This window comes from Proteus hauseri (genome assembly GCF_004116975.1).
In the GTDB taxonomy this organism is placed as follows: Bacteria; Pseudomonadota; Gammaproteobacteria; order Enterobacterales; family Enterobacteriaceae; genus Proteus; species Proteus hauseri.
This window is the reverse complement of sequence record NZ_CP026364.1, coordinates 2,249,184-2,306,854: the sequence shown is the minus strand read 5'-3', so window position 1 is coordinate 2,306,854 and position 57,671 is coordinate 2,249,184. Positions and strand designations below refer to the sequence as shown.

At 37.6% G+C, this 57,671-nt stretch carries 52 protein-coding genes (2 of these 52 cut by a window edge); 29 read left to right on the top strand and 23 right to left on the bottom strand.

The annotated features are described in order from the left end of the window. Window positions 1–116 carry the 5' portion of a YajQ family cyclic di-GMP-binding protein gene (locus tag PH4a_RS10500; RefSeq protein ID WP_064719037.1) on the bottom strand. It extends 376 nt beyond the left edge of the window, so the window shows 116 of its 492 coding nt (coding positions 1–116); it begins with the start codon at window positions 114–116; the stop codon falls past the left edge of the window. A 214-nt stretch (window positions 117–330) separates the two neighbouring features. On the opposite strand from PH4a_RS10500, the gene panE reads away from it, so the two are divergent. Further along, the gene (gene panE, locus PH4a_RS10495; RefSeq protein WP_129039625.1) at window positions 331–1,251 is read left to right on the top strand and encodes a 2-dehydropantoate 2-reductase; all 921 of its coding nucleotides are present in this window, start codon (window positions 331–333) and stop codon (window positions 1,249–1,251) included. Further along, on the top strand, window positions 1,220–1,837 hold the full coding sequence (yajL, locus tag PH4a_RS10490; protein ID WP_129039623.1) for a protein deglycase YajL: 618 nt from the start codon (window positions 1,220–1,222) through the stop codon (window positions 1,835–1,837). Before panE ends, yajL begins: the two co-directional genes overlap by 32 nt. A gap of 49 nt (window positions 1,838–1,886) precedes the next feature. Here yajL and PH4a_RS10485 read toward each other — a convergent pair whose 3' ends face one another. The 3 genes from PH4a_RS10485 to thiI form a co-directional block, all read right to left on the bottom strand. Then, the gene (locus PH4a_RS10485; protein WP_129039621.1) at window positions 1,887–2,246 is read right to left on the bottom strand and encodes a hypothetical protein; all 360 of its coding nucleotides are present in this window, start codon (window positions 2,244–2,246) and stop codon (window positions 1,887–1,889) included. A 7-nt stretch (window positions 2,247–2,253) separates the two neighbouring features. Continuing rightward, window positions 2,254–3,651, bottom strand: a complete 1,398-nt coding sequence (locus PH4a_RS10480; RefSeq protein WP_129039619.1) for a hypothetical protein — start codon at window positions 3,649–3,651, stop codon at window positions 2,254–2,256. A 161-nt stretch (window positions 3,652–3,812) separates the two neighbouring features. Continuing rightward, window positions 3,813–5,264 (bottom strand): tRNA uracil 4-sulfurtransferase ThiI, encoded by a 1,452-nt coding sequence (gene thiI, locus PH4a_RS10475; protein WP_129039617.1) that lies wholly within the window; start codon window positions 5,262–5,264, stop codon window positions 3,813–3,815. A gap of 200 nt (window positions 5,265–5,464) precedes the next feature. On the opposite strand from thiI, the gene xseB reads away from it, so the two are divergent. The 10 genes from xseB (at window position 5,465) to PH4a_RS10425 (ending at window position 15,507) form a co-directional block, all read left to right on the top strand. Beyond that, a complete protein-coding gene (xseB, locus tag PH4a_RS10470; protein ID WP_129039615.1) occupies window positions 5,465–5,728 on the top strand; it encodes an exodeoxyribonuclease VII small subunit in 264 nt (87 codons plus the stop codon). Continuing rightward, entirely contained in the window at window positions 5,729–6,652 is a 924-nt protein-coding gene (gene ispA, locus PH4a_RS10465) for a (2E,6E)-farnesyl diphosphate synthase (RefSeq protein WP_129039613.1), read from the top strand. It abuts the gene before it with no gap. A 65-nt stretch (window positions 6,653–6,717) separates the two neighbouring features. Then, on the top strand, window positions 6,718–8,586 hold the full coding sequence (gene dxs / locus PH4a_RS10460; protein WP_129039611.1) for a 1-deoxy-D-xylulose-5-phosphate synthase: 1,869 nt from the start codon (window positions 6,718–6,720) through the stop codon (window positions 8,584–8,586). Window positions 8,587–8,933: 347 nt separating this feature from the next. Continuing rightward, window positions 8,934–9,353, top strand: a complete 420-nt coding sequence (gene rbsD / locus PH4a_RS10455; RefSeq protein ID WP_129039609.1) for a D-ribose pyranase — start codon at window positions 8,934–8,936, stop codon at window positions 9,351–9,353. Between the two features lie 7 nt (window positions 9,354–9,360). Next, on the top strand, window positions 9,361–10,869 hold the full coding sequence (gene rbsA, locus PH4a_RS10450; RefSeq protein ID WP_129039606.1) for a ribose ABC transporter ATP-binding protein RbsA: 1,509 nt from the start codon (window positions 9,361–9,363) through the stop codon (window positions 10,867–10,869). A gap of 1 nt (window position 10,870) precedes the next feature. After that, the gene (rbsC, locus tag PH4a_RS10445; protein WP_064719027.1) at window positions 10,871–11,836 is read left to right on the top strand and encodes a ribose ABC transporter permease; all 966 of its coding nucleotides are present in this window, start codon (window positions 10,871–10,873) and stop codon (window positions 11,834–11,836) included. A 41-nt stretch (window positions 11,837–11,877) separates the two neighbouring features. Continuing rightward, window positions 11,878–12,768 (top strand): ribose ABC transporter substrate-binding protein RbsB, encoded by an 891-nt coding sequence (gene rbsB, locus PH4a_RS10440; RefSeq protein WP_064719026.1) that lies wholly within the window; start codon window positions 11,878–11,880, stop codon window positions 12,766–12,768. A gap of 77 nt (window positions 12,769–12,845) precedes the next feature. Continuing rightward, on the top strand, window positions 12,846–13,772 hold the full coding sequence (rbsK, locus tag PH4a_RS10435) for a ribokinase (protein WP_064719025.1): 927 nt from the start codon (window positions 12,846–12,848) through the stop codon (window positions 13,770–13,772). A 4-nt stretch (window positions 13,773–13,776) separates the two neighbouring features. After that, window positions 13,777–14,784, top strand: a complete 1,008-nt coding sequence (gene rbsR, locus PH4a_RS10430) for a ribose operon transcriptional repressor RbsR (RefSeq protein WP_164971541.1) — start codon at window positions 13,777–13,779, stop codon at window positions 14,782–14,784. Window positions 14,785–15,171: 387 nt separating this feature from the next. After that, window positions 15,172–15,507, top strand: a complete 336-nt coding sequence (locus PH4a_RS10425) for a zinc ribbon domain-containing protein YjdM (protein ID WP_064719023.1) — start codon at window positions 15,172–15,174, stop codon at window positions 15,505–15,507. Window positions 15,508–15,632: 125 nt separating this feature from the next. Here PH4a_RS10425 and thiL read toward each other — a convergent pair whose 3' ends face one another. The 10 genes from thiL to queA form a co-directional block, all read right to left on the bottom strand. After that, complete coding sequence (gene thiL / locus PH4a_RS10420; protein ID WP_129039603.1) at window positions 15,633–16,619, bottom strand: thiamine-phosphate kinase; 987 nt, start codon at window positions 16,617–16,619, stop codon at window positions 15,633–15,635. Between the two features lie 93 nt (window positions 16,620–16,712). Continuing rightward, entirely contained in the window at window positions 16,713–17,126 is a 414-nt protein-coding gene (nusB, locus tag PH4a_RS10415; protein ID WP_064719021.1) for a transcription antitermination factor NusB, read from the bottom strand. 28 nt (window positions 17,127–17,154) lie between these two features. Then, window positions 17,155–17,625: a 6,7-dimethyl-8-ribityllumazine synthase gene (ribH, locus tag PH4a_RS10410; RefSeq protein ID WP_064719020.1), complete on the bottom strand. Its 471-nt coding sequence runs from the start codon at window positions 17,623–17,625 to the stop codon at window positions 17,155–17,157. Between the two features lie 212 nt (window positions 17,626–17,837). After that, window positions 17,838–18,989, bottom strand: coding sequence for a bifunctional diaminohydroxyphosphoribosylaminopyrimidine deaminase/5-amino-6-(5-phosphoribosylamino)uracil reductase RibD (ribD, locus tag PH4a_RS10405; RefSeq protein ID WP_129039601.1), 1,152 nt, complete (start codon window positions 18,987–18,989; stop codon window positions 17,838–17,840). A 64-nt stretch (window positions 18,990–19,053) separates the two neighbouring features. Further along, window positions 19,054–19,503 carry a transcriptional regulator NrdR gene (gene nrdR, locus PH4a_RS10400; RefSeq protein ID WP_064719018.1) on the bottom strand — a complete coding sequence of 150 codons (450 nt, stop codon included), beginning with the start codon at window positions 19,501–19,503 and terminating at the stop codon, window positions 19,054–19,056. 118 nt (window positions 19,504–19,621) lie between these two features. Beyond that, a complete protein-coding gene (gene secF / locus PH4a_RS10395) occupies window positions 19,622–20,590 on the bottom strand; it encodes a protein translocase subunit SecF (RefSeq protein WP_129039599.1) in 969 nt (322 codons plus the stop codon). A 10-nt stretch (window positions 20,591–20,600) separates the two neighbouring features. Beyond that, a complete protein-coding gene (gene secD, locus PH4a_RS10390; protein WP_074379334.1) occupies window positions 20,601–22,448 on the bottom strand; it encodes a protein translocase subunit SecD in 1,848 nt (615 codons plus the stop codon). Between the two features lie 32 nt (window positions 22,449–22,480). Further along, a complete protein-coding gene (gene yajC / locus PH4a_RS10385) occupies window positions 22,481–22,816 on the bottom strand; it encodes a preprotein translocase subunit YajC (RefSeq protein WP_064719015.1) in 336 nt (111 codons plus the stop codon). 85 nt (window positions 22,817–22,901) lie between these two features. Continuing rightward, window positions 22,902–24,044, bottom strand: a complete 1,143-nt coding sequence (gene tgt / locus PH4a_RS10380) for a tRNA guanosine(34) transglycosylase Tgt (RefSeq protein WP_064719014.1) — start codon at window positions 24,042–24,044, stop codon at window positions 22,902–22,904. 198 nt (window positions 24,045–24,242) lie between these two features. Next, the gene (queA, locus tag PH4a_RS10375; protein ID WP_064719013.1) at window positions 24,243–25,313 is read right to left on the bottom strand and encodes a tRNA preQ1(34) S-adenosylmethionine ribosyltransferase-isomerase QueA; all 1,071 of its coding nucleotides are present in this window, start codon (window positions 25,311–25,313) and stop codon (window positions 24,243–24,245) included. Window positions 25,314–25,420: 107 nt separating this feature from the next. On the opposite strand from queA, the gene PH4a_RS10370 reads away from it, so the two are divergent. The 14 genes from PH4a_RS10370 (at window position 25,421) to ydhT (ending at window position 41,118) form a co-directional block, all read left to right on the top strand. Beyond that, complete coding sequence (locus PH4a_RS10370) at window positions 25,421–26,008, top strand: acyl carrier protein phosphodiesterase (RefSeq protein WP_129039597.1); 588 nt, start codon at window positions 25,421–25,423, stop codon at window positions 26,006–26,008. Between the two features lie 449 nt (window positions 26,009–26,457). Then, the gene (locus PH4a_RS10365; RefSeq protein WP_064719012.1) at window positions 26,458–27,060 is read left to right on the top strand and encodes a peroxiredoxin C; all 603 of its coding nucleotides are present in this window, start codon (window positions 26,458–26,460) and stop codon (window positions 27,058–27,060) included. A 758-nt stretch (window positions 27,061–27,818) separates the two neighbouring features. Next, window positions 27,819–28,064 carry a helix-turn-helix domain-containing protein gene (locus tag PH4a_RS10360; protein ID WP_129041885.1) on the top strand — a complete coding sequence of 82 codons (246 nt, stop codon included), beginning with the start codon at window positions 27,819–27,821 and terminating at the stop codon, window positions 28,062–28,064. Window positions 28,065–28,085: 21 nt separating this feature from the next. Beyond that, on the top strand, window positions 28,086–28,850 hold the full coding sequence (locus tag PH4a_RS10355; RefSeq protein ID WP_064719011.1) for a fimbrial biogenesis chaperone: 765 nt from the start codon (window positions 28,086–28,088) through the stop codon (window positions 28,848–28,850). Window positions 28,851–28,881: 31 nt separating this feature from the next. Further along, window positions 28,882–31,320 carry a fimbria/pilus outer membrane usher protein gene (locus PH4a_RS10350; RefSeq protein ID WP_129039595.1) on the top strand — a complete coding sequence of 813 codons (2,439 nt, stop codon included), beginning with the start codon at window positions 28,882–28,884 and terminating at the stop codon, window positions 31,318–31,320. Window positions 31,321–31,334: 14 nt separating this feature from the next. Continuing rightward, the gene (gene afaD / locus PH4a_RS10345; RefSeq protein ID WP_064719009.1) at window positions 31,335–31,790 is read left to right on the top strand and encodes an AfaD family invasin; all 456 of its coding nucleotides are present in this window, start codon (window positions 31,335–31,337) and stop codon (window positions 31,788–31,790) included. Window positions 31,791–31,955: 165 nt separating this feature from the next. Further along, window positions 31,956–32,471, top strand: a complete 516-nt coding sequence (locus tag PH4a_RS10340; RefSeq protein ID WP_164971540.1) for a hypothetical protein — start codon at window positions 31,956–31,958, stop codon at window positions 32,469–32,471. 237 nt (window positions 32,472–32,708) lie between these two features. After that, the gene (gene ggt / locus PH4a_RS10335; protein WP_129039588.1) at window positions 32,709–34,469 is read left to right on the top strand and encodes a gamma-glutamyltransferase; all 1,761 of its coding nucleotides are present in this window, start codon (window positions 32,709–32,711) and stop codon (window positions 34,467–34,469) included. Window positions 34,470–35,080: 611 nt separating this feature from the next. Then, window positions 35,081–35,710 (top strand): ferredoxin-like protein, encoded by a 630-nt coding sequence (locus PH4a_RS10330; RefSeq protein WP_064719006.1) that lies wholly within the window; start codon window positions 35,081–35,083, stop codon window positions 35,708–35,710. Window positions 35,711–35,765: 55 nt separating this feature from the next. After that, window positions 35,766–37,868, top strand: coding sequence for an aldehyde ferredoxin oxidoreductase (locus PH4a_RS10325; RefSeq protein ID WP_129039586.1), 2,103 nt, complete (start codon window positions 35,766–35,768; stop codon window positions 37,866–37,868). Between the two features lie 19 nt (window positions 37,869–37,887). Further along, window positions 37,888–38,601, top strand: coding sequence for a YdhW family putative oxidoreductase system protein (locus tag PH4a_RS10320; RefSeq protein WP_129039584.1), 714 nt, complete (start codon window positions 37,888–37,890; stop codon window positions 38,599–38,601). Window positions 38,602–38,670: 69 nt separating this feature from the next. Beyond that, on the top strand, window positions 38,671–39,342 hold the full coding sequence (locus tag PH4a_RS10315; RefSeq protein ID WP_129039582.1) for a 4Fe-4S dicluster domain-containing protein: 672 nt from the start codon (window positions 38,671–38,673) through the stop codon (window positions 39,340–39,342). Continuing rightward, entirely contained in the window at window positions 39,339–40,136 is a 798-nt protein-coding gene (gene phsC / locus PH4a_RS10310) for a thiosulfate reductase cytochrome B subunit (RefSeq protein WP_129039580.1), read from the top strand. Before PH4a_RS10315 ends, phsC begins: the two co-directional genes overlap by 4 nt. A 13-nt stretch (window positions 40,137–40,149) precedes the next feature. After that, window positions 40,150–41,118 (top strand): protein YdhT, encoded by a 969-nt coding sequence (gene ydhT / locus PH4a_RS10305; RefSeq protein WP_129039578.1) that lies wholly within the window; start codon window positions 40,150–40,152, stop codon window positions 41,116–41,118. An 87-nt stretch (window positions 41,119–41,205) separates the two neighbouring features. On the opposite strand, the gene brnQ is transcribed toward ydhT, so the two are convergent. The 3 genes from brnQ to phoB all read right to left on the bottom strand — a co-directional run bounded on the left by brnQ (window position 41,206) and on the right by phoB (window position 45,066). After that, a complete protein-coding gene (brnQ, locus tag PH4a_RS10300; RefSeq protein ID WP_129039576.1) occupies window positions 41,206–42,543 on the bottom strand; it encodes a branched-chain amino acid transport system II carrier protein in 1,338 nt (445 codons plus the stop codon). 502 nt (window positions 42,544–43,045) lie between these two features. Further along, window positions 43,046–44,353: a phosphate regulon sensor histidine kinase PhoR gene (phoR, locus tag PH4a_RS10295; RefSeq protein ID WP_129039573.1), complete on the bottom strand. Its 1,308-nt coding sequence runs from the start codon at window positions 44,351–44,353 to the stop codon at window positions 43,046–43,048. Window positions 44,354–44,376: 23 nt separating this feature from the next. Next, on the bottom strand, window positions 44,377–45,066 hold the full coding sequence (phoB, locus tag PH4a_RS10290; protein WP_064718994.1) for a phosphate regulon transcriptional regulator PhoB: 690 nt from the start codon (window positions 45,064–45,066) through the stop codon (window positions 44,377–44,379). 221 nt (window positions 45,067–45,287) lie between these two features. On the opposite strand from phoB, the gene sbcD reads away from it, so the two are divergent. The 3 genes from sbcD (at window position 45,288) to PH4a_RS10275 (ending at window position 50,979) form a co-directional block, all read left to right on the top strand. Beyond that, window positions 45,288–46,520 (top strand): exonuclease subunit SbcD, encoded by a 1,233-nt coding sequence (gene sbcD / locus PH4a_RS10285; RefSeq protein ID WP_129039571.1) that lies wholly within the window; start codon window positions 45,288–45,290, stop codon window positions 46,518–46,520. Beyond that, complete coding sequence (locus PH4a_RS10280) at window positions 46,520–50,221, top strand: AAA family ATPase (RefSeq protein WP_129039569.1); 3,702 nt, start codon at window positions 46,520–46,522, stop codon at window positions 50,219–50,221. The genes sbcD and PH4a_RS10280 overlap by 1 nt, the downstream gene beginning before the upstream one ends. Window positions 50,222–50,379: 158 nt before the next feature. Continuing rightward, on the top strand, window positions 50,380–50,979 hold the full coding sequence (locus tag PH4a_RS10275; RefSeq protein ID WP_129039567.1) for a nitroreductase family protein: 600 nt from the start codon (window positions 50,380–50,382) through the stop codon (window positions 50,977–50,979). 126 nt (window positions 50,980–51,105) lie between these two features. Here the strand turns inward: PH4a_RS10275 and PH4a_RS10270 are convergent, their stop codons facing one another. From PH4a_RS10270 to PH4a_RS10245, 6 genes are all read right to left on the bottom strand, one after another. After that, on the bottom strand, window positions 51,106–51,513 hold the full coding sequence (locus PH4a_RS10270) for a type II toxin-antitoxin system RelE/ParE family toxin (RefSeq protein ID WP_129039565.1): 408 nt from the start codon (window positions 51,511–51,513) through the stop codon (window positions 51,106–51,108). Continuing rightward, a complete protein-coding gene (locus PH4a_RS10265) occupies window positions 51,488–51,718 on the bottom strand; it encodes a TA system antitoxin ParD family protein (protein WP_129039563.1) in 231 nt (76 codons plus the stop codon). The genes PH4a_RS10270 and PH4a_RS10265 overlap by 26 nt, the downstream gene beginning before the upstream one ends. Before the next feature lie 379 nt (window positions 51,719–52,097). Next, window positions 52,098–53,720, bottom strand: a complete 1,623-nt coding sequence (locus tag PH4a_RS10260; protein ID WP_064718989.1) for a bifunctional metallophosphatase/5'-nucleotidase — start codon at window positions 53,718–53,720, stop codon at window positions 52,098–52,100. Between the two features lie 18 nt (window positions 53,721–53,738). Continuing rightward, on the bottom strand, window positions 53,739–54,515 hold the full coding sequence (locus PH4a_RS10255; protein ID WP_129039561.1) for a ribonuclease T2 family protein: 777 nt from the start codon (window positions 54,513–54,515) through the stop codon (window positions 53,739–53,741). 84 nt (window positions 54,516–54,599) lie between these two features. Beyond that, window positions 54,600–56,555 (bottom strand): bifunctional 2',3'-cyclic-nucleotide 2'-phosphodiesterase/3'-nucleotidase, encoded by a 1,956-nt coding sequence (locus tag PH4a_RS10250; RefSeq protein WP_129039559.1) that lies wholly within the window; start codon window positions 56,553–56,555, stop codon window positions 54,600–54,602. Window positions 56,556–56,639: 84 nt separating this feature from the next. Next, a protein-coding gene (locus PH4a_RS10245) for a porin (RefSeq protein ID WP_239994678.1) crosses the window boundary here: on the bottom strand, window positions 56,640–57,671 show its 3' portion. The gene runs 162 nt beyond the window's last position; 1,032 of the gene's 1,194 nt are visible here — the last part of the coding sequence; its start codon lies off the right edge, out of view; its stop codon occupies window positions 56,640–56,642.

The window sequence follows — 57,671 nt, the reverse complement described above, 5'->3', positions numbered from 1 at the left end:
AAGCTAGCCTCAACATTACGAAAATCCCAACGAGTCGTCAGTTCACGTTGTGCGTTTTCAACCGCATTACGCACTTCATGTAAGTCAACTTCAGATACAATATCAAAAGATGGCATTCTTTCTTCCTCAATAAATAAATACAACCCGAATAATAGCTGTTTTTAAGGCAGCAAAAAAGTATTGAGCACCGAATAGCACTCTTTATTGATCATTTGAAAGCAAACATACTTTAAACAGCCAAGCTTAATCAATGATATAATTTTCATGACAACGCGGTTGGATAAATAATGCATAGCCACCTGTTTGCCATTTAACAGGAGAAAAGACTCAATGAAAATTACCGTATTAGGATGTGGTTCAATAGGTAAACTTTGGATTGCCGCACTCACACTTCAATCGCATGAAGTACAAGGATGGCTTAGAGTTCCTCAACCTTTTTTAGAGGTAAATGTAGACTCCATTAAAGGTCATGCATTTAATCAACGTATTTTTGCTAATCAAAAAGAAGTATTAAAAGAGTGTGAATTACTTATTGTTTGCCTAAAATCTTGGCAAGTTTCAGATGCCGTTAATAACCTTTTACCTCATCTTTCTGCACAATGTCCTATTCTATTAATTCACAATGGAATGGGAACTATCGATGAACTTCCTGTCTCTGAAACCCCGACAGCTAGAGCTATTTTACAAGGTGTCATTACACATGGTGCTTACCAGCAAGGACAAGATGTTATTCATTCAGCAGAAGGTATCACCCATATAGGACCTCTTAATTTTGCTGCTCGCCAATATAGTTTTTTAGCAGAAATCTTACACCACGCACTTCCTGATGTAGCTTGGCACAATGATATCCATACTATTAGCTGGCTCAAGCTAGCCGTAAATTGTGTTATTAATCCTTTAACTGTTTTTTATCAATGTCGAAATGGTGATTTACTCCGTTACCCCGAACATATTCAAACAGTATGTGATGAGGTTTACCAAGTAATGGAAAGAGAAGGCGTTATTCCAACTTCAAAGATGCATTTACATGGCTATATTATTGATACAATAGAACAAACTGCTAATAATTATTCATCCATGTATCAAGATATAAAATATCAGCGTCACACAGAAATCGATTACATTACAGGTTATCTATTACGTCGCGCATCAGAGCAAGGGCTCGTATTGCCAGAAAATAACCGTCTTTTTCAATTTATAAAACAAAAGGAAGGCAATTATGACCATATCAGCACTCATCTGCCTAGCTAATGGCAGTGAAGAAACTGAAGTTGTTACGACAGCAGATTTATTGATTAGAGCGGGAATCAAAGTTGTATTAGCCAGCGCTGAAGATGACGTTGATGAATTAATTATTACTTGTTCACGAGGTATCAAGCTTGTCGCGGATGCGCCACTTGTTCGAGTAGTTGATCATCACTATGATGCGATAATCTTACCCGGTGGATTACAAGGCTCTGAAACATTAAAAGACAGCCCATTAGTGGTTGAAAAAGTGCGCCGTATGCACAGCGAAAATAAACTTGTTGCGGCTATCTGCGCAGCTCCCGCGATTATTCTTGAACATCATAATATTTTTCCTATTGGAAATATGACGGGATTTCCTGCATTAAAGAATAAAATATCGCCAAAGAAATGGGTTGATTACCGTGTTTATTTTGATGAAAGAGTCAACTTAATTACTAGCCAAGCACCGGCAACGTCTATTGATTTTGCGCTAAAAATTATTGAGCGTTTAAAAGGCAAAGAAACTGCAGCCGAAGTCGCCAAACAACTTGTATTACCACCAGGTATTTATAATTATCAAGATGAATTCACCGGTTTTGGAGATAAGTAATTTATTATAACCGCTAATATCTATTCTTACTTTAGTGGTTATAAATTTATTAATTGATTAATCTTAAATATTGTTCTTTTTTTATGATAATCTGTAAGTGCCCTTTATATTCTTCTATCTTACCAAATCCACATACTTTTTTATTTTCTAATAAAAATAACGAACCAATTTTTTTATTAAACATATCTAAATCACTCTTCCAAATTAAAAAAGTAATATTTTGATTTGGATATTTATTGTCTAAATTTATTAATATTCGTTTATTTAGATCTCTTACTTCAAAAACAACGCCACAAACTAACAGTGATTCATTTACATGAAATGGCGCTTTATTAGCATTAATTGATGAGCTAGCAAAAGCTGTTGGTATTGATAGCAAAACAACTAATATTATTTTAAAGAAATTCATGATTATCTTACCCCCTTAACTGTGATTTTTCTTTCAAAGTAATTCTTGGAATTCCATTATACTCACTAACAATACCGTTAATACATATTGGCTTATCCAAATTCAAATTAATTCCGCTAAACTCTCTTGCATTATCATCCCATATAACTGCATTAAACAATATATTAGGGTAATGGCTATCAATATTTAACAAGGTCATTGTATTAAATGATTTTATTTGTTCTAATTTTCCACAAACTATTTTTTCTTCACCTATATAATTATAGGCTTCACTTGCTGATATTGTTTCTTCTATTACCAGTGGAACATATTGCTTTTCATCTTCTATATCAATCAGTTGACTCTCTTTGTTCCCTGTCAAAAAAACAGAATTATTATCATGATTAATTTTATTTTCTATCGTTTTATTATCATAAAGATATATAGCAGAAATAATAACAATAAATAATGCTGAGAAAGAAAAAAGAAGTGAAATTTTATTTTGTTTTTGTGATTTTTCTTTATTTTCATCTAATAGCTTTATTATATTATTTTTAAATTCATTGTTTTTTTCTTCACTTAGTGTGCCCAGTGCTTCATTAGGTTTTATTCCTATTAATTCACCAAGTGCGACACTCGTTATTTTATCTTTTTCTGTTTCAGATAACTTCTCGTTTTCTTCCACCAATGTTATTACTTTGTCATTTGATGAAAATTGTTTTCTCTCTACATCATTTAGACCTTTTCTAAATAAATCTAATTCATGTAATGTTTTTTCTCTTAACGACTGTGTAATTAAAGTAATCTTCTGTTGTTCTTCTAGTTTTGCTTTTAATTTAAGGTTAAAGTTAATAATTTTATTTTTTTCTTTTAAAATATCGTCTACTTTTTCTTTATGTTCTTTTAATTGTGATATTTCCAATATTTTTTCATTAAGTCTTAATTCTAAATCTGTCCTATAGTTTATTTCTTTAATTTTATCTTCCAGTGCTTTTGAATAATCAATTTCTTGTTTTAATAATTCATTTCTAATTTCATTAATAACAAAGTTAGGTTGATAACGCCATTGTTGATTAGAGTATCTTAATAACATACAGCCTACATTTTTAAGCAATGCATTTTGTCTTTTTAATAAGTCTCCAAAACTATAATAATCAATTGCATTATTATGTGATTGTATTTTGGATAGGCCATCAACTTCTATTGCTAAACGAATTCCTTTGCTTTCATCTAATACCATAAAATCTATGCGACGAGATCGATTATCTTGGTCTTTAAATGGAAATTGAGCTTGCAAATGGCAAGCTTTTAATTCCAGTATTTGACTCAGAATTTTCTCTACAAATAAAACTTCATAGTTAGCAGGATGCGTCATTAAATGACTGTTTTTATTTATCCATTCTTGCCATTCACTCGATATAGACATATTTATGCAATTACTCATAAACACAAATTAATCTATAAATTTTACTTATATTAAAATTAAAGTCTATATTAATTAAGTATTCTCTATCATCACCGTTATAAAACAAAAAAAGCCACTTTATTAGTGGCTTTTAAATTTGGCAGATTAAAAAGTTTATTGCGCTACTTTTTACGATAAACTTTTACGTTATCAAAGCCTTGCTCGCGTAAATAAAGTGCCTGTAAACGACTCATCATACCGCGATCACAGTAGAGTAAATATGTTTTTTCTTTATTTAAATCACCAAATTGAGTACCTAATTTATAGAAAGGTAACTCTTGAACTTCAACGCCGTCGAGTTTCAGTGGTAAGCTCTCTTGTTCTTCTGGAGAACGAATATCCAAAACAACATTGTTAGCTGTAAATTCAGAAACTGTTTCAACTTCAACCACTTGCTGTACAGTTTCTTCAGCAATACGACGGATATCCATATTTTTAGCATTTTCAACAACCGTATCTAAAATAGCAAAATCGAATTTTTCTTCTTCCGCTTCTATTTTCTCTTTAACAGCTTTTACGGTTGGACTTTTTGAAATAACACCACAGAATTCTGGCATGGTTCGTGCGAAATCTTCAGTACCTATTTGGCGCGCAATATTAATAATATTTTCTTTATCATGTGTAATCAGTGGACGCAAAATTAAAGTGTCTGTCGCATTATCAATCAAACGTAGGTTTGTTAATGTTTGACTAGAAACTTGACCTAATGCTTCACCTGTTACTATCGCCTGCACACCATAACGCTCTGCAACACGTGATGCCGCACGTACCATCATACGCTTAAGTACAACACCCATTTGGCCATCATCAATTTTTTCTAAAATTTCTGCGACAACAGGCTCAAAATCAACGGCAACAAAATGTACTTTATGAGAACGACCAAAGCGATTCCATAAATAGTGAGCAACTTGTTTAACACCAATTTCGTGAGCAGAACCACCTAAATTAAAGAAACAATAGTGAACCCGGCTACCACGACGTATCAGCATATAACTTGAGACACCAGAGTCATAACCACCAGAAATCAGCGATAAAACATCTTCTTGGGTACCAATAGGGAAACCACCAATACCTTCGTATCGTGCATTAACTAAAATAAGTTTATCGTCTTCAATTTCTAAATTAATAGTGACATCAGGACGCGTTAATTTAACTTTTGCACTTTCAACATGCTGATTAAAACCACCACCGACATAACGCTCAACTTCATTTGAAGTAAAGCTATGTTTGCCGCGACGCTTAGCGCGAACACAGAACGTTTTATTTTCAACTAAATGCCCAAATGCAGCAAATGTTTGCTCAAAAATATGGTGTAAATCGGTATAGCTATGCTCTTCAACTTGTAAAAAATGATGGATACCCGGAATTCGAGTTAATGCATCACAAACATCAGCACTTTTACTTTCATCTTTACTTACTACGATAATATTGTCCCAATTACGAACAACTGTAGTATCCTCACCTAACGTGCTTAATACATTACGAATATTACTAGTAAGAATTTTGATAAAACGTAAACGTACAGAAGGGCTTTTGATTGTGATTTCTGGAAATAATTTAATAATAAACTTCATAGTCAATTAGTCATAGGTTATTAAGTAGATACATAAACTACAGTGATGTTGATTGACTGGAGTTTATAAAAGTCACAAAGTATATCACCAATATTTAGGGCTCACCCGCAAAAATCACTGACTGAATAAGAAATTTTCTGCTTAAGTGTAGTAAGATGATCGCTATTATTCAGCTAACATGCTTTATTATCAGAAATATTATGGCTAAAAAAACGACATCTATTAACGAAGACATCGCACAAGTACCAAGCTTTGAAGCATCAATGCAAGAACTTGAGCAAATAGTTAACCGCTTAGAATCAGGTGAATTGCCTTTAGAAGAGGCGCTCAATGAGTTTGAACACGGCGTTCGTCTAGCCCGTGTTGGACAGAAAACCTTACAAGATGCCGAGCAACGCGTTCGTATCCTTCTAAAAGAGGACGACAATTCTGCTCCTGATGAATTTATCCAAGAGGCTGAATAATTGAGTAACGCTATTTCAAATTCGGATACATTCCGTCAAAAATTACATTTAGCGCATCAACGTGTCGATGATGCATTAAATCAAGCACTATCAGCACTTCCTTTCACCGATATGCCATTAGGCAAAGCCATGCACTATGGTGCTCTTTTAGGTGGCAAACGCTTACGCCCTTTTCTTGTTTATACTGTCGGTGAAATGTTTAAAGTTCCTACTGTTAATCTTGATGCTCCCGCGGCAGCTGTTGAGTGTATTCATGCTTATTCACTTATTCATGATGACCTGCCAGCAATGGATAACGATGACCTACGCCGCGGTAAACCTACTTGTCATATTGAATTTGGTGAAGCCAATGCCATTTTAGCCGGTGATGCTTTACAAACTTTAGCTTTTGATATTTTAGCCAAGAATTCAATGCCAGATGTTACTATGTCAGATCGCATTGCTATGATTTCAGAATTAGCAACAGCCAGTGGCCTTGCGGGTATGTGTGGTGGTCAAGCACTTGATCTTGATGCTGAAGATAAATCAGTAGATTTAGTCTCTCTTGAAAAAATCCATTTGCATAAAACGGGTGCATTAATTCGTGCCGCAGTTCGCCTTGGCGCATTTAGTGCGGGCCAAAAAGGTCATGATGTTTTACCCGCTTTAGATAAATATGCGCACTCCATTGGACTAGCCTTTCAAGTGCAAGATGACATTTTAGATGTTATTGGTAGCACAGAAGAGACCGGAAAACGCCAAGGAAGTGATCAAGAATCGGGTAAAAGTACTTATCCTGCATTACTTGGTTTAGAGCAAGCTCAAAAGAAAGCACAAGAATTGTATAATGAAGCATTGGATGCTTTAGCGTTTCTAGAGCAATACGAGTACGATACAACCACGCTTAAACAATTAGCGAGTTTTATCGTTGAACGGAAAAACTAATAAAAAATAAAGAGAGCAGCTTACCTGTTCTTTCCCTATTTAAGTGATTAATTAATAGGCATCACATGAGCATTGATATCGAAAAATATCCCACACTGGCGTTAGTTGATACTCCTGAAGATTTGCGCCTTTTACCAAAAGAGAGTTTACCCAAACTCTGTGATGAGCTAAGGCTATTTCTTCTTAACAGTGTCAGCCGCTCAAGTGGTCACTTCGCCTCAGGTTTAGGTGCTATTGAGTTAACCGTTGCCCTTCATTATGTCTATAAAACACCTTTTGATAACCTTATCTGGGATGTTGGACACCAAGCCTACCCACATAAGATCTTAACAGGTCGCCGTGATCGTATTGATACTATTCGCCAAAAAAATGGTTTACATCCATTCCCTTGGCGCGAGGAGAGTGAATACGACAAACTTTGTGTCGGTCACTCATCTACCTCGATTAGTGCGGGTCTTGGAATGGCTGTTGCAGCCGAACAAGAAAATCTAGGCAGAAAAACAGTCTGTGTTATTGGTGATGGTGCAATCACCGCAGGTATGGCTTTTGAAGCAATGAATCATGCGGGTGATATTGAACCAGATATGTTGGTTGTGCTTAACGATAATGAAATGTCAATTTCAGAAAACGTAGGTGCTCTAAATAATCACCTAGCGCAACTACTTTCAGGCAAACTGTACACCACCTTACGCGAAGGTGGGAAAAAAGTTTTTTCTGGTATTCCGCCAATTAAAGAATTACTGAAAAAAACTGAAGAACACATTAAAGGCATGGTGGTTCCCGGTACCATGTTTGAAGAATTGGGCTTTAATTATATAGGGCCTGTTGATGGTCATGATGTCATCGCATTAGTACAAACATTAACCAATATGCGTGATTTAAAAGGCCCTCAATTACTGCATATTATGACCAAGAAAGGTCGTGGTTATGCGCCAGCAGAACGAGACCCAATTAGCTGGCACGCAGTACCTAAATTTGATCCACAAACAGGGACACTACCTAAAACCCCTAATGCACGCCCAACATTCTCCAAAATATTTGGTGAATGGTTATGTGAAGAAGCAGCCTCTGATCCTAAATTAATGGCAATTACCCCTGCAATGCGCGAAGGCTCAGGTATGGTACGCTTCTCTAAAGAGTACCCTGAACAATATTTTGATGTAGCGATAGCAGAGCAACATGCAGTGACTTTTGCCGCAGGTTTAGCTATAGGTGGTTATAAACCTGTTGTGGCTATTTACTCAACCTTTTTACAGCGTGCTTACGACCAAGTTATCCATGACATTGCCATCCAAAAATTACCCGTTCTTTTTGCTATTGACCGGGGTGGAATTGTCGGTGCTGATGGTCAAACTCACCAAGGTGCTTTTGATCTCTCATTCTTACGCTGTATACCTAATATGGTCATAATGGCACCAAGTGATGAAAACGAATGTCGCCAAATGCTTCATACTGGGTATCAGTATCAAGAAGGCCCTGTCGCTGTTCGATATCCAAGAGGCTCAAGTATTGGTGCTGAGTTACAACCTCTTTCAACATTACCCATTGGTAAAGGCATTATTCGTCGCCAAGGTAAAGGTATTGCTATTCTTAACTTCGGTACACTACTTCCAGAAGCCTTAGAAGCAGCAGAAAAACTTGATGCAACAGTTGTGGATATGCGCTTTATTAAACCACTCGATAAATCACTTATTCTGTCATTAGCACAACAACACGATACACTTGTTACGCTAGAAGAAAATGCAATTATGGGTGGAGCAGGTAGTGGTGTTAATGAACTGCTAATGCAAGAACGTTGCTTAGTACCGGTCTTAAACTTAGGCATTCCTGATCTTTTTGTACCACAAGGCGGACAAGAAGAGATCAGAGCCGATTTAAAACTTGATGCTAAAGGCATTGAAGAATCCATTATCACTTATAACCTAACGAATTGATTTATAAGCTTTAAAAGTCGCTCCTATTTTATAAACAGGAGCGACTAATTAAAATCTTAGCCACTTCTCCTTTAACTTTCTTTTAAAAAATTACCCTCTAGTATCGTAATAATTAATTCTTAATAACCGACACAAAATATAATACCACTAATAATAATCACGATAGAAAATTACATTTAAAGTTGAATCCATTCAGCGTTAATTTTTTCAATTAGTTATATTTTCCTTTCTTTTTGCTTGCTAACGAAACGTTTCGATCTTGCTCACAATTCAAATAACTCCCGCTTGTTTTCTACCTTTTATTTTCTAGTATATGTATAGCGAAACGTTTCGCTGAGGAGGAAAAAATGAAGAAAGGGGTATTATTAAATAGTCATATTTCTACGGTTATTTCATGTCTTGGCCATACAGACAAAATAACTATTGCGGATGCTGGATTACCTATTCCCTCCTGCGTTGAGCGTATTGACCTTGCATTAACTCAAGGGATCCCTGATTTTATATCCGTCTTACAAACCATAACCCATGAAATGCAAATTGAAGCGGTTATGTTGGCTGAAGAAATCAAAAGCATAAATCCCATTTTATTAAGTGAAATCACAACTTATCTGCATTTATTAGAACAACAACAAAAAAACTCCATTACGATTTTTTATGTCACCCATGAAGAATTTAAAAAGCAACTACCTGAAAATAAAGCAGTAATCAGAACGGGTGAATGCTCACCTTATGCCAATATCGTACTGTTTTCCGGCGTGACCTTCTGAGGGAAATATGGAACCTTTACTTGAACTCAAAGATATTGATAAGTCATTTCCTGGCGTAAAAGCCTTATCAGGAGCAACGTTGCGCATTTACCCAGGGCGAGTCATGGCTCTTGTCGGGGAAAATGGAGCAGGTAAATCTACATTAATGAAAGTACTAACTGGCATTTATAAAAAAGATGCGGGTGAAGTCATTTATCAAGGCAATAATTGTTCATTCAATGGTCCAAAATCATCTCAAGAAGCGGGTATCGGTATTATTCATCAAGAGCTTAATCTAATCCCTGAACTCACCATTGCTGAAAATATCTTTTTAGGTCGCGAGTTTACTCGCACTTTTGGCGCTATTGATTGGAAAAAAATGTACGCAGAAGCTGATAAGCTTTTAGCCCGATTAAACCTCTCATATAGCAGCCACCGTTTAGTATCTGAATTATCAATTGGTGATCAACAAATGGTTGAAATTGCCAAAGTACTTAGTTTTGAGTCTAACGTTATCATCATGGATGAACCAACCGATGCGCTTACTGATACAGAAACTGAATCTCTTTTTAGCGTAATTAGAGAGCTAAGAAATCAAGGTTGCGGCATTGTTTACATCTCTCACCGTTTAAAAGAAATTTTTGAAATTTGTGATGATGTTACTGTACTACGTGATGGGCAATTTATCGGCGAAAAAACTGTTGCTTCATTACAAGAAGATACCTTAATTGAAATGATGGTAGGCCGAAAATTAGAAGAGCAATACCCCCGCATTAATATCCCGTTAGGAAAAACTAAACTTAATGTCATAAACCTTAGTGGCAAAGATGTGCATGACGTCAGTTTTTCATTACATGAAAATGAGATTTTAGGTATTTCAGGATTAATGGGTGCTGGTCGTACTGAATTAATGAAAATCATCTACGGCGCATTAACAAAAACTAACGGCACTGTTGAATTAGATGGCAAACCTTGCCAAATAACCAAACCTGCTGAAGGTCTTGAACAAGGTATCGTTTATATTTCTGAAGATAGAAAACGCGATGGCTTAGTACTTGGTATGTCAGTTAAAGAAAATATGTCATTAACCGCCCTGCGCTATTTTAGTAATTCAATGAGTGTGCTTAACCATAAAGAAGAGCAACTTACTGTGGGTGATTTTATTAAATTGTTCAATATAAAAACACCGTCGATGGATCAAACCATTGGTTTTCTCTCAGGAGGAAACCAGCAAAAAGTTGCTATTGCCAGAGGCTTAATGACTCGTCCTAAAGTACTCATTCTTGATGAACCAACTCGTGGTGTCGATGTTGGTGCGAAAAAAGAGATTTATCAGCTAATAAATAAATTCAAACAAGAAGGATTAAGTATCATCTTAATTTCTTCAGAAATGCCTGAGGTAATGGGGATGAGTGACCGCATTTTAGTCATGCATGAGGGGCGTATTAGTGGCGAATTTTCAGCTCACAATGTCACACAAGAGATGCTAATGGCGGCTGCGGTTGGCAAACAATATGGCGCAGAGGTAGGAGTTTGATATGAGTACTAATTCAATGCCAGCGTCAAAACGCTGGTTTTCTAAAGCTTGGTTGCTAGAGCAAAAATCACTGATTGCATTACTGATTTTGATTGTTGTGGTTTCTACACTCAGTCCAAATTTTTTCACTTTAAACAATATTTTCAATATCCTACAACAAACCTCAGTTAACGCCATTATGGCTGTAGGCATGACATTAGTCATTTTAACCTCCGGTATTGATTTATCTGTTGGCTCATTATTGGCATTAACCGGTGCTGTTGCTGCTTCTATGGTCAGTGCGGATGTCAATGCTATGGTCGCAGTTGTTGGTGCATTAGCACTTGGTGCAGCAATAGGTGGTGTTACAGGCATTATCGTTGCTAAAGGTAAGGTACAAGCTTTTATTGCTACCTTAGTGATGATGTTATTGCTACGTGGTGTCACTCGTGTTTATACCGATGGTAGCCCAATAAATACCGGCTTTAGCGATAATGCGGATCTTTTTAGCTGGTTTGGTATTGGACGTCCTTTTGGTATTCCAACCCCTATCTGGTTAATGATGATAGTCTTTTTAGCTGCTTGGTATTTATTACATCACACCCGTTTAGGTCGCTATATCTATGCTCTTGGGGGCAATGAATCTGCAACACGTTTATCGGGAATTAGCGTCGATAAAATTAAAATTGCCGTTTATGCCTTATGTGGTTTATTAGCCGCTCTTGCGAGTGTTATCGAAGTTGCACGCCTCTCATCAGCGCAGCCAATGGCCGGTAATGGTTATGAACTTGATGCTATTGCCGCTGTTGTACTTGGCGGTACCAGTCTTGCTGGGGGTAAAGGTCGCATTATCGGTACGTTGATTGGTGCTTTAATTTTAGGATTCCTAAATAATGCACTGAATTTATTAGGTATATCATCAAATTATCAAATGATAGTAAAAGCAGTCGTCATATTACTTGCTGTTTTGGTAGATAACAAAAAATAACGCTCTTTTCTCTTAATCTGAACCCGACAGGAATTTATATTATGAAACTAAAAAAGATGGCAACACTTCTTTCTGTTGTTGCACTTAGCGCCACAATCAGCGCCAATGCTTTTGCAAAAGAATCTATCGCTCTTGTTATTTCCACACTAAATAATCCTTTCTTTGTCACCATGAAAGACAGTGCTCAGAAAGAGGCTAACCGTTTAGGTTACGATTTAGTGGTGCTCGATTCGATGGATAATCCAGCCAAAGAGCTTGCTAACGTGCAAGATTTAACAGTAAAAGGCACTCGTTTAATGCTGATTAACCCAACAGATTCTGATGCGGTGGGTAACGCGGTAATTATGGCGAACAAAGCCAATATTCCTGTTATCACGTTAGACCGTGTTGCAAACAAAGGCGATGTGGTAAGTCATGTGGCTTCTGATAACCGCCTCGGCGGTAAAATGGCTGGCGATTATATTGCTGATAAAATAGGAAATGATGCCAAAGTGATCCAACTAGAAGGGATCACAGGAACTTCAGCTTCACGTGAACGTGGCGACGGCTTTAAGCAAGCGGTTGATGCACATAAAATCAATGTATTAGCAAGCCAACCTGCTGATTTCGACCGCACTAAAGGTCTTAATGTAATGCAAAACTTACTGACAGCCTACCCTGCTGTTCAAGCCGTATTTGCTCAAAATGATGAAATGGCATTAGGTGCATTGCGAGCACTACAAACTGCGGGCCGTACTGATGTGTTAGTTATTGGATTTGATGGTACTAATGATGGCATTAAAGCCGTTAATCGTGGTGTTTTAGGTGCAACGATAGCACAACGCCCTGATCAAATTGGTATTATCGGGATCCAAACCGCAGATAAAATTCTAAAAGGCGAAAAAGTGGATGCAACAATCCCTGTTGAGCTTGAATTAGTTATCAAAAAATAACAAAAATTATGCCACGAAGTTTTTTCGCTTTGTGGCAGCTTTAATCATTAAAAATGTTTTCCACAAGGATAATGGCTATGACAACACCTCGCCTTGCTGTACTTGGTAGCATTAATGTTGATCACATTATGAATATTTCACAATTTCCGAAGCCTGGTGAAACAATTATTGGTCATCACTACAAAATAGCCTTTGGCGGTAAAGGTGCTAATCAAGCTGTTGCTTGTGGCCGCAGTGGTGCTGACACCTTATTTATCGCCTGTGTGGGTGATGATTCTATTGGTAGCGATATTATTGCTCAATTAAAAACGGATAATATTCAAACCTATGCCATCAGTATTATTCCAGAAACACCAACAGGTGTTGCAATGATATTGGTTAATGAACAAGGCGAAAACGTTATTAGTATTAGTGCTGGTGCAAATGCAGCGTTAACCCCGGCTCATTTCACACAGTATCACCATGCCATTGAGCATGCTGATGCGCTATTAATGCAGCTAGAATCTCCATTAGATACCGTATTTGCCGCGGCAAAATTAGCTAAATCACATCAAACAAAAGTAATTTTAAACCCAGCCCCCGCACTGCCTTTGTCGGATGAATTTCTGAGTTTTATTGATGTTATTACGCCAAATGAGACAGAGGCAGAAATATTAACAGGTATTTCTGTGCATGATGAATCAGGCGCCGCAAAAGCAGCAGAAGTATTACATAGCAAAGGAATTAAACAGGTTCTTATAACCTTAGGTAGCCGTGGAGTTTGGTTTAGTGAACAAGGGAAAGGAACGATTATTCCTGGTTTTAGTGTAGAAGCTGTTGATACCATCGCCGCAGGTGATACATTTAATGGCGCATTTGTGGCTGCAATACTAGAAGGTAAATCTTCCATTGAAGCTATCCGTTTCGCACATGCTGCTGCCGCAATTGCCGTAACACGCCACGGAGCCCAATCATCAGTACCTTGGCGAGATGAAATTGAATCTTTTTTAGCAGAGCGAGCATAAAACCTTGGCAACAATGAAAGATGTCGCCCGTTTAGCGGGCGTTTCGACATCAACCGTTTCACATGTTATCAATAACAACCGTTATGTCAGTGAAGGCATTCGTAAAAAGGTCAATGATGCGATTGAATCTTTAAATTACGCACCTTCCGCACTCGCACGCAGTTTAAAAATGAACTGCACACATACAATCGGTATGTTGGTAACAACAAGTAATAATCCGTTTTACGCTGAAGTAGTGCGTGGGGTTGAGCGTAGTTGCTATGAACGTGGTTACAGCTTAATTTTATGCAACACAGAAGGCGACTATGAACGTATGGATAGCAGCCTTGAAACATTGTTACAAAAACGCGTTGATGGTTTATTGTTGATGTGTACTGAATCACGCGCACCTTCTAGCGAAGTTCTTAGCCGTTATCCTCGTTTACCTATGGTAATGATGGATTGGTCACCATTTGAATACGGCGGGGATATTATTCAAGATAATTCGCTATTAGGTGGTGAAATGGCAACACAATACCTTATTGATAAAGGTTTTACTGAAATAGCTTGTATTGCAGGCCCTCAAGATAAATTACCAGCAAAATACCGCCTACAAGGCTATTACAATGCAATGCAAAAAGCAGGACTCCCTATCCGTGAAGAATTTGTCTTAACCAGTGATTTCGAATTTGCGGGGGGATTAACAGCCATGCAGAAATTACTTTCACTCGCTAAATTACCACAAGCGGTTTTTACCTGTAATGATGCAATGGCTGTTGGCGCTTATCAGGCAATTTATCAAAAAGGATTACGTGTACCTGAAGATATTTCGGTGATGGGTTACGACGACATTGATCTTGCTTCTTATATGATCCCACCGCTTTCAACGATTCATCAGCCAAAAGATGAATTAGGTAAATTGGCCGTTAATCAATTACTCCATCGTATGGAAAATATCGATGCTAAAGCCAATGTGTTGGTACTTACACCGAAGCTTATTGAGCGTGGTTCAGTGATCAATTTCACAAAATAAGAACAAGAAGATCAACACTATTATTGATGATGCTCTCTTTTAATCTGGGGGCGTTTATTTTCAATTAAATTTATTTAAATAAACATTAAATATCAAACTGTTAGTTAATTTTTAAAACTATAAATCTTCGTCTTTATTTCTTCTTTAACGCCCTATATTAATCATTTTTTATTCACTCGCGCCATCATAATTGGTGAAGGATGAAATTTTTCATCAAATCTATTATACTGTTGCCCTTTCGCATTATCTGATGCAGACCCATTTTGGGCATTGCTTTGGGATTTTCACTCTTAAACGATAATGTGTTCTTTAATTTATTGGGCTAGTGTTATTCATATTTAAGTGATTTATCACTCCCCCATTTTGATAAAATTTGAGAGTATTATTATGTCATTACCTTCTTGTCCTAAGTGCAATTCAGAATACACCTATGAAGATGGTGCAATGTATGTGTGCCCTGAATGTGCGCATGAGTGGAATGATTCTGAGCCTGTCGTTGAAAGCGATGAATTAGTGGTTAAAGATGCTAACGGCAATCTATTAGCCGATGGCGATGCAGTGACTGTTATTAAAGATTTAAAAGTAAAAGGTAGTTCGACCATGTTGAAAATTGGTACCAAAGTAAAAGGTATCCGTTTGGTGGAAGGCGACCATAACATTGATTGTAAAATTGATGGTTTTGGACAAATGAAGTTAAAATCTGAATTTGTTAAGAAAAACTAAGATAGCAGGTTACTGATAATATCTGGCTTGATTAATCTAGATGTTATCACGATCCTGAAAAAGGCGCTTATTAGCGCCTTTTACTTAATAATTATTTAGTTATTAACCAACAGTTATTAATTAGTTCAATCAATGCTCTCTGCGCTAAAATGATCAAATCCTTTCAGTGAAGGATGTACTTCTTTACCATCACGTAAATAACGAATACCTTCTGCAATTGGCATTATTTGTCCTACACAGTGAAAATCAGCACCAGTATGAGCAAGTGCAATATCTAATGCACCGCGGTTAATTTCTGGCACGGTAAAACATAATTCATAATCTTCACCACCGCTTAGCGCCCATATTTCAGCTTGCTCAGAGCTAACTTCTTCTTTCATTGCCGCAGAATAAGGTAAAGCATCTAAGTTAAGGCGAGCACCGCAACCACTTGCCGTTAAAATATGGTTTAAATCAGAAATTAAGCCATCTGAAATATCTATCGCTGATGTGGCTAAATGACGTAATGCCTGTCCTTGCAATAGCCTAGGCTGTGGTCGTAAATGTCTCGCAACAAAGTAATCACGATTTGCTGGCGCTGTTGGATGTAATTTATTTTGTAATACGGCAAGCCCAGCGGCACTATCGCCTAATGTTCCAGTGACATAAATCCAATCACCAATCTTGGCACCTGATCGTAATAATGCAGTTCCTTGTGGAACAAGCCCTTGTATGGTTATTGTTAAACTTAATGGGCCTCGCGTTGTATCACCACCAATTAATTGGATGGCGTAATAATCAGCTAAAGCAAAGAAAGAACGGCTAAATGCCTCAAGCCAATCACTATTAGTATCAGGGAGCGTTAATGCCAGTGAGGCCCACGAAGGATCGGCGCCAACAGCAGCAATATCACTAATATTTACAGCAAGGGCTTTATAAGCGAGATCTTCAGGGGAGATAGTCGGAAGAAAATGGATCCCACTCACAAGAGTATCAGTACTAATCGCAATTTGTTGTTTTTCTGGTACCGTCAGGATTGCGCAATCATCGCCAATTCCCGTACTGACATCCTTTCGCTTTACAGGCTGTGAAGTGAAATATTGCTTGATAAGATCAAATTCACCACAAGGCATTATCTATTCCCTATTAAGCAGAGCATATTAAACAAAAGGCCGGAAATACCGGCCTTGGATTATTGATTTACCATAGAGGAAACGTGAATAACGTTATTTTTTACGAACAACAGGTGCCGCTTTATCAAGAACGCCATTAACAAACTTATGGCTATCGTCCGCACCAAATACCTTAGCCAGCTCAATCGCTTCGTTAATCGCAACTTTGTAAGGAACATCTTCACGGAAGCTAAGTTCAAACATTGCTAAACGTAAAATCGCTTTTTCAACTTGGCCTAACTCTTCCAATTGGCGGGATAAATAAGGTTCCATTGCCTTATCTAAACGAGCTGCATTAATAGCAACACCCACTAAAAGCTGACGAAAGTAAGCAATATCTACACCTTGGGTATCCTGCTCGGATAAAAACTCCAATTCCACATCCGCAATGTCATTTCCGGATAATTGCCATGAGTAGATAGCCTGAACAGCACACTCACGAGCACGACGACGAGCAGCAGGTTTCACAAAATTCCCCTTTAGTTAAAACAGATGATTAGCCCTTTATGGCTTTAAGTACATTGATCATTTCAAGTGCTGTCATTGCCGCTTCAGCACCTTTGTTGCCCGCTTTAGTACCAGCGCGTTCAATAGCCTGTTCAATACTTTCAGTTGTTAAAACACCAAAAGTCACAGGGATCTCACTTTGCATTGCAACTTGAGATAAGCCTGAACTACATTCGCCAGCAACGTATTCAAAATGTGCGGTTCCACCACGGATAACAGTACCTAATGCGATAACTGCATCATATTTGTCGGTTTCTGCTAACGCTTTAACCGTTAACGGTAGCTCATAAGCACCTGGAACCCAAACGACGGTAATATTTTCAGAGGAAACTTGTCCAATGCGTTCTAATGCATCAATCGCACCTTCTAATAGGCTGTCGTTGATGAAATTATTAAAACGGGCAATTGCAATTGCTACGCGTGCGTTTTGCGCCGCGACAACACCTTTGATTACGTTCATAGGTTACCTTTTTCTCCTATCCGCGGGGCGCGGATTTTATCATATTCTTTCCTTTACTGCGCTCTGTTTTATTATCACACAGCAAAGGAGCCAAAAACCCTTGATAAATCAAGGCATTTAGTTGGCTGATAACAATGTCGTAACGACAGGAAATAACACACACGGCGCCATTTTACTACAAATAGCGCCGTAGACACACTTATTTGCGTCTATTAATAACGAGGTTTTAAGCAGACTCTAATATCAGAGCCAATTTGTTGAAGTGAATCTATTGTAAATTCAGGAGCTTCGGATAATGATGATAGCGGTGAAAGAGCAAATAATCCCCTAGCATCGTTACCTAAAATTTTAGGTGCAATGTAAATAATTAGCTCGTCTACTAACCCAGCTTCTAATAATGCGCCAGCAAAATGCGCACCGCTTTCTACCCACAGGGTATTAATATTGCGTCGACCTAATTGCATCATAAGCAAAACAAGATCAACGCCATTATTCTTACCATTCGTAGGTAATAAAATTTCACAGACATTTCCTTGCCACTCATTTTTTTGAGAGTGAGTACGCGCTAACCAACACTCTCCTTCAATTTGCGTGATTTTATGTTCTGGCGTTACTCTGTTTTGACTATCGGTAATAATTCTAATGGGCTGGCGTAGTTCTTCTTGTGGATAAATGGCTTTAAATTCGTTAGAAAGTTCATCCCAGCGTACATTCATTGAAGGATTATCTGCTAATACAGTGGCACTTGTCGTTAAAATTGCACTGGCTTGTGCTCTGTAATTTTGCACATCTTGACGAGCAGCTTTAGATGTTATCCATTGGCTTTCGCCATTAGCGAGTGCCGTTTTACCATCTAAAGATGCACCTAATTTGAGTTGGATATAAGGGAATCCAGTTCTCATACGCTTAAAAAAGCCAACATTAAGTTTTTCAGCTTCTTGCATCAATACACCATGAGAAACATCAATTCCCGCAGTCAGTAATTTATGTAAGCCACGCCCTGCAACTTGAGGATTAGGATCTTGCATAGCTGCAACAACCCGCGCTATGCCTGCATTAACCAAAGCATCTGCACAAGGTGGCGTTTTACCAAAATGACTACAAGGTTCTAAAGTGACATAAGCTGTTGCCCCTTTAGCATTATTACCTGCCATTTTTAATGCATTAACTTCTGCATGAGGGCCGCCAGCATGATGATGGTAACCTTCACCAATAATTTCACCCTCTTTAACAATCACACATCCAACATTAGGGTTCGGTGATGTAGTAAAACGACCAAGTGCTGCAAGCTCAATAGCACGACGCATGAATTTTTCATCATCGTGGTGGTCAGTAAAATCTGTGTTATTGTTGTTATTTATCATAATAATTACATTTAAATTTATTATTTATCGTTATTTTTCAAATTATTAAATTAAAGTTTATTTCTTAATCCTGTAATTTAGCAATTTCTTCACCAAAATCACGAATATCTTCAAAGCTACGATAAACAGAAGCAAAACGAATATAGGCAACTTTATCGAGCTTTTTCAATTGCTCCATAACAAAATTACCAATCTCTTTTGATGGAATTTCTCGCTCACCCGTGGCTCTTAGTTGTGATTTGATTTGGCTAATTGCGGCCTCAACATCATCAGAACTTACAGGGCGTTTTTCTAATGCTTTTAACATGCCCCTACGTAATTTTTCTTCATCAAAAGGTTCACGTATTTCATCACTTTTTACTACCCTAGGCATCACCAGTTCTGCGACTTCAAAGGTAGTAAATCTCTCATGACATACAAGACATTGACGACGACGGCGCACTTGTGAACCATCACCAACAAGTCTGGAATCAATTACTTTGGTATCTACGGCTCCACAAAATGGGCAATGCATAGTTATTCCTACTTTTTGACAATACTCATAAACAGTGTACCTGTTCAGTGAACAAAAAACACCCTGTCAGTCATTAACTGGCAGGGTGTCCGCGATGTTTTATCAGAGAAACACTCAATTAAGGTAAGAGAGTTGTCTGATCCGCACCCTCTTTTTCCACTTTTTGTACAATCAAGTGTTCACGTTTCATGCCCATTTTCAGTGCTAACGCAGAAGCCACATAAATGGAAGAAATTGTACCTATCGTAACACCGATCAACATAACTAAAGAGAAGCCTTTGAGCATTGAACCACCAAAGATATACAGCATTAATACAACTAACAATGTTGTTGCTGATGTCATGATGGTACGGCTTAATGTCTGCGTCAAAGAAACGTTCATAATTTCATATGATGTTCCACGACGAATTTTACGGAAGTTCTCACGAATACGGTCTGATACAACAATACTATCGTTTAGTGAGTAACCGATAACAGACATCAATGATGCCACAATGGTTAAATCGACTTCTATTTGAAATAGTGAAAGTAAACCAAGCGTAATCACTACGTCATGCGCAAGGGAAATAACAGCACCCAGCGCCAAACGCCATTCAAAACGGAATCCAACATAAATAAGAATACAGATAAGTGCAGATAATAACGCCATTGCCCCCGTTTGAGCCAATTCACTACCTACACTTGGCCCAACAAATTCAATCCGTTTAACTGTCGCATCGTTATCAATTTCAACATTGATAATATCGATGATTTTCTTACCTAATTCTTGTCCTGCCTGCCCTTCAAGAGGAGGCATACGCACCATAATATCGCGGCTGCTACCGAAGTTCTGTAACAGAGGATCTTTATAACCAGCAGCTGCTAGGCTATCACGCATTTTATCAAGGTCTGCCGGTTGACTGAGATTGATCTCAATTACCGTACCCCCAGTAAAATCCAATCCCCAGTTAAATCCTTTCACGGAAATGATAGCAATTGACGCTACCAAAAGCAGAAACGAAATACTAAAGGCGACGTTGTCCCAACGCATAAAGTCAATGACTCTACGACCGTGGTTTAATTGTTCAACAGTATAATCCTGTGCCACAACGTGCTCCTTAAATAGACAGTTTCTTAATGCGTTTACCACCATACAGCAGGTTGACTATCGCACGAGTACCGACAATAGCGGTAAACATGGAGGTCGCAACCCCGATAGCAGTTGTGATTGCAAAGCCTTTAATGGAGCCAGTACCGACCGCATAAAGGATCACCGCTGTAATCAGTGTGGTTAAGTTCGCATCAATAATACTGGAGAAGGCTCCTTTATAACCTTCATGGATTGCTTGCTGTACTGAGCGTCCGTTACGTAACTCTTCTTTAATACGTTCGTTTATCAGTACGTTAGCATCGACCGCTACCGCAAGTGTTAACACAATACCTGCAATACCTGGCATTGTTAGCGTTGCACCGGGTAATAATGACATTACCCCGACAATCAACACCAAGTTCGCCATTAATGCGGTACTCGCAATCACACCAAATTTACGATAATAAAGAATCATAAAGGCAACAGAAGCAATCAGACCCCATAAACAAGCTTCTAAACCTTGTGTAATGTTCTGAAGACCTAAAGTTGGCCCAATGGTTCTTTCTTCAACAATTTGGATTGGTGCAATCAAAGCACCCGCACGAAGTAACAGCGATAATTGACGTGCTTCATTTGCGTTAGAAATTCCCGTAATACGGAAGCTATTTCCTAAACGTGTTTGAATATTGGCAACGTTAATGACTTCTTCATTTTTTACCAATATTGCACGATCATTTTCATCGCGTTTTCCACTGTCTTTATATTCTACAAAAAGCGTTGCCATCGGTTTACCGACGTTATCTTTTGTAAAATTAGACATAATGGAACCACCCGCACTATCAAGTGAAATACTCACTTGTGGCTGACCATATTCATCAGACTGAGACGTTGAGTCTGTAATATGATCACCCGTTAAAATAACGCGTTTATAGAGAATGGCAGGTGCACCATCTCGGGTATATTTCACTTCTGAGTCACCCGGGATACGACCTGTTTCTAGCGCTGATGGGTCAACAGCAGTATTCACTAAACGGAATTCTAATGTTGCAGTTGCACCTAAAATTTCTTTTGCACGAGCAGTATCTTGGATACCCGGTAATTCAACAACAATACGGTCAGCACCTTGACGTTGAACTAATGGCTCAGCAACACCGAGTTGGTTTACACGGTTACGTAAAATGGTGATGTTTTGTTGTACTGCATAAGTACGTGCATCACGTAAACGTTCATCAGTAAAAATTGCTCTTAAAGAATTATTAGCACCATCTCTAAAAATTAAATCTGGGTTACGACGAGAGAGGTAATCTGAAGCCTTAGAGCGATCATCTGAGTTACGAAAACGAACTTCAACACCATAATTATCCGTTTTACGGATAGAAGAATACGCAATGCCTTCGTCACGTAATAAAGTACGCAGACTCTCAACATTTTGTTCCTGAAGTTTGCCTAGCGCAGTGTCCATATCAACTTCCATCAGGAAGTGAACACCACCACGTAAGTCCAACCCCAGTTTCATTGGCTCACCACCAATGGCTTCTAACCATTTTGGTGTTGCAGGAGCAAGGTTAAGTGCAACAACGAACTGGTCACCTAAAGCAGGTAACAACACTTCACGAGCACGTAACTGAATATCAGGGTTATTGAAACGAGCCAATATCGCACCATTTTCCAGTGCAATTGATTTCGCTTCTATTTTTTCTTTATCTAATAATGATCGAACTTGATCCAGTGTTTGCTCATTGGCGGCGGTTCCCCGCGCGCCAGTGATTTGAACAGCCGGATCCTCACCATATAGGTTAGGAAGTGCGTAAAGCAGACCGATGAGGATAGCGAATATCAGCATCAGATACTTCCACAAAGGATAACGGTTTAGCACGGCAGTTCCCTTTTCCCTTTGGGGAAATTAAATTAAATTGCTTTCATTGTGCCTTTAGGTAACACAGCAGCAACAAAGTCACGTTTGATGGTTACTTCAGTTGTTTCATTCAGAGCAACAACAACATAGCCGTTATCTGAAACTTTAACAACGCGTCCGATTAAACCGCCAGTGGTTAAAACTTCGTCACCTTTACCAATAGAGTCCATCAATTTACGATGTTCTTTAGTACGTTTTTGCTGTGGACGTAGGATCATAAAGTAGAAAATCAAAATAAAGATCACTAACATCGGTAAAATAGACATAAAGCTTGCTTCAGGCGCTGCTTGTCCAGCAGAAGCAACAGCATCAGAAATGAAAAAACTCATTCACTTTTCCTCATTGTTGTCGATATCGACGATATTCAAATTATAAGCCCAATATCATACACAGAATTGGGCTTTGTCGTATACATTAATCACACTTACTTGTACTGCTATTTAACGGTGGCACGGGTTTTCCGATACGCTCGTAGAATTCGTGGACAAACTCTTCAAAACGACCATCTTCAATAGACTGACGAATTTCGGCCATGAGACGCTGATAATAACGTAAGTTGTGAATTGTATTCAGCCTTGCACCTAAAATTTCGTTACAACGATCAAGGTGATGCAAGTAAGCGCGGCTATAGTTTTTGCATGTATAGCAATCACAATGCTCATCTAACGTTGATGTATCTGAACGATGTTTTGCATTACGAATTTTAACTACACCATCAGTCACAAAAAGATGACCATTTCGTGCATTTCGTGTTGGCATCACACAGTCAAACATATCAATACCACGACGGACACCTTCAACTAAATCTTCTGGCTTACCAACCCCCATTAAATAACGGGGTTTATCCGCTGGGATTTGTGGACAAACATGTTCTAAAATACGATGCATGTCTTCTTTCGGCTCACCGACTGCAAGGCCGCCGACAGCGTAACCATCAAAACCGATTTCGACTAGTCCTTTTACGGAAATATCACGTAAATCTTCGTAAACACCGCCTTGAATAATGCCGAATAATGAATTTTTGTTATTTAACTCATCAAAGCGTTGACGACTACGTTTTGCCCAGCGTAATGACATTTCCATTGAATTTTTTGCATAATCCCAATCTGAAGGATATGGCGTACATTCATCGAAAATCATCACGATATCGGAGCCAAGGTCGTATTGAATTTCCATCGATTTTTCAGGGCTTAAAAAAATCTTTTCCCCATTAATGGGATTACGGAAATGGACTCCCTCTTCTTTAATTTTACGCATTGCGCCTAAACTAAAGACTTGGAACCCCCCTGAATCCGTTAAAATTGGTCCTTTCCATTGCATAAAATCATGTAGATCACCGTGTAATTTCATTATTTCTTGGCCAGGGCGCAACCACAAATGGAAAGTATTACCTAATAGGATTTGTGCACCTGTTGCTTGCACTTCTTCAGGTGTCATTCCTTTAACTGTGCCGTAAGTACCCACGGGCATAAATGCAGGAGTTTCAACAACACCACGATCAAAAATAAGGCGACCACGACGCGCATTGCCATTAGTCGTTTGTAATTCGTATTTCACACATCCTCCGGGCACCAGAAAAACAGTCTGATGCGTAATAAAAAAACAGCACATTCTAAACATTTGTTAGACGACTGTATATGTTACATCAATAAAAACCCGTGTTTAGTCAAGGTCATCGGGGGTTAATAGTGAAATAACAGCACACTTGACCTAAAAGACAAACTTAAAACGATAAATTCTGATGATATATCTAAGTTATATTCCAACTTTTTCATCTATAGCTAATGGATTACGTGTAATAAACATCGCATCGCCATAACTAAAAAAGCGATATTGTTGTTCAACTGCTTCTTTATAGGCATTCATGGTATTTTTATACCCCGCGAATGCAGATACCAGCATAATCAACGTAGATTCGGGTAAATGGAAGTTGGTAATTAATGCGTCGATAACTTGGTAGTTATAGCCTGGGTAAATAAAAATCTGAGTATCATCAAAGAAAGGAGCAATCAATGCATCTTTCGCCGCATTAGCAGCACTTTCTAAAGAGCGTACAGAAGTTGTTCCTACCGCAACGACTTTATTACCACGTGCTTTGCACGCTAATACTGCATCCACTACATCTTGAGGCACTTCTGCATATTCAGAATGCATAGTGTGCTCTTCAATATTATCAACACGAACAGGTTGAAAAGTACCCGCTCCTACATGCAGGGTAACAAACGCCATCTCGACGCCTTTATTTCTTAAAGCTTCAAGTAAAGGTTCGTCAAAATGCAGACCCGCTGTTGGCGCAGCAACCGCACCAGGGCGCTCGTTATAAACCGTTTGATAAAGCTCTTTATCAGATTCTTCATCAGGGCGATCAATATAAGGAGGTAGTGGCATATGCCCAATACTATTGAGAATAGTCAATACATCTCGCTCATCATCAAAACGGATTTCAAAAAGTGTATCGTGACGCGCTACCATAGTAGCTTGAACACTTTCATCCTCACCAAGAATAAGCGCAGCGCCCTCTTTGGGTGATTTAGATGCTCTTACATGAGCCAACACGCGATGCTCATCAAGCATACGTTCAACCAACACCTCAATTTTACCGCCAGAAGCTTTACGTCCATATAAACGAGCAGGAATAACTCGCGTATTATTAAAAACCAGCAAGTCTCCAGCATTTAATTTATCTAAAACATCCGTAAATACATCGTGCGATAATTCCCCCGTTGTGCCATCAAGAGATAGCAAGCGACAACCACTGCGTTGCGGCTGAGGATAATGAGCAATCAAGGCTTCAGGTAGTTCAAAACGAAAATCTGATACACGCATAATTAAACAGCTATATTGATAAAAAACAGGCGGACTAGTCTAGTGCTGAGAGCTAATCAGTGCAACAAAGAAGCTCTTTTTTATTTAAAAAGCGCTATGATATTGAAATGAACTATCTCGCACACTTACACCTCGCCTTTAGAGCAAAAAGCTCTCTATTAGGCAATATGATGGCTGATTACGTAAAAGGCACGCCTAGCTCTGATTACAGCCCCGCTGTCGTTGAGGGCATTCGTATGCACCGACGCATTGATGTGCTAACAGACACACATCCTTTAGTAAAAGAAGCGCGTTTACTTTTCCCTACTGAATATCGCCGTGTTGCTCCAATTACCTTAGATGTTTTTTGGGATCATTTTTTGTCGTTGAATTGGTCTCAATTTGAGCCACAAATACCACTGACCGAATTTGTAACACAGATCCGAAAAATAATTGAACCTGATTTATGGAAAACACCAGAAAAATTCCAAGAACTCAACGAATACTTATGGTCACAATCTTGGCTTATCCGTTATGCAGATCCCGCTTATATTGAACAAACATTAAAAGGAATGGCACGCCGCCGGCCTAAACTCAGTGCACTTGCAGGTTCTTATATTACTCTTGAAACGCATTACAGCGAACTCAGTGAGATTTTTTGGCAGTTTTATCCACAATTGCTAGAAAGAGCACAACAACATCAGTTGAATGACTGATACATTTACACTTGTTTTTTAATTCATCTTTTTGTTATATATTGATATTACGTTGTAATATCAATAAGATGCTTGAATTAACCACCACTTTATTGGTAACGATTTGTTAACAAGCGTGGTATTCGTTTTCAAAGTTGATTAGAATACCGAGTCATACAAGGAGTCATAAATAATCCTACTTTATCGTATTCAGTTAATAGTTAGAGTCTATTAAATAGATTGTTCTGTTCGACTTTATCGATAGCGATTGATTATTTATGCTGTATCCATCATTTAAAAACAGGGTACATACTCTAAATAATTCGAGGTGTAGCTAGGCGACAAGTGAATGAGTCACTAGGAGCATACAAAAGTATGTGATTAGCGCGAATGAACACAGTCAACAACGCTACACCTTGAAGTATGACGAGTATAAATATCCTTAATATTTCAATCTACAGGAGTACATTATGGTTCTGGTTACTCGTAAAGCCCCTGATTTCACTGCTTCAGCTGTTCTTGGTAACGGTGAAATTGTTAATGATTTCAACCTGCATTCATTTATCAAAGGCAAACCTGCCGTTATTTTCTTCTGGCCAATGGATTTCACCTTTGTTTGCCCTTCAGAACTGATTGCATTTGATCACCGTTTTGAAGAATTCCAAAAACGCGGTGTGGAAATCATCGGTGTTTCTATGGACTCTGAGTTCGTTCATAACGCATGGCGTAAAACCCCTATCGATGATGGTGGTATTGGTGAAGTAAAATACCCAATGGTTGCTGATATCAAACATGACATCATCAAAGCCTATGGTATCGAACACCCAGAAGCCGGTGTCGCGCTGCGTGGTTCATTCCTGATTGATAAAGAAGGTGTTGTTCGTCACCAAGTGGTTAACGACCTGCCATTAGGTCGTAACATTGACGAAATGATCCGTATGGTTGACGCTCTGCAATTCCACGAAGATCACGGCGAAGTTTGTCCAGCTCAGTGGGAAAAAGGTCAAGAAGGTATGGGCGCATCTCCAGATGGCGTTGCTAAATACCTGAAAGCGAACTCTGGTAAGCTGTAATACCGTCATTAAGTTAGTAATATAAGTTACTTTCTATAAAAAGAAATATACTTAAAAAAGATAAAGCCTCTTTTGGGGGCTTTATCTGTCTATACCTGTTTATATCTGTCTATAAACGGATAGTAAAAGAAATATCCCTCTTCTTATTCTCCTCTCGTTTTAAAAAATCGGTTACTTCATCTGACTTTTTTAAGTTTTAAATAAAAATCCAAACTAAATAGTCATCATATAACGATATAAAAATATGCTAGTCATAAAATGATACTAAATAAACAACCATCATAATATGATAAAAAAGGCATTAATCATAAAATGATATTAAATAAATAATCATCATAATATGATTTAATTTTTATTTTTAATGAATAGCTATATTATTAGAAACAAATTATTACAGTTATTATTATATTCTTACTCATTTTTTAGGTTCACTTTGAATTATATTTCCTAGTGAGAATTAATATCAAAAACAATCACTCTATTTCTCATCAATATATTTTTTTAATATAAAACAATACATTAAACATAAAAAATAAAAACATCAGAAAAATATCGGAAAAATAAAACCACTTGAAGTGGTAAAACCGATCAATAAATCAATTACAATAGACAAAACCTATCAAAACTATACTGATTGATCGTTTAAAACGCTTTTACAACAGATTTGAATAAATATAACCTTGGCTTCAGATAAAAGAATATTTAACTTAAGGTAATTAAAAAATGAGTACTTTAAATACTGGAAACAATTTAAATTTATTTATTGGCCATTTTATAAAAAAAAAAGAAAATTAAAAAACCTATCAGGCAAAGAACTAGGTAAATTATTAAAACTAAGTCAACAACAAATATCTAGATATGAAAATGGTAAAACATCTTTTACTTTAGAATATATATTGAGCTTTTCTTCCATATTAGAAATGGATACTTTTGAACTATTCGAAGAAATAGAACTATGGCTAAAAAAAAATAATATTGTAGAAACAAAAATAATTTACTACTAGAAATATTAAGAAGACTTTAAAATGAATATAAAAACAAAATTTTTGTTATCTCTTTTGCTATCAATTTTTTCTATTAATGCTGTATCAGAAGAAATAAATAATGATATAAATCTTAATAAAAAAGAGTTTCGCTTAAAATTAGGTGCTTCTCGCGTTATCTATAACAGTGAAGATAAAAAAGGAACTTCTCTTACAATTTATAATGAGCAAGATTATCCAATCCTAGCTCAAGTTTATGTCTTAGATGAAAATAGAAATAAAAAAGACAATAATTTTATCCTAACACCACCATTAGTAAAATTAGAGGCTAATCAACAAAGTAGAATACGTATTATTGATACCGATTACAATAAATCTGAAAAAATTGAAACATTAAATTGGTTATGTGCACTTGGTGTTCCTCCTAAAGAAGCCGATAATTGGGTTGATAATAAAACTAAAGAAACGCTAGATAAAGCCAATATTAACTTTCAAGTTAGTGTAACGAGCTGTATTAAATTATTAACACGTCCCCCTTCTTTAAAAGGGGCATCTGAAAACTTTGCCAATCATCTACAATGGAAAGTAGAAAATGATAAGATTGAAGTAAGAAATCCTTCACCTTATTATATTAACTTTGACTCTATCTATATTAATGATAGACAAGTTAATTATGCTGGATATATTCCTCCATTAGGTTCTAAAGAATATCCAATTATAAATAAGAGTAATATTTATAATATAAAATGGAGTGTCATCACTGATTTTGGTGGCATAACAGAAAAGTATACTCAATCTATTAGATAGTCTATAAACTAACAGATAATAGAGGTTTTCTGTGCGAATAAATAAATCAACATTAATAATAATATCATTAAGCTATGCAGTTACCTCTTATGCGGACAGCTATACTTTTGATAAAAATTTTTTCAACAGTTCTATCAATGACATTGATTTAGCTAATATTGAAAATGATAAAAAGCAACCAGGGAATTATTTATTTGATATTTATCTAAATAATCAAATTGTTGATATAAAAGAAGTTGAATTAAGAGATATAAATAATAAATTAACACCTTGTTTATCATCACAACAGCTAGAAAATTACGGTGTTAATATAAAAAAACTAGGTATATCAAAAACAAATTGTGCAGATTTATCTAAAATACCTTATATTATAACTAATGTTATTTTTAGTGAGCAAAAATTAAATATTTCCATACCGCAAATATATCTAGATAACAAAGAAAAAGGATATATTGCAGCAAGAAATTTATGGAACAATGGCATTAATGCGTTTATTTTAAATTATAACGCAATGGTAAATAATATATCAGGAGATAATTATAGTAATAACTTTTCTTATTTTCAGCTTTCTCCAAGAATTAATTTAGGTGCTTGGCGTTTTTATAATCAAACAAACTGGAATAAAAACAAGAATAATAATGGTAAATGGGAAAATGTATATAACTATGCTGAAAGAGCAATTAATAGCATAAATAGCCGGGTTACATTAGGTGATAGTAGTACACCAAGCGAAATATTTAATAGTGTTCCTTTTCGTGGTGTCATGTTGGCAAAAGATGACAGTATGATCGCTAGTATACAAAGCCAGTTCTCACCAACAATACGAGGAATAGCCCGTACACAAGCTATTGTTGAAGTAAAACAAAATAATTTTACTGTTTATAAAACCTCTGTTGCTGCTGGTCCCTTTGAATTAAGTGATTTTTTACCAACAAGTTCTAACGGAATTTTAGAAGTCACTGTTTATGAGTCAGATGGGAGTGAACAATATTTTACAGTACCATTTAATAAGCCAGCTATTGCTGTCAGAGAAGGATATCTAAATTACCATACGATGCTAGGAGAATATCGTCCAACAAATAGCCGTATTGATAAAGCTGCGATAGTACAAGGAAGTGCAATTTACGGATTGCCTTGGAATATGACCATATTAGGTGGTTTTCAAGGTGCTAAAAATTATCAATCTATTGCTTTAGGTGTTGGGAGTGATCTTGGAAATATCGGTGCTATCTCTATTGATGCTATAGCAAGTCATTCGCAGAAAAAAAATCAAGACACGCAGTCTGGTGCCGCTTGGCGATTACAATATAGTAAGGCGCTATTAGCAACGAATACCATGATAGCTTTATCAAGTTACCAATATGCATCACCAGGATTTAACGATATTAATAATGTACTTGATACCTATCAGGATGATGATTATACGACGCTTCAAACAAAAAATTATACAACGCTTTCTTTAATACAAAGTTTTAAGAGTTTAGGTAATTTTACTTTATCAGGTAGCAAACGAAAATTTTATAATAATAGTAATGAAACCAGTTATTCTGCTAGCTATTGGTATGGATGGAAATATGCTTCTCTTTCACTGAGTTTAGCGAAAACGAATACAATACGTAATAATAAAAAAGAGTCAGATAATATTTTTAATTTACAACTAAGTATCCCGCTAGAAAGATTAACGAATACAGATACAACTTTAAGATATCAAACAATATCAAATAAAAATGGCTCAGATAGTAATCTTATTGATTTAGCAGGCTCAGCATATGATCACCAATTAAATTGGAATATTAGCCAAAATCTCTATTCTGATAGTGACTCAAATACCAGTTCACTGGGATTAGGTTGGACAGGTACTTATGGAAAAGTAACTAGTAACTATAGCTATAATAAAAATGTAACACAAAAAGGCGCAGCAATTTCTGGTGGCTTTATTGCTTCTGAAAATAATGTAACTTTTAGCCAAACAATTGGTAATACGGCAGCATTAATAGAGGCTCCACATGTTACAGGTAGTCAGGTTAATAGTTATCCTGGTTTACATACCGACTTTAAAGGAAATGCTGTTTTATCTAATTTAACACCTTATCAAGTGAATGTTGTCTCCATTGATCCTACAACATTGCCTGATAATGTAGAATTACCACAAACAGATATGAAAGTTATTCCGACAAAAGGGGCAATTATTAATACTCAATTTACTACAAGAGTAGGTGAACGAGTCTTAATAAATATAAACACACACAATAATAAAAAGATTAGTTTTGGTTCAATTGTTAAGCTTGAAAATAACACCAATATTATGGGTATTGTAAACGATAACTCTCAAGTATATTTATCAGGATTACCTGAAAAAGGAACATTAGTTTTATACTCTGGTAAAGAACAATGTAATTTATATTATAATTTAAAAGATAAAGAAAATAACAATGGTATTTATCATTTAACATTAACATGTCAGCCATAATAATGAGATTAAAAATGTCTTTATTTAAAAAACATATAATATCAAATTTAAAGAAAACTATATTTATTTCACTAGGATTATATTTACCTTTCTCTTATAGTTACGCACAGCAATTAATTTTTGATATTAGTATAAATAATAAAAATTTATCAGGATATTACTCAGATGGAACTGTTATTGGTTATGGCATGATATCTCACCTAGATGAACATAAAGGATTTTTGATTAGTACTAATCAAAGAAAATTGTCTATAACAGAAAACAACATCATTATTACAGGAAAAACAAACATCAATAATACAATCAATATAAAAATAGCAGGTAATAATTGGAGAACAGACGAGGACAATAATTTTATTTTAATTACTAAAGAGAAAGAGGCTTACTTCCAATTAATTTTAAATGGAGAACAATATATAAAACCAGATAAATATAATATTTCATTAAATGGAGCGTATATTATAAAATAATACCAATTAAAAAAATCAACATTATCTTTAAGTTAATAATTAATCTTATTATTTATTTAAATAACAAGCTATATATTGTTTTTAAAATAATAATTAACTATGTAAATAGTAAATAATAAGGTTGGTTATTTATACCACCTATCATTAAATATTGGAGAATATAAATTGAAAACATTAACATTAAAAAATATCGTATTAGCATCAACTTTAGCAGTTATTTGTGGCTCAGCTAGCGCAGCTCAAACCGCTGTTTCTGATATCAAAACTGCAACTGCTGATATCACTTTTAGCTCAACAAGTACCATCACCCACACATTAACACCAGTGAAAGATCTTGTTGCAGGTAAAGTCGCAGATAGAACAACTGTTGCTAATGGTTCTGTTACTGGTGCAGATGCAAACAATTATGTTGCACTTCGTTTTACAGCAAATACAGCTGAGGATATCGACCCAATGCTAGGTAACTTTGCTACTCTTGTTGGCAAAAATAAAGATAACAAACTGCAATTAGCTCTTACCCCCGCAGTTGGTTCAAACTACAAAGCAGTACAAGTTGATAATGTTGCTTGGATGGCATTAGAAAAAGGTCAAAATGCTTATAAATTAGTTGTAAACAAAGAGCAAACAATAGCTGCTGATACTTATACAGCTTCTATTGATGCACTAGAAGTCACACAATAATTAAACAAATAAAAAATGGGGCTTCAAGCCCCTTTTTTTATTCAATATGCCAACCAATCCTTATCTCCCCTCTTATTGCTTATTTTTAATTATCACATTAAAAAAAAATTCACTTCATTTATCATCTCTTCCTATACTTATTGTTACCTAATTGTTAATTTTGATTAATTACAGTGTGTTACTTCTTTTTTATTTTAAAAAAATAAGCATAACCCACTGTTACTTATGGAGATAATAATGATTACAATAAAAAGAACACACCTGCTGTTACTCACCGCCCTTTTTTCTCACTCACTCTATGCCGCTTATGAGCCTGCCGTTGAAGCACAGCATGGCATGGTTGTCTCTTCTCAACATTTAGCCTCTCAAGTAGGGAACGATATTTTACAAAAAGGGGGGAATGCGATAGATGCTGCCGTTGCCGTGGGTTATGCACAAGCGGTAGTCAATGCTTGTTGTGGCAATATTGGTGGTGGTGGCTTTATGACTATACACCTTGCTGATGGCACAAATACCTTTATAAATTTTAGAGAAACCGCCCCTGCTGCGGCTTCAAAAAATATGTATCTAGATAAAGAAGGTAATTTGATTAAAAATGCCAGTTTATATGGTTATCTTGCCTCTGGTGTGCCTGGTACAGTGAAAGGTCTTGATGCCGCATTGGAAAAATATGGCACCCTATCACGCCAAGAAGTGATGGCTCCTGCAATTAAGCTCGCTAGAGAAGGTTATATTTTAACCCGTGCTGATACTGACGTGTTGGAAACCACTACAGAACGATTTAGACAAGATCCTGGATCCGCAAAAATATTCTTAAGACCTGATGGCTCACCTTGGCAACCAGGAGATCGCCTTATTCAAACTGATTTAGCTAACACATTAGAATTAATCGCCAATCAAGGATCGGATCAGTTTTATCAAGGAGAGATCCCTCAAAAAGTAGAACAAGCCTCAAAGCAACACAATGGGATGCTCACTAAAGAAGATTTTGCTAATTTTACTATTACTGAAACCAAACCTATCACTTGTACCTATCGAGGCTATGAATTTATTTCAGCGCCGCCACCAAGTTCAGGGGGGATCACAATTTGTCAAACTCTCAATATCCTAGAAGGATACGATCTTAAATCGATGGGCTTTAACTCTGCTCAATATGTTCATACATTAACAGAAGCAATGCGTCACGCTTATATGGATAGAAATACCTTTCTTGGCGATCCACAATTTATTAAAAATCCAACAGAGAAACTACTCAGTAAAACCTATGCCACAGAAATCCGCCAACAAATCACGCCAAATAAAGCAACGCCTTCAGAAAATGTACAACCCGGGATCGCTCCTCACGAAAGTCCAGAAACGACTCACTATTCTGTTATAGATAAAGACGGAAATGCCGTTTCAACCACTTACACTATTAATGGACGTTTTGGTGCTGTCGTTATTGCTCCGGGAACAGGATTTTTCCTTAATAATGAAATGGATGATTTCACCACCAAAGTGGGTGAAAAAAATCTCTATGGATTAGTACAAGGTGAGCGTAACAGTATTGCACCATTAAAGCGTCCCCTATCATCAATGAGCCCAACTATTGTCACTAAAGAAGGCAAACCTTTCTTAGTATTAGGATCACCAGGTGGGTCACGTATTATTTCGATCACCTTACAAACCGCACTCAATATCATCGAATTTGGTATGCCACCACAAGAGGCCGTTAATAGCCCTCGGATCCATCATCAATGGCTACCCGATGAGGTTTACTACGAGCAACGTGGACTATCAAAAGATACATTAGAGCAGCTATCATCTATGGGATATAAAATGGTAGAACAAACGCCATGGGGTGCAGCTGAATTAATTATGGTTGGTATTCCTGGTGAAGAAGGTGTTATTCCAGCCTCGTCTGGTAATGATTCTGCCGTTTCTGGTGCCGTGCGTGAGGGTTACCTGTATGGCTCAAATGATGTGCGTCGCCCTGCGGGTAAAGCAGTCGGTTACTAATAACTAAACACAAAATAACACTGACACAAGAAACCTTATTCAATTAGATAAGGTTTCTTTTTTTATAAAAATGATCTAGTCACGGTTTTACAATTAATTAATACATTATTTAATTAATAATTATCAATATTCGAATTTGGTAATATTTTTTATTTTAATCAAATGTCAATTTAGTATTTAAATAATAATATTTAATAAAAAATAAGAGCAAACTGCCTTTAATTTAAATTCAATAATAGAATATATATAAATAGTAGTTATTCTCTTTCGTAATTACAGATAAAAACAATAATCATTTAATTAAAATAATTTAATAACATTAATTATTTTTATTTCTATGATAACAATCACAGAATAAATTTTTTAATAACCACACTATCAGAAAGGATAATAAAAAATACGTAAAAAGTGGATATAACACATTGTAAATACAAATATTTAACATTTCATCACGGCGTATTTTTAATTATAAAAAAGTTGAAATCTATAATATATCTTCTATCTACATCGTTATTATATTTTTTATATAACGGTAAGGCAAGCGGATAAAAAAAGAATTTATCATCACAACTTATTTCTTAATAAAATTAGTTAAGCGGAGATAAATATTAATGTCTGATAAACATCATCGTCCGATATTAGATCTCGGACTATCAAGACTAGAGTTTCTGCGAATATCCGGTAAAGGGCTGGCAGGGATAACAATAGCACCCGCATTGCTTTCTCTTTTAGGCTGTAAGCAAGAAGAAATAGACAGCGGCATTATTCAACTCACTACAACGCCTAAAGGCGTATTAGTGACTAATAGAGCCCGTTGTACAGGTTGTCACCGTTGTGAAACTGCTTGTACAACATGGAATGATGGTAGTGTTGGTTCATTTTTTTCTCGAACAAAAATACATCGTCATTTCTATTTTGGTGATAAAGGCATTGGCTCAGGCGGTGGTCTTTATGGCGATTTAAACTTTACAACGGATACCTGTCGCCAATGTAAAGATCCTGAATGTATGAAAGTCTGCCCTGTAAAAGCTATCCGTTATCAAGAAGAGTTCGGTTGTATTGTCGTTGATACGCGCCGCTGCATTGGCTGCGCTGCATGTACCACAGCTTGTCCGTGGATGATGGCAACCGTTAATCCACAAACTAAAAAATCCGGCAAATGCAATTTATGTGGTGAATGTGCATCAGCGTGCCCAACAGGTGCACTGCATATTATTGAATGGAAAGAAATTACCGTTTGATAACAACAAAATGCAATCACTTCACTGAACCACATTTAGATTAGGAAGCAATATTATGATTAACGGCTGGACTGGAAATATTCTAAGAATTAACTTAACTACCGGTGCCATATCCCGCTCAAGCTCAAGCAAATATAAATCACTGATAGGTGGTATGGGATTTGGCTATAAAATCATGTACGAAGAAGTCGCTCCCGGTGTTAAACCTTTTGACGAAGAGAACAAAGTTGTCTTTGCAGTCGGTCCTTTAACTGGCTCTGGTGCACCTTGTAGTTCTCGCGTTAATATCACCTCACTTTCTACCTTTACGCGTGGCAACCTTGTTGTTGATGCCCATATGGGTGGTTTTTTTGCCGCATGGATGAAATTTGCGGGCTACGACGCGCTGATAATTGAAGGTAAATCTGATAAACCCGTTTGGATCCATATCGACGACGATGAAGTTTCTATCGAAGATGCGTCATTCTTATGGGGCAAAGGTGTTCGTCAAACCACAGAAGAACTTTGTGCACAAACAAGCCCAGAGGCTTGTGTTGCAGCAATAGGCCCTGCGGGTGAAAACTTAGTTCCGCTTTCAGGTATTATTAACAGCCGTAACCACAGTGGTGGCGCAGGTGTTGGCGCAATATTAGGTTCTAAACAATTAAAAGCGATAGTCGTTGAAGGAAGCCGTGGCGTTAACGTTGCAGATCGTAAAGCGTTAAAAGAGCTTAACGATTATATGATGACACAACTTATTGGCTCAAATAACAACCACGTTGTACCAAGCACACCACAATCATGGGCTGAATATTCTCATCCAGGTTCTCGCTGGACTGCACGCAAAGGACTTTTCTGGGGTGCGGCTGAAGGCGGACCTATCGAAACGGGTGAAATTCCTCCTGGTGATATCAATACCGTTGGTTTTAGAACCATGAAATCCACCTTTGACCTGGGCCCTGAAGCTGAAGAATACACGGTCAAAATGGGAGGTTGCCACTCTTGTCCTATTCGTTGTATGGCGCAGCTTAATGTTCCACAAGCGAAAAAATTTGGTGTACCGCAAACTGGGGGTAATACCTGCGTTGCAAACTTTGTTCACACGACTATTTTCCCTAATGGCCCCGCAGATGTAGAAAAAAAAGGGGATGGCAACGTTGTGGGTAATCTGGTTGGCCTGAATATTTTTGATGATATGGGCTTATGGTGTAACTACGGCCAGCTTCATCGTGACTTCACTTATTGCTATACCCACGGTGTATTTAAACGCGTCCTTTCTGAAGAAGAATACAACGATATACCTTGGGATAAGCTCGAAGCAGGCAACCCTGAATTTATTAAAGATTTCTACTATCGCTTAGCACATCGCAAAGGGGAATTTAGCCACTTAGCCGATGGTTCATATCTTATCGCACAGCGCTGGAATTTAGGTGATGAGTACTGGAGCAACAAGAAAAACAAACTTTGGTCACCAATGGGATTCCCTATTCACCACGCTAACGAAGCCTCTGCGCAAGTAGGTTCTATCGTTAACTGTATGTTTAATCGTGATGCGATGACACATACCCATATCAACTACATTGGTAGTGGATTACCGCTGAAATTACAAAAAGAGATTGCCGCAGAACTATTCGGTTCTGGTGATGCCTTTGACGAAACCAAAAACTATACCCCAATTAATAAAGCGAAAATTGCTTATACCAAATGGACACTATTACGTAGTTGCTTACACGATGCAGTCACACTATGTAACTGGGTATGGCCAATGACCGTATCACCACATAAAAGCCGTAATTATCGTGGTGATTTAGAAATGGAAGCCAAATTCTTTACTGCAATTACTGGCGAACCAACCACATCAAAAGATTTGGATTTAGCATCAGAACGTATTTTCACCTTACACCGTGCTTATACCGTTAAGCTGATGAATACCATGGATATGCGTAATGAGCATGACCAAATCTGTTCCTGGGTATTTGATAAAGATCCTGATATTCCTGTCTTTAATGAAGGCACAGACAAAATGGACAGAGAAGATATGCAACTCTCTCTCACCATGTTCTATGAAGAAATGGGCTGGGATCCACAATTAGGTTGTCCAACAAAAGCGACATTAGTTCGCCTTGGACTACAAGATGTTGCTGACGATTTAGCGTCTCGTGGTTTATTACCAAGTTAATAGGTAAAAGAAGGAGATCATGATGAGTAAACAGAGTGCATCGGCTTCTATACCACCAGATATCGCTGATGGTGATGTTTTAGTAGAACAACCAGATATTTCTCGTCGTCGTTGGCTACTGCCATTATCAGAACAAGGTGTTGGTTTATCATCCAATACCAGTGCTGAGATAAATGAAGAAACACCGACAGAAGTACCGAAATTATCTGCTGAACAACATTTAGCGAATGCTATACGTCAATGTTCAAAGGAAGGTGAACTTTTAGCCATTTCAACGCTTTTTGAAGCGCCCTATTCGCTATCTGTTGAAGATATAGCGCAATTAAAAATAGCGTTAAATGGAGATGAGTTTATCGATATCGCCCATTTAAGTCTCAATGAACAAGATTATTTCTACTCAACTGATTTTATGTCAGATAACTACGCACAGCTGCAATTGCTTAATCGCCACGCAGATATTTGCACCGCAATTGCAGGTGTTGTGCGCTTTGAGTGTGAAACTTACCCTCGTCCATTGAAACAGAGCATGTTGATGTCTGAGCCTTTTAAATATGCGGCTTCAGAGATTGAAGATGCACTGCTACTGATGAAAACCCATCCTGACTTTCAGGATATTCAGCAAATTTATGCCTCAAACGATGCACCTTATCTCTTTAGTAACAAGCTAATGAGTTATGGCAAAGCACGAGGCTTAACTGAATGGCTAGAGGTAGAACAATATGAAAATCCTTAATGTTGTTCCTACTTATAGCGCCAAAGTCCTGTGGGTATCACAACATCATCAGACAGAGGAGCAAAAATAATGCGTGTTTCTCGCCGTAAATTTGTAGCAGGTATGGGATCGGTCATTTTTTTCAGTGCGCCACTAGGAAGTGCGCTAGCCGCAACAGCAGAAAAAAAACCAATCCGCTATGCCATGATCCATGATGAAACGCTATGTAATGGCTGTAATATTTGCGCCACTGCATGTCGTAGACTAAATAAAGTCCCAACGGGAATGGCGCGTATGGATATCGCTCATATTCCATTGAGCCTAAAAGAAGATAATGACCAATATCACTTTTTTCGCCACTCTTGCCAACAATGTGAAGATGCACCTTGTATCACTGTTTGTCCTACTGGTGCTTCTTGGCGCGATGAAACAAATGGCATTGTACGCGTAGAAAAAGAAAAATGTATTGGCTGTAGCTACTGCATACCAGCATGTCCATATCAGGTCCGTTATCTTAATCCTGTCACTCATATCGCGGATAAATGTGATTTTTGCCTTGAATCGCGCTTACAAAAGGGATTTCCACCGATTTGTGTCAGTGCTTGTCCACAAAATGCGCTGTTATTTGGTAAAGAAGATAGCCCTCAAATTCAAGAGTGGCTCAAAACACATGATTACTATATCTATCAGTTAGATGGTGCAGGTAAACCACATCTCTATCGTCGTGTAGGTCCTCATGCACAAGAGGGGGGTAAAGTATGAGTGTCGTTAATATCATGCCAAATGCTGAGCAATTTCAAGCTAGCTTAAAAGAGTACGTCTTAATTTATACCCCTGACTATTTGCCGCTTTGGCTAATTGTTGCAGGCGTACTCTTTATCGGTATGCTTTTTGTGCTCGCGCTCCATGGTTTTTTACGCTATCGCTTTGCAACACCACAGGGTGAAGCTCATAAAGAAGAGCGGCTTTATCTTTACTCAAAAGCGGTTCGTTTATGGCACTGGAGTAATGCATCCTTATTTATTTTATTACTTATAAGTGGTGGCATTAATCACTTTGCCCTACTTTCGGCTCACGATACGGCATTACTCGTTAATGTACATGCTATTTGTGGTTATCTACTGTTAGTTTGTTGGTTAGCTTTTGTATTGATTAATCTTGTGGGTGGAAATGGTAAATTTTACCGCATTGACGGAAAAAACTGGATCCAACGTGCTTTGATGCAAACTCGTTTTTACCTCTATGGCATCATCAAAGGTGAAGACCACCCTTTTCCTGCAACAACTTGCGTAAAATTTAATCCATTACAACAAATGGCTTATTTAGGTGTGATGTACGGCTTAGTACCGCTGTTATTGATTACAGGTGTTTTATTACAGCAACCTGAATTAATCCCAGCTGATGCCATCATGTTTAAAGCGTGGTTATTAATAGCGCATCAAATCTTAGCGGTTTGTAGTGTCTTTTTTATCTGTGGTCATCTTTATTTATGTACAACAGGTAGAACACCATTTCAAACATTCCGCAGCATGGTTGACGGCTATCATCGACACTAATTAAGGAGCTTATATGTCTGTACCTTCAGAGGAAAATATTACATTAACTAAACAAAACTTGCGCCAATTACGAGTTTCTACATCGCTATATCGCTGGTTTCTAAAATATTTTCCTCATGGAGGAACTTACAGTGCTATCCACACTGAATTGATAAAACAACGTCGTACAGAATGGATAGAAAGCCTGATCCAATATATTTATCTACGCCATTTTAGCAGTAGTTCCTTTGCTCAGCAGGAACAAGAAGTGATGGAAAACATCTTGTCCCTGTTAGGCAACGAACAGCAACAAGGTATTACACTACAACGATTACCTTATCATGTGAATCTTCCATCTTCGGAGAATATTCAATTTTCTACTGAATGGCATCAATTGGTGTTAAAAAGTCAGCAAATCAGTACTAGTTTAGCGCTATGTGGCAGCAATAATATCGTGGCTTTTTCTGGTGATGAAAACAGCATTGCTAATACAGGCTATGGTAATCAGCTAATGAATACTGGCTTTGCCGGCAAAATAAGTAATACCGGAAATCAGTGCCGAATTGGTAGTTTAGGTGGCCGCTCTCGTCTTTGTAATAGTGGAAATGATGTCAAAATTTACGCTTCAGGTAACGGGGTTCATATCGCTAATAGCGGCATGCGCAATTTTATCACAGCGTCTCAATCTCGAGCCAAAGTCACTAATACGGGTGATTTAGCACAAATTAAACTACTGGGTGAAAATGCTATTGCAATCAATACCGGTGATAACTGCAAAATTACCGTTTCGGGTAACGATAGCATTTGTATTTCAACGGGAAGTATTCATCAATTTTGTCTAGGAAAAGGCGGCAGTGCCGTTATTGCTTATCACGATGGACAACGAACTCGCTTTAAAATCTTTTATGAAGGTGAAGATGGCATTATCGCAGGTATTCACTATTATTTAGATGAAAATCAACAAGCTATTTCAGATATAAAACAGGCCGCTACTTCGTTTTAAATCAGACTACAAGCAAATATCATTAGGACAAATCAAAAAGGGAAACTCACGTTTCCCTTTTTGCTATTCAATTAAATAAATTATCGCTTACTTAGTCACTTCAGTATGAATAACTTTTTTTCTATTAGAGCCTGCAACTCTGTCGTAAATACCACACACAACGATAGTGACTAGCACTGGGATTAACCACGCTAAACCTTGCTCACTTAATGGTAATTTTGCCGCCCATTCTGGTAATAAATGCTTTAAGTGATCGGATGCTTTCATTGCATCAAAGATACCAAAAAACAGACTTATAGCCATTGCGGGTGCAATAATACGGCTTGAGTTATTCCATAAACGTAATGTGAAACTCATTAAGATAATCACAATACAAGGTGGATAAATCATGATCAGCACTGGAATTGAAAACTCAATTAACTTACTTAAACCTAAGTTTGATACCACCGCAGAGAATACCGCTAGCACTAATACCAATGTACGGTAAGAAATAGGTAAGTAACGGCTAAAAAATTCGGCACAAGCACAGGTTAAACCAACCGCAGTAACCATACAGGCTAAGAAAATCAGCAACGCTAAGAAAAAGCTACCGAAGTTACCAAAAGTATACTGGACATAGGCATGAAGAATATCAGCACCATCTTGCGCGCCAGGGATAATGCTGCCACTTGCAGAGCCGAGTTTAAATAAACTCAAATAAATCCCTGTTAATAACACACCAGCAATAATACCAGCCCACATTGTATAACGCGTCAGTAGCGATGAATTATCTATGCCACGAGAACGCGCAGCATTAACAATAACAATACCAAATACCATAGCACCCAGCGTATCCATAGTGAGATAGCCATTAATAAAACCTTGGGTAAATGCCATTTCTTGATAGGCTTGTGTGGCAGGAATTGGCGCACCCGCTGGCCAAAATATTGCGGCTAAACCTAATGCTGCAAGCGCTAAAATTTTAATCGGTGCGAGAATATGACCAACACTATCAAGCAATTTTCCCGGATAAAGCGAAATACCGATAACAATTAAAAAGTAGACAACGCTATAAATCAGCAATGCTATTTCAGTATCACCGACTAAAGGGGCAATACCAACTTTAAAGGAAACTGTTGCGGTACGAGGTGTTGCAAAAAGGGGACCTACTGCTAAGTAAGCAACTATCGCCAATAGAAGCCCCATAGGCTTACCGATAGGCGTGCTAAGTGCTTCAATTCCGCCACCCACTTTTGCGAGTGCAACAACGGTTAATACAGGAAGGCCTACTCCTGTTATCAGAAAACCAAGTGCAGCAGTCCAAACAAATTCACCTGACTGCAAACCTACCATAGGAGGAAAAATGATATTTCCAGCACCAACAAACAGTGCAAATGTCATAAATCCTAATGCCAGAATATCTCTGGAAGTTAATCGATGCGCCATAAGTTTTGTTAATATATCGTTACAAGATTAGTCAAAATACATTAACAGCCAATTAGTTAATGCAACATAAAATCAACAATATCTATTTGAGCAAATACCATTGCTATTCAGGATAATATCCATAAATAATCATTTAATGCAGAGTAATTACGCTTTAAATAGAAAAAATCGCCGATAACAGGGTACAAGTAAAACTTTTATAATGAAAAAAGGCAATAGCCAATCAAAAAACCAGAATAATCATCCAAACTCTATTTCATAGATAGTTATTACTATCATATATCATCGAATATCCCCGATATGATTTGCGTATTTTTTCATCATTTATGCAAAATAAAATTTTCAATTAAAGTTCTTATTAATTAAAAATATTAAAATTTAACGCTACTATATTAAAATTTATTGATATTAAAACCCGCTATTATGAACAGAAAAAAGCCTTTAAAACTTACGATATAAAGTAAGTGATAAAGGCTTTTTAGATACAAATTTGTATTCAGTGCTATTTGAGTTCAATGCTATTTTTAGCAGACAACAATGTTTGAGGTAAAATAAATGAGAAGGTACTTCCTCGGCCTACTTTACTCTCAATATTAAGTTGTGAATGATGATGCTGGAGCGATTTTTTAACTATTGCCAAACCTAATCCTGTTCCACCTGTATGACGAGAACGCGCTTTATCAACACGATAAAAACGTTCTGTTAAGCGTGTTAAATGCTCCGCACTAATCCCTTGTCCATTGTCTGACACACTAAATAACATACCCTGTGGAATTTTCTTCCACTCGACATTAATTGTTGTGCCCTCGGGGGTATGATTGATAGCGTTATAAACTAAGTTAGAAACCGCGCTGCGTAATTGTTCCTCGTTTCCTCGAACTGCCCAATGATTATCAATATTAAAGATAATATTATGCTGCCCTTGGCTTAGTGAGTTTGCTTCTTGCTGTACTACAGACAAAATCGCCGGAATATCAACAACGGTATTTAAATCAATATGCGGGGCTGATTCAATGCGTGAAAGCTGTAAAAGCTGCTGAACCAAAAGATCCATACGCTTAGCTTGCTCTTGCATCGTCGAAATAGCTTTATGCTCTCTAGGATTTTCTACCGCCCCCTCTTCCATTACTTCAAGATAACCTTGAATAACGGTTAAAGGTGTTCGTAATTCATGACTCACATTAGCGAAAAAATCACGACGAGCATTTTCTAACTTGTTCTTTTCAGTAACGTCTCGAGCAACCATTAAGCGTTGATCTTCACTGTATGGCATGATCCTAAATTCAACAATAGAGCCATTATTAAGCGAGAGGGTTAAGGGACGGCTAAAATCAGCGACCGTAAAATAGTGCAAGAAATCAGGATAACGCAGTAAGTTAAAAATATTTTGCCCATTATCTTCAGGCCAACGAAATCCTAAAAGATGTTGCGCTAAGCTATTACACCAGAAAATATTACCTTCATTCGTCATCATCACAACCGCATCAGGCAAGCTTTCTGCGCCACTACGAAAACGCTTAATTAACTCACCTAACTCGCGACGACGCTTACGGTTACGCTGTTGTGTTTGTCGAATACCATAAAAAATAGGTTCCCAACCTCCTTTGCCTTCTGGAGGTAATACTGACCTATCTAGCCATAACCATTTAGATAATTTCAACAAATTATAAGCATGCCACACAAGTGCGCCAAGTAGCGATGCCACCAGCAACCAAGGAAGATGACCAATAAAAAGTGACAATATAAAGGCAGGTAAACAAAATAGACACAGCCCCCATACGAGGGCTTTCCACGATAATCGTTCTAACACCTGACAGTTACTCCCTTATTGACTCAGAAACGGGCAGAGAAGCGATATCCCGTTCCACGTACCGTTTGTATCATTCTGTCATGCCCATCTTGTTCTATCGCTTTACGTAATCGACGGATATGAACATCAACGGTTCGGTCTTCCACATAAACATTCGTTCCCCAAACATAGTTTAGTAGTTGTTCTCTACTGTACACACGTTCAGGATGCGTCATAAAAAAGTGCAGGAGTTTAAATTCTGTTGGCCCCATATCTATCGGCTTATCTTGGCTTGTAACTCGGTGTGACACCGGGTCAAGGTTTAATCCATTAAATTCAATAAGATCTTCAGCTGACATTGGTGATAAGCGTCGTAAAATAGCTTTGACTCGTGCGACTAACTCTTTAGGTGAAAAAGGTTTAATAACATAATCATCAGCACCCGTTTCGAGTCCTTTGACTTTGTCTTCTTCTTCACCTTTTGCCGTTAACATAATTATAGGGATATCACGGGTAGTACTTTCCCGCTTCATTTGCTTTATTATCTGTAATCCTGATCCACCCGGGATCATCCAATCTAATAAAACCAGATCAGGGTAAGGATCGATAAGAAAACTCAATGCAGAATCATAATCTTCTGCTTCAATGGGTTGAAATCCATTTTGCTCAAGCACAAAACAGATCATCTCTCGAATTGCGGTTTCATCTTCAACAACAAGAATACGCCTTGCCATACTCTATCCTGTGTTATGTATATAGAGGGTCGTAATGATTATGAGGCACTTTTATGACAGATTTATGACTAACCATGACATTACTGGAATACGAGGGTGTTGTTAAGGTAAATAATACAAAATAAGGTGAAAAATCACGCAAAAAAAGCATCTAACAACGTATTTTCACTAAAAAAGCGAGGTGCGCTATACTCCTTGCTAGATTAAAAAGAGGAATAGCAATGCGGATTATTCACACATCAGACTGGCATTTAGGGCAATATTTTTTTACCAAAAGCCGAGCGCAAGAACATCAACAATTTCTTGATTGGTTACTAAAACAAATACGTGATTACCAGGTTGATGCACTTATTGTTGCTGGTGATATTTTTGATACGGGTTCTCCCCCTAGTTATGCCCGTGAGCTTTATAATCGCTTTGTTGTTGCAATGAAAGACACCCAGTGTCAGCTTATTATTTTAGCTGGAAATCATGATTCTGTTGCAACATTAAATGAATCGAAATCATTGTTAGCCTGTTTAAATACTACAGTGATTGCCAATGTGCATTTTGATGAACCTCAACCCCCTGTTATCCTTAATCAAAAAAACAACACACCCGGAGCGCTGCTTTGTGCCATTCCTTATCTGCGTCCTAGAGATATGATAACTAGCCAAAGTGGACAATCAGGCGCACAAAAACAAAATGCATTAAAAGATGCAATAGCGGCTTATTACCACAACCAATATCAAGATGCACTAGCCTTGCGTAATCAATTAGATGTAGCTATTCCAATTATCGCAACAGGTCATCTTACAACGGTTGGTGCCAGTGTTAGTGATTCGACCCGTGAGATTTACATTGGCACTTTAGATGCATTTTCAGCCACGTTATTCCCTAAATTTGATTACATTGCACTCGGACATATCCATCGCCCACAAATAGTGAATAAATCAGAACATATTCGTTATAGCGGTGCTCCTATTCCACTGAGCTTTGATGAAAGTGGGCAACAAAAAAGCATCTGTCTTATCGATTTTGAGCAAGACCAACTATCTCAACTTACGCTATTACCTATTCCTGAATTTCAACTTTTGCGTACCATAAAAGGCTCACTAAAAGAGATTGAAACGCAGTTAGAAAAACTCAGTGACCAGCATCAAGGACAAGACATCACTATTTGGCTTGATATTGAAGTAGCAACACAAGATTACCTCAGTGATATACAAAGCCGAATTCAAGCGCTGACTGATAATCCACTTTTTGATGTGATTCGATTAAGAAGAGCGAAACAACAGCGCAATGCACTGACTCAAGATGAAAAAGAGACACTATCAGAACTCTCGGTGTATGACGTTTTTGACCGACGTTTAGCGCAATATGAAATTAATGATCCACAAAAAAAACAACAACTAAAAACGCTATTTAAGCAAGCCGTTGAGATGGCAGAACAAGAGGATAATAAAGAAGCATAATGAAAATCTTAAGTCTGCGTTTTAAAAATATTAACTCCCTAAAAGGCGAGTGGAAAATCGATTTTTGCCAAGAACCTTTTGTCAGTAATGGATTATTTGCGATAACTGGCCCTACTGGTGCTGGTAAAACAACGCTGTTAGATGCGATTAGTTTAGCGCTTTATCACCGAACACCTCGTTTAGATAAAGTCACACAATCACAAAATGAATTAATGACACGCCATACTGCGCAATGTTTAGCAGAAGTTGAGTTTGAAGTAAAAGGTGTGCCATATCGTGCATTTTGGGAACAACGCCGCGCGAATTATAAAGAAGATGGCAACCTTCAAGCCCCCCAAGCAGAATTGGTAAAAATCAATACAACAGGTGGTGATGATAAAATATTGGCAACAAAAATTAGCCAAGTAAAAGAGATGATCATTAGTATCACAGGGCTTGATTTTGAACGTTTTACTAAATCGATGTTGCTTTCACAAGGGCAATTTGCTGCTTTTCTCAATGCAGATGATAAATCTCGAGCTGAATTATTAGAAGAACTCACCGGAACCGATATTTATCGTCATATTTCACGCACTATTTTTGATAATTGGCGAGAAGAAGAAAAAACATTAAACGCCTTAAAACAACAAGCTCAAATGATGGCGTTATTAGATGAAACTGCTCGTCAAGCGCTATTAACTCAACAAACAGAGATCCATACTCAAGAGACTCAATTACAAAAAGAGCAATTGGAATATCAAACCACTAAACAATGGCAAGAAAAAGAAGCCGATTTAAAACAACAACAAAATGCGGCGCTCATTGGTGTAAATGCAGCACAAGAAGCTCTAGTGGCAGCACAGCCCGATATTCAACGCCTTGAAAATAGCGAACCTGCCGAAAAAATCCGACCTCTTTTTGATGAGAAAAACCGACTTTTACAAGAGCAAAGCTATATTGAAAAACAACTATTAACAATCAATAGTGAAAAACAGCTACTTGAACAACAAAGTCAGCCTATTAATGAAAAACTGGTTATATCTCGCGATAAACAGAAAAAGCACCAGGAGCAAAAACAACAAACACTGCAATTAATTCGAGAAAAAATCACGCCACTAGATAGTCAGTTAGCCCTATTACATCAAGAAATTACTGCCAAAACGCATCAAAAAAATAACGTCGAAAAAATATGTTCAGATTCGCAAGAACAGATTACTCAAATACAACAACAGTGGACATCATCCCAAGCAAACCTAGACCAATTAAATGACTATTTAATAAAACATGCATCCCATGCTCAATTAACAGAAAACCTACCTTTATGGCAACGTTATTTTGAACAATATGATGAAGTTACAGCGCAATATCAAACAAGCCTGTTAAGTGAAAAAAAAGAGCAAGAAAAAGAACAAGTACTGGCAATCTCACTAAAAAAAGCCATTAACGAATTAGATGAGCAACAAATACACCTTCATTTACAGCAGCAACGATGGCAAACACATCAAGCTCAGCTTGATAAACAATTTAAAACGGATGCAATTTCGGATATTCCACCCCGCATACAACAAATAAATCAGCAACGAAATGCGCTGGCCAAATTGACCGGGCTACAAACTCAACTACAACGTAATACAAAAATAGCGCAGCAATATCATCAAACATTTGCAGATAATCAGCAGAAAATAACTACGCTAGCAGAAACAATCCGCACTAATGAAACGGTTTTAAAAGAGAAAGAGCAGCACTTTAATGATTTAAGTGATAAATATCGGCTTGAACAAAAAATTGCTGAATATGAAAAAGATAGAAAACATTTAATCAAAGATAAACCATGCCCGCTTTGTGGTTCACTGCAACATCCTTATATTGAGCAATATACAGAAATTAAGCCCGATGAAACGCAACAACGGCTGGAGCAATTAAAGCAACTTATACATAATTTAACCGTAGAGCTTGTTGAGCAAAAAACGCAATCGACCGGCTATCAAACACAAAATAAAAAACTAACAGAAGAGATAAACCAACTCACTCAAGAAACTGAAGTATTAGAAAAACAATGGCATAAATTAGTAAAAATATATTCATTATCTGTTGCTGATTATGCTGAAAACACCTTGCTTGAATTAGACCAAAAACTAGATCAAGAAGAAAAAGAACTCGAAGAAAAACAAAAAAATTATAAAGCATTAGAAATACAAACAACCCAAGAAATGACTTTATTATCAAATGCAAAAGAACTGTTCAATCAGCAACAGCAATCCGTTATTCGTCAACAAAGTGACTTAGAACATCTGCAAAAAAACATTGCTTATCAACATCAGCAAACGACTCAATTACTGCAACAACAAGAACAATTAGCCAAAGATATTCATAATCGAGTTAAACAACAAGGCTATGATTTGTGTCAGTTTGCAGAAAAAACACAGTGGTTAGCTGAACGTAAAGCAGAAAATCAGCAATATCAATCTACGTTAAAAACGCAGCAAGAATTACAGCAAACACTACGCGAGTTGCAGCTCTCACTGAAAGAAAAACAACGTTATCGGGTTGAAGCTCAAAAAGAGCGTGACACTCTTTTAGCTGATTTACAGCAACAGATTAATCAGCAAAAGAAAATTCAAACTCAGCGCCAAACTTTATTTGGTACTCAAGTCATCGAAGATGTTAGAAATGAGCTAGATAAGCAGAGTTATTTATTACAACAAGAGATTGAACAATATAGTAATGAAAAAAATCAGCTAGAAATTCGTCTCAGCCAACTGAATGGACAATATCAAGAAAATAATAAATCGCTTCAACGTGTTAAAAAACAGCTGCAACAAGCAACAGAACAATATCAACAAGCCTTGGCTGATAGCCTGTTTGCAAATGAAAGCGAGTTTCTTAGTGCGCTGTTATCACCCGAAGAAAGAATGCAATTACAGCGACAGCAAAAACAGCATTTAGATAAGCTATTACAAGAAAAAACACGTTTAGAAACACAAGAAAAAGCATATCAACATCATTTATTGCAACAGCCATTATTATCAACTCAGTTAAGTTTTGAGCAGATAACCGCACATTTAGTATCACTAGATACCCAAGGAAAGGCGTTACAAGAGACAAAATTTCGTATTCAAGAACAACTTCGTCATGATGAAGAAAAACGCCAAGAACAACAAAGCTTGCTAACAAAAATCGTACAACAACAGTCTCATTTTGATGACTGGAGCTACCTTAACGATTTAGTCGGTTCTGCAAATGGAGATAAATTCAGTCGTTTTGCACAAGGTTTAACCTTAGATCACCTCATTTATTTGGCTAATCGCCGTTTAGAAAAGCTTCATGGGCGCTATTTTTTACAACGTAAAACTCCAGCGAGCCTCGAATTACAAATTGCTGATACTTGGCAGGCAGATGCATTACGCGATACTCGTACCCTTTCTGGCGGTGAAAGCTTTTTGGTGAGTTTATCTCTTGCATTAGCGCTTTCTGATTTAGTCAGCAATAAAACACAAATTGAATCACTCTTCTTAGATGAAGGTTTTGGCACATTGGATCCAGATACTCTGGATATCGCATTAGATGCACTCGATAGTCTTAATGCATCAGGTAAGATTATTGGCGTGATTAGCCATGTTGAAGCAATGAAAGAACGTATTCCAGTACAAATAAAAGTGAAGAAAGCGGGCGGTTTAGGGATAAGTCAGCTCTCACCTGAATTTAAATATGCAGGTAAATAATAGATAAATCATAAGGTTAAAAACTAGGTCGAATATTTTGACCTAACTGATTAAATTTTTTATCTATCAATAAATCACAGATAGCACCTATAGTAGGTTTATAGATTAGCTCAACAGGCTATACGCATTAAGCGCTTAATATTATCAAGGAGACAACGATGTCTAATAAATTTACTGATTTAATGAAACAACGTAGAACAATTTATCATTTAGGTAATCAGCTTCCTATCGACGAAGAAAAAGTTATTGCAACTATCAAAGAAGCCGTTAAAGAAAGCCCTTCTGCATTTAACTCACAAACTTCTCGCGTTGTTGTTCTGTTTGGTGAACAGCATCACGCACTGTGGAACATTGTTAAAAACACCTTGAAAAAGTTAATCCCAGCAGACGCTTTTAGCGCAACAGAAGCTAAAATTGACAGCTTTGCAGCAGGCGCTGGTTCGATTCTTTATTTTGAAGATACTGATATTGTTAAAGGTCTTCAAGAGCAGTTCCCACTGTATGCAGAAAACTTCCCTGTATGGTCAGAACAAGCAAGTGGTATGGCTCAGCTTTCTGTTTGGACTGCATTAGCAGCAGAAAAAGTTGGTGCGTCATTACAACACTACAACCCAATTATTGATGATGAAGTTCATGCAACTTGGGATCTGCCAAAAACGTGGAAACTAAGAGCTCAAATGGTTTTCGGTTCTATTGAACAAGAAGCTGGCGAGAAAAACTACATCGAAGATGATGCTCGTTTTAAAGTATTTAAATAAAACATCTTACTAAATTACCCTACAGCATTACCCTCTTTACTTTCATTCCTTTGCCCACAGCCACTGTGGGCTTTTTTTTATTACATGCCCACAAAAAAAGAGTGGCGACCTTATGCCACCACGCTTTTATGATTTAATCAGTTTCAGATCGGTCTTTCGCTGTTTTTTCTGAGCGTCATAGAAATTTTCATAAGACCCTATATGTAGTAGATGTAGTAGATGTAGTAGATGTAGTAGATGTAGTAGATGTAGTAGATGTAGTAGATGTAGTAGATGTAGTAGATGTAGTAGATACAGTTCAACTTTGTTGGCTATCCATGAATAACCTAGTAGTACAGTCAACTCATTAAGCCTAAATTTGTGCACACTGAGATAAGCAAGACAACCTTTTTTCTGCTCACCAATCAATAGATTATCGATTATTTGACCAATTTCATCTTCAATGATTTTTACATCTGAACCAGGCAACTTTTTCATTACCTTTTCAAATTGAGCAGACTGATAAACATCAATCTCTTTTGGTGGTTCGAACATATCGAGAAACCTTTTTGTTTTCGACTTCCACCTGTGCCAGTAACAATTCTTCGATAAAGCGATATGGCAGCTCAGGGTTATCTTCAGCTATACACCCGATTTTAGCCCAGTGTTCAATTTGTTTAGGAGCACTTCTGCTTTTCGCTTCCGCATGCATTTTAGCATCAGACACAAAGTCTTCATCTAATCTTACAGAAATAGCTATTGTTTACACTCCTAATACCTATCGGGTGCTTTAACTTGATAGAATTAATTCTATCCGTTTTTATGTTAATAATTTATAAGAACTTAATTCTATAAATTTTTATATTGATAACTCACGATAAAAAAATGAAATCTTTTGTCGCTAAATGCAGCATTACATTACACACTATTTATTGTAAAGACTGCAAATTTAGTTCTCATATCTTGATACTCGCTAAGATACACATGTTCCATAATAGAAACATAAAAAAAGAGCAAAGTGCGCAATGAATACAAAGGTAGGGATGGACCCTTTGTGTTCAACACTTTGCTCTCTTTATTTAGTTACGCACCTCTTACAAAAATAGAGGTGCGATTTTCACAAGGCGTATGAAAATACCTTATTTGCGTGTGATGTTATTTGCTTTTGGTTGAGCAATTGGAGACTGTTCTGCAAAGTATTTCACTACTGCATCAACGTCTGGCACGCTATAAACTGGATCTTTACCTTCTTTTAATACTGAGAAGTTACTACCACCTGTTGCTAAGTATTCATTAGCCACCACACGGTAGTTCGCTTTCATATCGACAGGTTTGCCATCAATACGCATTGATTCAGCAATAACACGGTTACCTACTGGTGCTTTGCTGTCCCATGTATATTGGAAGTTGCCTGAAATAGCTAACACTTGCGGGCGTGAACGATCCCATTGTTGCTCTAGCAGACGTTTAATTTGTTCACCGGTTAAGGTTTGAGTTAACAGTACGTTAGAGAATGGCTGTACAGTGTAGATTGCGTTATAAGAAACGTCTCCACCCGTCATGTCGGCACGAATACCACCGCCATTCATCAGACCAATTTGTGCACCACCCATCTCTTTTGGTTTTGCAGTATACAGATGTGCATCAGCGATAACTTGACCTAAACCTGACTCACCTGCATCGTTAGTTTGCTTAGTTAAGTTACCTTCTAACTTACCAATAATGCGGTTAGCTAATGGAGTAGCGATTTTTTCGTAAGCTTCTAACAGTTTGGTAATTGCTGGATCTTTTTCATATTTGCGGTTATCAACCCAAATATTACGTGCTTCAACATCAACAACGTCTTTTGTTGTTTTGTCTAATTTCAGGTCTATACGCGTTAACATTGCACCGTTTGATTGTGCCGATGTTACTGATCTACCATTGATAGTACAGTTGTAAGCTTGATGAGTATGACCCGTTACAACAAAATCAATTGCTGGATCTAATTGTTCAACAACACCTAATACTTTACCGGTAATACCATTACATGCGTTGATATTAACTGGGCCACCATCTCGACGCTGTGCAGCACCTTCGTGGATTAACACACCTATCGCTTGAACACCTTGTGCTTTTAGCTGGGGAACTAAGGCGTTAATTGTTTTTGCTTCGTTGTGGAAGCTTAAACCTTCAGTCCCTTTTGGTGTTACGATAGCCGCAGTACCTTCTAAAGTGACACCAATGAACGCAACAGGGATACCGTTAAATTCTTTGATAACATATTCAGGAAGTAGCGTTTTGCCTGTTTCATTAACAGTAACGTTAGCCGCTAAATATTGGAAGTCAGCACCTTTAAATTCTGTTGGCCCTTGGCAACCTGTTACTGGATGACAACCACCGTTTTGCTTACGCAATAATTCGCCCATGCCTTTATCAAATTCGTGGTTACCAACCGAAGTGGCTTCCAGTCCTGCTAATGATAATGCTTCAATTGAAGGCTCATCATGGAACATAGAAGATAACAGTGGGCTTGCACCAACCATATCACCCGCTGCAACAACGATGTTGTTAGGGTTATCTTTCTTCATTTCTTTGATTAATGTTGCCATGTGCTCAATGCCACCAGGTTTGTTTGGACCTGGCGCTTTAAGCGCACCGTGGAAGTCATTCATTGCAATAACACGAACGTCAACAACATTAGCTTCGTCGTAATTCTTTGCGCAACCTGCTAATAAGACTGAGCTTACAGCAAGTGCAACGAGTTTATATTTATGGTTCATTTAAGTTTATCCCTAAGATCAAAATTCACGTTTCGGACAATCAATTACTTCGAAATCTTTGCTATAACAGATATAGAATTCATCTCGATTAATTTGGATTTCCTTATCCCTCAATGATGGGTTGTGTTCTTTTAAGAACTTAATCAACTCACTATTCGAAGGACGGCCTTCTGGTAGTACTAACGCATCAAATAACGCTTGTTGCTGACCAAAGAATGCATCAGGAGTATCAAATGCACAGACACCGTGTTTTTCCCACTCGCCTTGTAACAGATCAATACCCGGAGATGAGCACAGGTAAGGTTTGATCGCTGAATATTCTAATGGTGCTAAATCGCCTTTACATAAACGAGGATGCTTGCGTATATCTTTCCAATCGCGACATTCATCCCATGATTTACCATCACAGGTTTCAGCCCACAGCCCATGAACAATCCAGCCAAATTTGTTATCAGAGAAACACTGGATTTCAAATTTATCAAACTCACGTTTTGCACGATCTTTTTCATTGTCGTTATTTAAACGTTTAATATTATTACTTTTATAGTCACAAAAAGCAGGTGAGTAGTTAATCGCCAGCTTGAAATAATCTGTTGATGCAGTGCTGTTTTGACCATAACGATCATTCGCAGCAATGTAGTCATAAGGTGCAGTAGGAGCATCAGGTAAAACGCAAGAAACACCTTCAACTAACTTAGCTTGGGGTTTTAGTGGTTCTGTTATTTCAGGTGTTTGCGTTACACAACCAGCAAGAATTAAAGCAAATACCGCGGGTAGTAACTTCATAAAGCGCATAAGATCCCCTTAAAGAGTATTTAAGCCACTCTTTTGGTTCAAAATGTTAGGAAAACCTGCCCGAATGGGCAGGTATTTATCGGCTTATTTTTTTTCAGTCAAATCGATTTTGTAAATTGCAAAACCAATTTCGTCATTTCCAACGAAAGTCATTGGATACTGAGCAAAATCTTTAATAAATGCAGCCGCTTTTTCACTTGGAGAAGTTTCAAAACGAATATCTAGCGCTTTATCAGTCTTAATAGGTAAGAAAGACCAGTTGTTAGCCGCTTTAGTGACAACTTCGCCTTTCTCTTTAGTTTCTTTCGCAATATAAGAAGCTAAAATAGCGCGGTTTTCATCTGGAGATGCAAATGCGATGTTGCTTTCACCTGTTCCTGCAAATTTACCGCCGTATCCACGGTAGTTATTTGTCGCAACTAAGAATGTTGCTTTAGGATCAATCGGCTTGCCTTCATAAGTGACGTCTTTAATACGATTTGCATCTTTATTAATGACTTGGCAATCAACGTCGTATTTAGCTGGTTGAGTTACGTCAACTTTATAATTCACACCACTGATGGTATCGAAGTTATAAGTACGGAAACCATCCCAGTTAATCAGTTCTTGTGGTTTAGTTGAATTAACATCAACTTGGTTCCACATACCCGCTGAACATTCTAACCACTCAATAACATCAGCACCGGTCGCTTTAACAACAACTAATGTATTTGGATACAGATACAGGTCGGCAGCATTACGGAATGTCAGGTCACCTTTTTCAACTTCGACGAAGTCTGCTGGTGCGTTTTTACGACCACCTGCTTTAAATGGTGCCGCTGCGCCTAATACTGGCAGCCCATCTAAGTTAGGATCGCCTTGAATAAAGTGTTTGGTGTAATCAACTTGAGCGTCGTTAACGATTTGTACTGTAGGATCGCTTTGCACTAATGCAAGGAAGCTGTACATGTTAGCAGATGCTTTACCAATGTGTTTACCCACGAAATCGCGAGTACCTTGGTGTGCTTTTTCAATGATTTGAGCCAATTGTGCATCACGTTCAACTAATGCTTTTTTGTTCGCTTTATCAAAGATTGGACGAGCTTCACCTGTTGCTTGTGTCATCACCCATTTACCGCTGTCGTTATTGATAACCATATCAACGACACCTAAGTGATCACCCCATTGACCAGGCATAACAGCTGGAATGCCGTTTACAGTACCTTTAGCAACATCAACGCCTTTAATACCTTCAAACTCTTTGCTTGGGAATACGCCATGCGCATGACCAAACATAATTGCGTTAATACCTTCAACTTCACTCAGATAATACACTGAGTTTTCAGCCATTGCTTTGTACGGTTCAGAAGCAAAACCAGAATGAGGAATAGCCACAATCAGGTCCGCACCCTCTTTTTTCATTTGAGGAACGAATTTTCTCGCTGTTTCTGTAATGTCATTAACAACGACCTTACCATCCAGATTGGCTTTATCCCAGATCAAGATCTGTGGTGGTACAAAGCCGATATAACCAATCTTGATAGTGTGTTCTTTGCCATCACGATCTTTTACTGGTGTATCTACAATGATATAAGGTGTGAAATAGTTTTCGCCTGTTTTTGCATCAAGAATGTTGGCATTGATGTAAGGGAACTTCGCACCAGCGATAGCTTTTTTCAGATAATCAAGACCATAGTTAAATTCATGATTACCAAAGTTACCTACTGTATAACCCATTGTGTTCATCAGCTGATGCGCAGGATGGGATTCCCCTTTTTCGATACCTTTAGCTGCTTGATAGTCAGCCAGCGGGCTGCCTTGGATCAAGTCACCGTTATCAACTAAAACCGCATTGGTTACTTCAGCTTTTGCTGCTTTGATTAAATTAGCAGTACGGACATAACCAAACTGTTCAGTTGGTTTATCTTTGAAGTAGTCAAAATCGATTAAGTTACTATGAACATCAGAAGTCTCCATAATACGGAGATCAACTGTTGCAGCATTCACGTTGAATGCAACAAACATTGCTAATGTTGAAATCTTCAACACATTCTTAACCATTACACACCCCTTATATATTGGTTAACAGGAGAGCGATATCGCTCTCCTTTCATTACTTCTGTCAAACCTTAATTCTTGGCAAGACTAGAAGTACAGACGCATACCGGTTTCGAAGATATATTGTTTTTTATCTTCATATTTCGGGTTTTCGCTACGAGCATCGTCGTATGCCATTTCAGCAAATAAACGTAAGTTGTTGTATTTAGATACCGCAAAACGTTTATCTACACCCACAGTATAGGTTTCTTTTTTGTAGTTGAAAGTGTTCGCATCACCATCACGCAGGTAGTAACCCGCATACATGCCACTTTCGATACGATCCCAGTGCCATTTCACACCAACACCATACAGATCAGCTTTCCAATCGCCTTTAACTGAGTTCCAACCACGTGGAGCTTGGTTTGAATACAGCGCTAAACCTGGATTTTTACCACGAGATTGACCATAGTCTAAACCGATAGAGAATTCACGACCTGGGAAGAAGTATTCCGCACCAAATGCTAAAATACTGTTCTCTGGAACTTTGTCTTTATTTGGACCAGTAACGTTTGCTTCACCTTTAGCTGCTGAGTAACCCGCATCAAACTCTAAACCGAAGGTTGATTTATAGAAACCAACTAATGAATATGCACGAGTGATATCACCGGCTACACGACGTCCATCTTCACCTGTTTTACCCGTCACAGTACCCGCTAATTTAAAGCCTTCATAACGGTTAGTTTCGATGAAAATAGTTTGTGGTAAACGAGTCATGAAGTTGTTTTTACCAACACCATTAGTATTTACATATTTACCATTAACCGTAGTTTCACCACCAGAATAACCCACTGAACGGCCTAGAACATCACTAAAGTAGAATACACCCGTGTTACCATAGCCGTAGCTTGATTTTTTAACCCAGTCGATAGGAATATAAGTACGACCAAATTGGATTTGACCATAATCACGGTGAGAGAAACCGACATAACCAACACGGTTGTACATTTCAAAGTTTGATTTAGGGTTATCACTATTTGTTTTTTGAGTGTCTGAACCCCACTCTAATTTACCAAATACTTTGATATCGTTAGTCAGTTCATGTGAACCGAAGAAACCGATACGGCTACCATCATCAGT

Excerpts from the sequence above, each read along its gene's own strand:
- PH4a_RS10275 (WP_129039567.1), top strand. The coding sequence starts at position 50,380 with ATGTCTAATAAATTTACTGATTTAATGAAACAACGTAGAACAATTTAT.
- PH4a_RS10330 (WP_064719006.1), top strand. The coding sequence starts at position 35,081 with ATGTCTGATAAACATCATCGTCCGATATTAGATCTCGGACTATCAAGA.
- panE (WP_129039625.1), top strand. The coding sequence starts at position 331 with ATGAAAATTACCGTATTAGGATGTGGTTCAATAGGTAAACTTTGGATT.
- nrdR (WP_064719018.1), bottom strand. The coding sequence starts at position 19,503 with ATGCATTGCCCATTTTGTGGAGCCGTAGATACCAAAGTAATTGATTCC.
- yajC (WP_064719015.1), bottom strand. The coding sequence starts at position 22,816 with ATGAGTTTTTTCATTTCTGATGCTGTTGCTTCTGCTGGACAAGCAGCG.
- ydhT (WP_129039578.1), top strand. The coding sequence starts at position 40,150 with ATGTCTGTACCTTCAGAGGAAAATATTACATTAACTAAACAAAACTTG.
- ribD (WP_129039601.1), bottom strand. The coding sequence starts at position 18,989 with ATGATAAATAACAACAATAACACAGATTTTACTGACCACCACGATGAT.
- PH4a_RS10480 (WP_129039619.1), bottom strand. The coding sequence starts at position 3,651 with ATGTCTATATCGAGTGAATGGCAAGAATGGATAAATAAAAACAGTCAT.
- thiI (WP_129039617.1), bottom strand. The coding sequence starts at position 5,264 with ATGAAGTTTATTATTAAATTATTTCCAGAAATCACAATCAAAAGCCCT.
- PH4a_RS10255 (WP_129039561.1), bottom strand. The coding sequence starts at position 54,515 with ATGCGCTTTATGAAGTTACTACCCGCGGTATTTGCTTTAATTCTTGCT.
- PH4a_RS10315 (WP_129039582.1), top strand. The coding sequence starts at position 38,671 with ATGCGTGTTTCTCGCCGTAAATTTGTAGCAGGTATGGGATCGGTCATT.
- rbsD (WP_129039609.1), top strand. The coding sequence starts at position 8,934 with ATGAAGAAAGGGGTATTATTAAATAGTCATATTTCTACGGTTATTTCA.
- PH4a_RS10355 (WP_064719011.1), top strand. The coding sequence starts at position 28,086 with ATGAATATAAAAACAAAATTTTTGTTATCTCTTTTGCTATCAATTTTT.
- ggt (WP_129039588.1), top strand. The coding sequence starts at position 32,709 with ATGATTACAATAAAAAGAACACACCTGCTGTTACTCACCGCCCTTTTT.
- yajL (WP_129039623.1), top strand. The coding sequence starts at position 1,220 with ATGACCATATCAGCACTCATCTGCCTAGCTAATGGCAGTGAAGAAACT.
- thiL (WP_129039603.1), bottom strand. The coding sequence starts at position 16,619 with ATGCCTTGTGGTGAATTTGATCTTATCAAGCAATATTTCACTTCACAG.
- rbsB (WP_064719026.1), top strand. The coding sequence starts at position 11,878 with ATGAAACTAAAAAAGATGGCAACACTTCTTTCTGTTGTTGCACTTAGC.
- rbsK (WP_064719025.1), top strand. The coding sequence starts at position 12,846 with ATGACAACACCTCGCCTTGCTGTACTTGGTAGCATTAATGTTGATCAC.
- xseB (WP_129039615.1), top strand. The coding sequence starts at position 5,465 with ATGGCTAAAAAAACGACATCTATTAACGAAGACATCGCACAAGTACCA.
- PH4a_RS10425 (WP_064719023.1), top strand. The coding sequence starts at position 15,172 with ATGTCATTACCTTCTTGTCCTAAGTGCAATTCAGAATACACCTATGAA.
- PH4a_RS10250 (WP_129039559.1), bottom strand. The coding sequence starts at position 56,555 with ATGGTTAAGAATGTGTTGAAGATTTCAACATTAGCAATGTTTGTTGCA.
- PH4a_RS10485 (WP_129039621.1), bottom strand. The coding sequence starts at position 2,246 with ATGAATTTCTTTAAAATAATATTAGTTGTTTTGCTATCAATACCAACA.
- PH4a_RS10320 (WP_129039584.1), top strand. The coding sequence starts at position 37,888 with ATGATGAGTAAACAGAGTGCATCGGCTTCTATACCACCAGATATCGCT.
- ribH (WP_064719020.1), bottom strand. The coding sequence starts at position 17,625 with ATGAACGTAATCAAAGGTGTTGTCGCGGCGCAAAACGCACGCGTAGCA.
- PH4a_RS10370 (WP_129039597.1), top strand. The coding sequence starts at position 25,421 with ATGAACTATCTCGCACACTTACACCTCGCCTTTAGAGCAAAAAGCTCT.
- PH4a_RS10365 (WP_064719012.1), top strand. The coding sequence starts at position 26,458 with ATGGTTCTGGTTACTCGTAAAGCCCCTGATTTCACTGCTTCAGCTGTT.
- PH4a_RS10325 (WP_129039586.1), top strand. The coding sequence starts at position 35,766 with ATGATTAACGGCTGGACTGGAAATATTCTAAGAATTAACTTAACTACC.
- PH4a_RS10260 (WP_064718989.1), bottom strand. The coding sequence starts at position 53,720 with ATGAACCATAAATATAAACTCGTTGCACTTGCTGTAAGCTCAGTCTTA.
- phoB (WP_064718994.1), bottom strand. The coding sequence starts at position 45,066 with ATGGCAAGGCGTATTCTTGTTGTTGAAGATGAAACCGCAATTCGAGAG.
- queA (WP_064719013.1), bottom strand. The coding sequence starts at position 25,313 with ATGCGTGTATCAGATTTTCGTTTTGAACTACCTGAAGCCTTGATTGCT.
- brnQ (WP_129039576.1), bottom strand. The coding sequence starts at position 42,543 with ATGGCGCATCGATTAACTTCCAGAGATATTCTGGCATTAGGATTTATG.
- PH4a_RS10270 (WP_129039565.1), bottom strand. The coding sequence starts at position 51,513 with ATGTTCGAACCACCAAAAGAGATTGATGTTTATCAGTCTGCTCAATTT.
- sbcD (WP_129039571.1), top strand. The coding sequence starts at position 45,288 with ATGCGGATTATTCACACATCAGACTGGCATTTAGGGCAATATTTTTTT.
- phsC (WP_129039580.1), top strand. The coding sequence starts at position 39,339 with ATGAGTGTCGTTAATATCATGCCAAATGCTGAGCAATTTCAAGCTAGC.
- dxs (WP_129039611.1), top strand. The coding sequence starts at position 6,718 with ATGAGCATTGATATCGAAAAATATCCCACACTGGCGTTAGTTGATACT.
- rbsA (WP_129039606.1), top strand. The coding sequence starts at position 9,361 with ATGGAACCTTTACTTGAACTCAAAGATATTGATAAGTCATTTCCTGGC.
- afaD (WP_064719009.1), top strand. The coding sequence starts at position 31,335 with ATGTCTTTATTTAAAAAACATATAATATCAAATTTAAAGAAAACTATA.
- PH4a_RS10280 (WP_129039569.1), top strand. The coding sequence starts at position 46,520 with ATGAAAATCTTAAGTCTGCGTTTTAAAAATATTAACTCCCTAAAAGGC.
- rbsC (WP_064719027.1), top strand. The coding sequence starts at position 10,871 with ATGAGTACTAATTCAATGCCAGCGTCAAAACGCTGGTTTTCTAAAGCT.